Annotated in this window: 50 protein-coding genes and 3 tRNA genes (1 of these 53 only partly in view); 23 read left to right on the top strand and 30 right to left on the bottom strand. The window is 58.9% G+C overall.

All coding sequences use genetic code 11. The features are described 5' to 3' along the window. From AC2D8U_RS14790 to AC2D8U_RS14765, 6 genes are all read right to left on the bottom strand, one after another. Window positions 1-272 carry the start of a trimeric intracellular cation channel family protein gene (locus AC2D8U_RS14790; RefSeq protein WP_484619847.1) on the bottom strand. Its footprint begins 358 nt before the window's first position, so only the first 272 of its 630 coding nucleotides appear in the window; its start codon is at window positions 270-272; its stop codon lies beyond the left edge, outside the window. Beyond that, a complete protein-coding gene (locus AC2D8U_RS14785; protein ID WP_484619846.1) occupies window positions 269-676 on the bottom strand; it encodes a DUF2721 domain-containing protein in 408 nt (135 codons plus the stop codon). Before AC2D8U_RS14785 ends, AC2D8U_RS14790 begins: the two co-directional genes overlap by 4 nt. Window positions 677-693: 17 nt before the next feature. Beyond that, window positions 694-1659 (bottom strand): cobalamin biosynthesis protein, encoded by a 966-nt coding sequence (locus tag AC2D8U_RS14780; RefSeq protein WP_484619845.1) that lies wholly within the window; start codon window positions 1657-1659, stop codon window positions 694-696. A gap of 2 nt (window positions 1660-1661) precedes the next feature. Then, window positions 1662-2369, bottom strand: coding sequence for a 5'-methylthioadenosine/S-adenosylhomocysteine nucleosidase (gene mtnN / locus AC2D8U_RS14775; protein WP_484619844.1), 708 nt, complete (start codon window positions 2367-2369; stop codon window positions 1662-1664). Window positions 2370-2470: 101 nt separating this feature from the next. After that, on the bottom strand, window positions 2471-2971 hold the full coding sequence (locus tag AC2D8U_RS14770; RefSeq protein ID WP_484619843.1) for a hypothetical protein: 501 nt from the start codon (window positions 2969-2971) through the stop codon (window positions 2471-2473). Further along, complete coding sequence (locus tag AC2D8U_RS14765; protein ID WP_484619842.1) at window positions 2964-3773, bottom strand: winged helix-turn-helix domain-containing protein; 810 nt, start codon at window positions 3771-3773, stop codon at window positions 2964-2966. Before AC2D8U_RS14765 ends, AC2D8U_RS14770 begins: the two co-directional genes overlap by 8 nt. A 418-nt stretch (window positions 3774-4191) precedes the next feature. Between AC2D8U_RS14765 and AC2D8U_RS14760 the strand changes: the two genes are divergently transcribed. The 3 genes from AC2D8U_RS14760 (at window position 4192) to AC2D8U_RS14750 (ending at window position 6195) form a co-directional block, all read left to right on the top strand. Further along, entirely contained in the window at window positions 4192-5115 is a 924-nt protein-coding gene (locus tag AC2D8U_RS14760; protein WP_484619841.1) for a cytochrome c3 family protein, read from the top strand. Window positions 5116-5127: 12 nt separating this feature from the next. After that, on the top strand, window positions 5128-5589 hold the full coding sequence (locus AC2D8U_RS14755; RefSeq protein ID WP_484619840.1) for a hypothetical protein: 462 nt from the start codon (window positions 5128-5130) through the stop codon (window positions 5587-5589). 153 nt (window positions 5590-5742) lie between these two features. Further along, window positions 5743-6195: a superoxide dismutase [Ni] gene (locus tag AC2D8U_RS14750; protein ID WP_484619839.1), complete on the top strand. Its 453-nt coding sequence runs from the start codon at window positions 5743-5745 to the stop codon at window positions 6193-6195. A 57-nt stretch (window positions 6196-6252) separates the two neighbouring features. On the opposite strand, the gene AC2D8U_RS14745 is transcribed toward AC2D8U_RS14750, so the two are convergent. Next, the gene (locus AC2D8U_RS14745) at window positions 6253-7254 is read right to left on the bottom strand and encodes a hypothetical protein (protein WP_484619838.1); all 1002 of its coding nucleotides are present in this window, start codon (window positions 7252-7254) and stop codon (window positions 6253-6255) included. A 240-nt stretch (window positions 7255-7494) separates the two neighbouring features. Between AC2D8U_RS14745 and AC2D8U_RS14740 the strand changes: the two genes are divergently transcribed. The 3 genes from AC2D8U_RS14740 to AC2D8U_RS14730 all read left to right on the top strand — a co-directional run bounded on the left by AC2D8U_RS14740 (window position 7495) and on the right by AC2D8U_RS14730 (window position 9601). After that, window positions 7495-8334 carry a LysM peptidoglycan-binding domain-containing protein gene (locus AC2D8U_RS14740; RefSeq protein ID WP_484619837.1) on the top strand — a complete coding sequence of 280 codons (840 nt, stop codon included), beginning with the start codon at window positions 7495-7497 and terminating at the stop codon, window positions 8332-8334. A 110-nt stretch (window positions 8335-8444) separates the two neighbouring features. Then, window positions 8445-8852, top strand: coding sequence for a hypothetical protein (locus AC2D8U_RS14735; RefSeq protein ID WP_484619836.1), 408 nt, complete (start codon window positions 8445-8447; stop codon window positions 8850-8852). Between the two features lie 212 nt (window positions 8853-9064). Further along, window positions 9065-9601, top strand: a complete 537-nt coding sequence (locus AC2D8U_RS14730; RefSeq protein WP_484619835.1) for an outer membrane beta-barrel protein — start codon at window positions 9065-9067, stop codon at window positions 9599-9601. Between the two features lie 73 nt (window positions 9602-9674). Here AC2D8U_RS14730 and AC2D8U_RS14725 read toward each other — a convergent pair whose 3' ends face one another. Then, the gene (locus tag AC2D8U_RS14725) at window positions 9675-11093 is read right to left on the bottom strand and encodes an FAD-dependent oxidoreductase (RefSeq protein WP_484619834.1); all 1419 of its coding nucleotides are present in this window, start codon (window positions 11091-11093) and stop codon (window positions 9675-9677) included. A 10-nt stretch (window positions 11094-11103) separates the two neighbouring features. Next, window positions 11104-15555 (bottom strand): glutamate synthase large subunit, encoded by a 4452-nt coding sequence (gene gltB, locus AC2D8U_RS14720; protein WP_484619833.1) that lies wholly within the window; start codon window positions 15553-15555, stop codon window positions 11104-11106. A gap of 454 nt (window positions 15556-16009) precedes the next feature. Between gltB and mnmL the strand changes: the two genes are divergently transcribed. After that, complete coding sequence (mnmL, locus tag AC2D8U_RS14715) at window positions 16010-16930, top strand: tRNA modification radical SAM protein MnmL/YtqA (protein WP_484619832.1); 921 nt, start codon at window positions 16010-16012, stop codon at window positions 16928-16930. A 902-nt stretch (window positions 16931-17832) separates the two neighbouring features. Here the strand turns inward: mnmL and AC2D8U_RS14710 are convergent. From AC2D8U_RS14710 to lpxL, 3 genes are all read right to left on the bottom strand, one after another. Next, entirely contained in the window at window positions 17833-19374 is a 1542-nt protein-coding gene (locus AC2D8U_RS14710) for an InlB B-repeat-containing protein (RefSeq protein WP_484619831.1), read from the bottom strand. Between the two features lie 726 nt (window positions 19375-20100). Further along, window positions 20101-20829: a hypothetical protein gene (locus tag AC2D8U_RS14705; protein WP_484619830.1), complete on the bottom strand. Its 729-nt coding sequence runs from the start codon at window positions 20827-20829 to the stop codon at window positions 20101-20103. 812 nt (window positions 20830-21641) lie between these two features. Then, a complete protein-coding gene (gene lpxL, locus AC2D8U_RS14700; RefSeq protein ID WP_484619829.1) occupies window positions 21642-22562 on the bottom strand; it encodes an LpxL/LpxP family Kdo(2)-lipid IV(A) lauroyl/palmitoleoyl acyltransferase in 921 nt (306 codons plus the stop codon). A 289-nt stretch (window positions 22563-22851) separates the two neighbouring features. Here lpxL and hldE point away from each other — a divergent pair, with 289 nt between their 5' ends. The 3 genes from hldE to AC2D8U_RS14685 all read left to right on the top strand — a co-directional run bounded on the left by hldE (window position 22852) and on the right by AC2D8U_RS14685 (window position 25616). Continuing rightward, the gene (gene hldE / locus AC2D8U_RS14695; protein WP_484619828.1) at window positions 22852-24282 is read left to right on the top strand and encodes a bifunctional D-glycero-beta-D-manno-heptose-7-phosphate kinase/D-glycero-beta-D-manno-heptose 1-phosphate adenylyltransferase HldE; all 1431 of its coding nucleotides are present in this window, start codon (window positions 22852-22854) and stop codon (window positions 24280-24282) included. Between the two features lie 5 nt (window positions 24283-24287). After that, entirely contained in the window at window positions 24288-25229 is a 942-nt protein-coding gene (locus AC2D8U_RS14690) for a hypothetical protein (RefSeq protein WP_484619827.1), read from the top strand. A gap of 156 nt (window positions 25230-25385) precedes the next feature. Then, window positions 25386-25616, top strand: coding sequence for a hypothetical protein (locus AC2D8U_RS14685; protein ID WP_484619826.1), 231 nt, complete (start codon window positions 25386-25388; stop codon window positions 25614-25616). 101 nt (window positions 25617-25717) lie between these two features. On the opposite strand, the gene AC2D8U_RS14680 is transcribed toward AC2D8U_RS14685, so the two are convergent. From AC2D8U_RS14680 to AC2D8U_RS14650, 7 genes are all read right to left on the bottom strand, one after another. Continuing rightward, window positions 25718-26359: a LysE family transporter gene (locus AC2D8U_RS14680; protein ID WP_484619825.1), complete on the bottom strand. Its 642-nt coding sequence runs from the start codon at window positions 26357-26359 to the stop codon at window positions 25718-25720. A gap of 130 nt (window positions 26360-26489) precedes the next feature. Then, window positions 26490-26852: a YibL family ribosome-associated protein gene (locus AC2D8U_RS14675; protein WP_484619824.1), complete on the bottom strand. Its 363-nt coding sequence runs from the start codon at window positions 26850-26852 to the stop codon at window positions 26490-26492. Beyond that, window positions 26852-27205, bottom strand: a complete 354-nt coding sequence (locus AC2D8U_RS14670; RefSeq protein ID WP_484619823.1) for a DUF3622 domain-containing protein — start codon at window positions 27203-27205, stop codon at window positions 26852-26854. The genes AC2D8U_RS14675 and AC2D8U_RS14670 overlap by 1 nt, the downstream gene beginning before the upstream one ends. A 177-nt stretch (window positions 27206-27382) precedes the next feature. Continuing rightward, window positions 27383-29356 carry a pectate lyase gene (locus tag AC2D8U_RS14665; protein WP_484619822.1) on the bottom strand — a complete coding sequence of 658 codons (1974 nt, stop codon included), beginning with the start codon at window positions 29354-29356 and terminating at the stop codon, window positions 27383-27385. A gap of 187 nt (window positions 29357-29543) precedes the next feature. Next, window positions 29544-30929: an NAD(P)(+) transhydrogenase (Re/Si-specific) subunit beta gene (locus tag AC2D8U_RS14660; RefSeq protein WP_484619821.1), complete on the bottom strand. Its 1386-nt coding sequence runs from the start codon at window positions 30927-30929 to the stop codon at window positions 29544-29546. A 6-nt stretch (window positions 30930-30935) separates the two neighbouring features. Then, the gene (locus tag AC2D8U_RS14655; RefSeq protein WP_484619820.1) at window positions 30936-31211 is read right to left on the bottom strand and encodes an NAD(P) transhydrogenase subunit alpha part 2; all 276 of its coding nucleotides are present in this window, start codon (window positions 31209-31211) and stop codon (window positions 30936-30938) included. Then, window positions 31211-32452, bottom strand: coding sequence for a Re/Si-specific NAD(P)(+) transhydrogenase subunit alpha (locus AC2D8U_RS14650; protein WP_484619819.1), 1242 nt, complete (start codon window positions 32450-32452; stop codon window positions 31211-31213). Before AC2D8U_RS14650 ends, AC2D8U_RS14655 begins: the two co-directional genes overlap by 1 nt. 279 nt (window positions 32453-32731) lie before the next feature. Here AC2D8U_RS14650 and AC2D8U_RS14645 point away from each other — a divergent pair, with 279 nt between their 5' ends. From AC2D8U_RS14645 to AC2D8U_RS14630, 4 genes are all read left to right on the top strand, one after another. Beyond that, window positions 32732-34519 carry an assimilatory sulfite reductase (NADPH) flavoprotein subunit gene (locus AC2D8U_RS14645; protein ID WP_484619818.1) on the top strand — a complete coding sequence of 596 codons (1788 nt, stop codon included), beginning with the start codon at window positions 32732-32734 and terminating at the stop codon, window positions 34517-34519. Continuing rightward, window positions 34519-36252: an assimilatory sulfite reductase (NADPH) hemoprotein subunit gene (gene cysI, locus AC2D8U_RS14640; protein ID WP_484619817.1), complete on the top strand. Its 1734-nt coding sequence runs from the start codon at window positions 34519-34521 to the stop codon at window positions 36250-36252. Before AC2D8U_RS14645 ends, cysI begins: the two co-directional genes overlap by 1 nt. After that, window positions 36245-36982, top strand: a complete 738-nt coding sequence (locus AC2D8U_RS14635) for a phosphoadenylyl-sulfate reductase (protein WP_484619816.1) — start codon at window positions 36245-36247, stop codon at window positions 36980-36982. Before cysI ends, AC2D8U_RS14635 begins: the two co-directional genes overlap by 8 nt. A 216-nt stretch (window positions 36983-37198) precedes the next feature. Next, complete coding sequence (locus AC2D8U_RS14630) at window positions 37199-39058, top strand: methyl-accepting chemotaxis protein (RefSeq protein WP_484619815.1); 1860 nt, start codon at window positions 37199-37201, stop codon at window positions 39056-39058. A gap of 206 nt (window positions 39059-39264) precedes the next feature. Here the strand turns inward: AC2D8U_RS14630 and AC2D8U_RS14625 are convergent. The 3 genes from AC2D8U_RS14625 to AC2D8U_RS14615 all read right to left on the bottom strand — a co-directional run bounded on the left by AC2D8U_RS14625 (window position 39265) and on the right by AC2D8U_RS14615 (window position 40096). Beyond that, window positions 39265-39341 (bottom strand) — tRNA-Pro (locus tag AC2D8U_RS14625). Between the two features lie 549 nt (window positions 39342-39890). Beyond that, window positions 39891-39967: transfer RNA gene (locus AC2D8U_RS14620), tRNA-Pro, on the bottom strand. A 52-nt stretch (window positions 39968-40019) separates the two neighbouring features. After that, window positions 40020-40096 (bottom strand) — tRNA-Pro (locus AC2D8U_RS14615). A gap of 250 nt (window positions 40097-40346) precedes the next feature. Between AC2D8U_RS14615 and cobA the strand changes: the two genes are divergently transcribed. After that, on the top strand, window positions 40347-41180 hold the full coding sequence (cobA, locus tag AC2D8U_RS14610) for a uroporphyrinogen-III C-methyltransferase (RefSeq protein WP_484619814.1): 834 nt from the start codon (window positions 40347-40349) through the stop codon (window positions 41178-41180). Here the strand turns inward: cobA and AC2D8U_RS14605 are convergent. Together AC2D8U_RS14605 and AC2D8U_RS14600 are read right to left on the bottom strand one after the other, a co-directional pair. Next, window positions 41117-41959 (bottom strand): TIGR03899 family protein, encoded by an 843-nt coding sequence (locus AC2D8U_RS14605; RefSeq protein WP_484619813.1) that lies wholly within the window; start codon window positions 41957-41959, stop codon window positions 41117-41119. The genes cobA and AC2D8U_RS14605 overlap by 64 nt on opposite strands. A gap of 7 nt (window positions 41960-41966) precedes the next feature. Then, on the bottom strand, window positions 41967-42503 hold the full coding sequence (locus AC2D8U_RS14600; protein ID WP_484619812.1) for an SRPBCC family protein: 537 nt from the start codon (window positions 42501-42503) through the stop codon (window positions 41967-41969). A 109-nt stretch (window positions 42504-42612) separates the two neighbouring features. Between AC2D8U_RS14600 and AC2D8U_RS14595 the strand changes: the two genes are divergently transcribed. After that, window positions 42613-43722 (top strand): tetratricopeptide repeat protein, encoded by a 1110-nt coding sequence (locus tag AC2D8U_RS14595; RefSeq protein WP_484619811.1) that lies wholly within the window; start codon window positions 42613-42615, stop codon window positions 43720-43722. A gap of 8 nt (window positions 43723-43730) precedes the next feature. Here AC2D8U_RS14595 and ppa read toward each other — a convergent pair whose 3' ends face one another. The 5 genes from ppa to AC2D8U_RS14570 form a co-directional block, all read right to left on the bottom strand. Then, window positions 43731-44264, bottom strand: coding sequence for an inorganic diphosphatase (gene ppa, locus AC2D8U_RS14590; protein ID WP_484619810.1), 534 nt, complete (start codon window positions 44262-44264; stop codon window positions 43731-43733). A gap of 101 nt (window positions 44265-44365) precedes the next feature. Next, window positions 44366-45331 (bottom strand): class 1 fructose-bisphosphatase, encoded by a 966-nt coding sequence (locus tag AC2D8U_RS14585; protein WP_484619809.1) that lies wholly within the window; start codon window positions 45329-45331, stop codon window positions 44366-44368. Between the two features lie 199 nt (window positions 45332-45530). Then, window positions 45531-45788: a hypothetical protein gene (locus tag AC2D8U_RS14580; RefSeq protein WP_484619808.1), complete on the bottom strand. Its 258-nt coding sequence runs from the start codon at window positions 45786-45788 to the stop codon at window positions 45531-45533. Between the two features lie 113 nt (window positions 45789-45901). Then, on the bottom strand, window positions 45902-46222 hold the full coding sequence (locus AC2D8U_RS14575; RefSeq protein WP_484619807.1) for a hypothetical protein: 321 nt from the start codon (window positions 46220-46222) through the stop codon (window positions 45902-45904). A gap of 103 nt (window positions 46223-46325) precedes the next feature. After that, entirely contained in the window at window positions 46326-47660 is a 1335-nt protein-coding gene (locus AC2D8U_RS14570) for a Na+/H+ antiporter NhaC family protein (RefSeq protein ID WP_484619806.1), read from the bottom strand. Window positions 47661-47869: 209 nt separating this feature from the next. Here AC2D8U_RS14570 and mpl point away from each other — a divergent pair, with 209 nt between their 5' ends. Genes mpl through hpt form a run of 3 tightly spaced genes read left to right on the top strand, consistent with a single transcriptional unit; the run spans window position 47870 to window position 50416 of the window. Then, on the top strand, window positions 47870-49237 hold the full coding sequence (gene mpl / locus AC2D8U_RS14565; RefSeq protein WP_484619805.1) for a UDP-N-acetylmuramate:L-alanyl-gamma-D-glutamyl-meso-diaminopimelate ligase: 1368 nt from the start codon (window positions 47870-47872) through the stop codon (window positions 49235-49237). Then, window positions 49224-49847: a flavin prenyltransferase UbiX gene (locus AC2D8U_RS14560; RefSeq protein WP_484619804.1), complete on the top strand. Its 624-nt coding sequence runs from the start codon at window positions 49224-49226 to the stop codon at window positions 49845-49847. The genes mpl and AC2D8U_RS14560 overlap by 14 nt, the downstream gene beginning before the upstream one ends. 41 nt (window positions 49848-49888) lie before the next feature. Next, window positions 49889-50416, top strand: a complete 528-nt coding sequence (gene hpt / locus AC2D8U_RS14555) for a hypoxanthine phosphoribosyltransferase (protein WP_484620041.1) — start codon at window positions 49889-49891, stop codon at window positions 50414-50416. 64 nt (window positions 50417-50480) lie between these two features. Here hpt and AC2D8U_RS14550 read toward each other — a convergent pair whose 3' ends face one another. Continuing rightward, window positions 50481-51248: an outer membrane protein assembly factor BamD gene (locus tag AC2D8U_RS14550; RefSeq protein WP_484619803.1), complete on the bottom strand. Its 768-nt coding sequence runs from the start codon at window positions 51246-51248 to the stop codon at window positions 50481-50483. A gap of 121 nt (window positions 51249-51369) precedes the next feature. Here AC2D8U_RS14550 and rluD point away from each other — a divergent pair, with 121 nt between their 5' ends. The 4 genes from rluD (at window position 51370) to AC2D8U_RS14530 (ending at window position 56209) form a co-directional block, all read left to right on the top strand. Next, a complete protein-coding gene (gene rluD, locus AC2D8U_RS14545) occupies window positions 51370-52341 on the top strand; it encodes a 23S rRNA pseudouridine(1911/1915/1917) synthase RluD (RefSeq protein ID WP_484619802.1) in 972 nt (323 codons plus the stop codon). After that, window positions 52338-53090, top strand: coding sequence for a peptidoglycan editing factor PgeF (gene pgeF / locus AC2D8U_RS14540; RefSeq protein ID WP_484619801.1), 753 nt, complete (start codon window positions 52338-52340; stop codon window positions 53088-53090). The genes rluD and pgeF overlap by 4 nt, the downstream gene beginning before the upstream one ends. Window positions 53091-53166: 76 nt before the next feature. Then, complete coding sequence (clpB, locus tag AC2D8U_RS14535) at window positions 53167-55740, top strand: ATP-dependent chaperone ClpB (protein WP_484619800.1); 2574 nt, start codon at window positions 53167-53169, stop codon at window positions 55738-55740. Window positions 55741-55750: 10 nt separating this feature from the next. Then, window positions 55751-56209, top strand: a complete 459-nt coding sequence (locus AC2D8U_RS14530; RefSeq protein ID WP_484619799.1) for a hypothetical protein — start codon at window positions 55751-55753, stop codon at window positions 56207-56209. The last annotated feature ends 494 nt before the right edge of the window (window positions 56210-56703 follow it).

Below are 56703 nucleotides of genomic sequence, written 5' to 3'. Positions count from 1 at the left end.
CATTTACCTGACAGGCGCCGTGGGCAGCGCACGAACAGCATGATCAGGCCTGCGGTGATCCCGGTCAGCCAGATGTAGGTGGTGTCGGTGATCCAGAATACCGGGGTCGCCCCCAGGATGGCATCGCGCACTGTGCCGCCACCGACGGCGGTGACGCCAGCCAAAACAAAGACGCCAAAGGGGTCCATGCGCAGTCGGCCGGCAGCCAGGGCTCCGGAGATGGCAAATACCACGGTGCCGAACAGATCGGCGGCATAGATAAAGTCGTTCATTTTTCCAGGCTGTCGAGGAAGATATCCAGGGCTTGCTGTGAGATCCGGATCTCCAGGACAGACAGCAGCAGGGAGTAGATCAGGAGTCCCAGGCTGATCCCGAATGTCCAGAACGCAGCGGAATTCAGTTCAAGGTAGATCAATAACATGCTTAGGACACAGAAGACAAAGCTGACGACTCCGGCCTCCTGCATGCGGCGAATGATGCCGATCCGGCGACGCAGGTTATCCAGTTGCTGAATGGCGGGATCGCACTCTGAGCTGAGACGTCGTGCGGCCTTGCAATCACGGGTCTGGGGGCCAAGGGAGCGTACCAGGGAGGCCAGAGAAAGGAATCGATTGGTGTAGGCCAACAGCAACAGGGAGATGGCCGGAAATAGCAGGGCGGGTGTGGTCAGATCCATGGGGTGAACTCAAAAATTCAGTAAAGGGTGGAGTGCACTAACAGTGCGGCCCCCGCAGCGAGCAGGAAGCACAAGGCCAGCCACAGCCAGCCAGCGTAGCTGAGCAGGCGCCGGGTACGCAGCAGATCGTTGCCGTTAACCTCCTGGGGGGGACCGAGGCGAGGGCGCAACTGTCGGTGCCCTTCAATCAGCCAGGGGCCACCAAGTTGGCCGTGCAGGCTGCAGGCCAGGCTGAGCTGAGGCCACTGGGCACTGCGCTCTCGCCAGTCGCCGACTCGCTGGTGGCGTGCGCGCCAAACCGACAAGGGGGAGCCGTAGAGGGACAGGGTCAAGGCCAGCAAGAGGTTGACGGGCCATTGCAGGGTGGCGGCACATTGCTGGGTTGCTGCGGCGTAGCTGCTCATATTGGGACGCTGGGGGTGCCAGTTACGGGCTAATTCGCTGCACAGCCAGGCGGTGGCGGTCGCAAAGATCCCGCCGACGCTGTACCAAAACAGCACAATGAACAGTTGGTTGCGCTGGTGAGTTAACTGCGCCTCGATGCCTGCCTTGGTCAGGCCGAGTTCGGACAGGGTGCCGGTTTGCCGGATGGTCCAGGGGGCCAGCAGGGTCCGGGCTGTATTTTTCTGGCCGGCCTGCAGGCAGGCATGCAATTGCTCACTCACCTGGCCCAGTGCCGGTCCGGGCATCATCCAGGCCAGCAGTGCCAGTTCGAAGGGCAGGGGGAATGCGGCCAGTCGAGTTAGCAGAAACAGCGCCAGCCAGAGGGGCAATAGCAGCAGGAGCAAGGCCAGGGTGCCAGCCAGACGCTGTTGCTCCTGACTGCGGTTGGCATGATGGGTTTTGCGCGCCAGGGTTTCGGCCAGCGGAGCCAGCAGGTGTCGGGGCCGATATCGTTCCGGGATCAGCAGGGCCAGCAGGTAGGCCAGCACCAGCATCAGGGGGGGAAGGAGTATGGGCGAGAAGGGCCCCAGCGCGCTCACGGTCAGGCTGGGTCCTGGGTCAGGGTGTCCAGCATGGCCAGTACCACTTTGGCCGAGTGTTCACCGGCCTTGACGATAAAGCTGTCGAAGTCGACGGCGCCGTCGTCATTGGCGTTATCGGAGATGGCGCGGATCACCACAAAGGGCGTTCCGAACTGGTGGCAAACCTGAGCGATGGCGGCGGCTTCCATTTCACAGGCGGCCATGGTCGGGAAGTGGCTGAGCATTACCTGGGTGCGTTTGGGATCGGCGATAAAGCTGTCACCGGTGCAGATCAGGCCTTCGATCGCTTTCACCTCACCCACTCGGGTGACACTGTTGTGGGCGATCTTGATCAGCTTGGGATCGGGGCGGAAAGCGGCGGGTTGCCCCGGCAGTTGGCCCATCTCGTAGCCAAAGGCAGTAACATCGACGTCGTGGTGGCGCACTTCGGCGGAGATCACCACGTCACCGATGGCCAGCTCGGCGGCAAAGCCCCCGGCGGAGCCGGTGTTGATCACACTGTCCGGGGCGTAACGCTCGATCAGTACGCTGGTGGCAATGGCCGCCGCCACTTTGCCGATCCCGGAGCGGGTCAGGACCACATCGGTTTGACCAATTTTGCCTTGATAAAATTCGATCCCGGCGATGGTCTCGGTTTTCAGTTCGTTGATCTGGTTGCGCAGCAGGGCGACTTCCTGCTCCATGGCGCCAATGATGCCAATTTTCATGGGGAGAGATCCGGTTTTAACAGGGTTCACAAGTTGCCGGATAGGATACCAGTTTTTACCAAGGGTCGTAGGGGATCATTGCGACCAGTACCCAGGCAAGTTTAATCACTGTAGACGCAGGAGCAGACCATCTGGCTGGGGTTAAATCGGACAATAATGGCGTTGTGGGCATCGTGGCGCTCGATCACCTGCATATGGATGCGGTGGATCCCATTGCGATCGAAGTTGCTTTCGATGGCCTTGGCGAGTTGATGATACTGAGCCGGCAGTTTGGCATCGGTTTGATGGATCACCGGCTCGTAGCTGTCCATGTCCATCAGGAGGTTGTCCGGATCCCGGTTGACCCGCTTGCCGGACAGCATCAGGGTGGCCAATGGCTCACCGTCCAGGCTGAAGTAGCGATAGTAGATCCGTCCGCTCCTGCCAAAAAAGATGTAGTCGGCCATGTAATAGCCTTCGGGTCCGGCCACTGCAGCACTGGCATCGTAGACCGCATTATGGCAGTTCAGACGCAGGTAGCCGGGCTCTGGGCGCAGCAGGTGGGCTCCGGCCACCAAAAGGATGAACAGGGCTACCAGACCCAGCTTGATGCGATCAGTCACACAAGTCTCCATTTTCCAGCCAAATGGCCGGGTTAAAGTCGGCATGCATCCGGGTGTCGGCGATCTTCAGGTTACGCAGGCGCAGTTGTCCACGCTCATGGCCGGAAAGGGTGATGGACAGACCCTGTTGATCGGAGGACTGGGCGATGTAGATCCGCTCCCAGTGGGTCTGTGGGCACTCGGCCAGAGTCGACAGGAGTCGTTCGCTCATGGCTTGATTATCCATGGTATGGCTGCTGTTGGCGCTGTACCACAAGAGCTGGATGCCACTCTTATCCGGGTATTGATAGACCACTCGCTCCTGATATTGGGAGGCTGGGCTGGTATGGATTTTGTGGCTGATATGGCCAAGTGTCAGCAAGATAAAGATGACGAACCCGGTGGCCAGGAGGAGTCGGTTTCTTGTCAGGGGCGCGACAGAAAATGCTGTCTTGGCCGAAACTCGCTTGGCTGCAGATTTGCTCGGGGGAGGACCGGCTTGTGCATGGGGTTCCGCTGCATGGGTTTCCACCCCAACGCTGAGCCGGTATCCGACACCCTTGATGGTTTCGATCAGGGTGTGATCGTCGTCGCCCAGGAAGTTGCGCAACTGAAATACGGCGCGGACAACGGCGGATTCGCTGAACTGCGGTTCGGCATAATCGGCACATCGCAAAGCGAGCTTATCGACGGGCAAGCCACGACGTGCCACCAGGCAAGAAATCACCTGAGCCTCTGCTCGGGGCAGATCCCACTGTACCCCTTCGGGGTTAATCAATGTTTTTTGTTCCGGCAGGTACCGGCAAGCGCCAATCTCGATCATGCACAGGGTTCAAGGATTAATGAATCCGAAAGTGTATCTCTATCTGCCTTGGGCTTCCGTGATCTCCACTGCACCCTCTTCTCAATGATCCCCTCAGTACCTTCGCCGTCGTTTGGTGGAGATTGAGAGCCAGGCCCGTGAATTTGTCGCGGTGCCAATTGGGCTAATTTACGGCAAATATACATTTGCGTCATGGTGTGGAAGCAAATGGGGCGGTTTGTGTGATCGTGTCGATGATAATGCCGGGTTGGAGCGGGGGATGGCCTCGCCCGAACCCCGTTCGATGCGTGCCTCTGGCGGAGCAGGATTAGTGTGATCCTGTCAGCAAATGGGCTAAGTACGACTGCCTACAATGGCCTCAATCGAAACGTGCTACCGGGTTACCGGTGCCGAGATAAGTTCTATTGAGGGTAATGAGATGACCGCAAAGATGGACCGCCGTAAGGCGATGGGCCGCATTCTGAGCATCGCCGGTACGGCTGGTGCTGCCGTGGCCGCCCCGAGTGTTCTGGCTTCCAGCAAGAGCGAAGACCATGTGTGTTTTAACGTGGGAAGTGGTGGTAACGGTGATCTGGCGGAGAACCGCTTGCAGTATGTCAAGCTGGAGCCGATGGATGTCGCCAAGATCGCCTACGACGGTTATGGTCCAGGCGGCTGCATGTACGGTGTGTTCAATGCGCTGGTTAAAGCCCTTGCGGTGTCCGACAGTGTCGATGCAGCAAAATTTGCCGCGATCCCAACCAACGTGGCCTGTTACGGCATGGGCGGCGTCGTGGGTCAGGGTACTCTGTGTGGCTGCATCAACGCGACCGCGATGATCGTTAACATGCTCAAGGGTGTGGATCAGGGCAGCGTGATCAAAGCGATCTACCGCTTTTATGAAACCGCCGATATGCCGCGCGGCGACAAGACGTTCCTGGATGGCATTGGGGCGCCGACCCGCCGCAATGATAAGGGTGAGATGCTGACGCCTGATCACCTGGGTAGTTCAGTTGCCAACTCCATCCTGTGCCATACCTCCGTTTCTCTGTGGTCCAAGCAGTGCCGCTACGGTTCTAACCATACCGCTAAACTGGAGCGTTGCGCCCAGGTGACCGCTGAAGTGGCCTACATGACCGCACAATTCCTCAATGAGTCGTTGGAAGAGAGCTTTGATCGTGAACTGGTCGCGCCGGGCAACGCCGATTGCATGGGCTGTCACGCCGGCAACACCGTTGAGCCAGAGGACTACTTCGTGACTGGCGTTAACTCCACCATGGAGTGCCAGACCTGTCACGCACCACACGAAACCGGCAACCCAGGTGGTCCTCACGCGGGTGATAACTGCTCCGACTGTCACTGATAGGGAATTCGTATGAGCAAGCGTATTTTGGTTGCTGCTGGCCTGGCCTGTGCTTTGGCTGCCTGTAGCAGCGACAGCAAGGACAAAGGCATTGATGTTGACAGCGCCACGGCGCTCAACGTCAGCGAAGTGAAGTACAGCGCCGAGTCAAACCAGGTGGAGTTTAAGGTTCGCGATCAGAACGGCGAGGCCGTTCGCAGTGTCAGTGACTACAGCGTGACCTACTTTGGTTTCGGTGGCGAGCCGACCGGGGCCTTTCAGTTCCCTTGGCATACCAACGATCAGTTTGGCTGTGGCCAGGATGTCCCAGCGTGTCTGGGCGATCTGAAAGAACTGTCAGCCGGACACTATCGTTTCACTCCAGATCAAACGCCGGATCTGGGTGAGCGGGTGGAAACGCTGAAGTTGTCCATCCGGGTGCACGGTGCCCTAGTCAGCAACGCGCCGGAAGTGATCGACATTCAAAGCAAGTGACGATCGTCGTCGTTATCGGATCAGCCCCGCCCAGTGCGGGGCTTTTTTACAGCGATTTTTATTCAAATAGTGAGCTATGCTGGCGTAAGGATCAGCAAGCGGTCGATCCATTCCGATATTTGATGAGCAAACAGCAAAGCAAAGGAGCGAATGATGACAGCGCGATTACGGACATTTCTGCCGGTGCTCGGCCTTCTACTGGCAGCCTTGGCCAGTCCTTCGGTCCTGGCCCACTGCCAGGTGCCCTGCGGGATCTACGATGATGGTGCGCGAGTGAAGGCCCTGATGGAGGATGCCACCACCATCGAGAAGGCGATCACCGAAATGAACGCCCTGGCGGCCAAGAAAGACGTGCAGTCACAGAATCAGTTGACTCGCTGGGTGATGAACAAAGAGTCCCACGCCAGCCACATCATCACCGTGATGGCGGAGTATTTCCTCGCGCAACGGGTGAAACCCGGGGAGGGCTATGAGCAGAAACTCAAGGATCACCACGGGGTGATCCTTGCCGCCATGAAGGCCAAGCAGTCCTCGGACATGGCGGCCGTCAAGGCACTGAACGCCGCGATCGCCAAGCTCACTCAGTATTACCACCTGCACGAGTAGTCTTTTAGATCGAAAATGCCCGGACAAGATTGTCCGGGCATTTGATTTCTCAGCCGCTCAGTTTAGCGGGCAGCCCATCTCATTTTGATAGGCAAATGCATTCTTCACGCTGTTATAGCTGTCTTCATCGGCTCCCTGTACCGCTGCGATCACTTCGGCACTGCTGTACTGATAGCTGACGTCGCCACTCAGGGCATTAAGTAGGGCGGCCACGGCGTGACGTCCCAGAGCGTTCTCCTTGCCGCCCCCCTGCTGGAGTGCCTCAAGCAGGGTCATATCCATGCCGAACAGTTCGGAGCCAAAGGCCGCATAGAAGGTATCGTCCGGATCGTACATGGTCCAGGAGTCGAAATGATGCGGCTGTTTCCAGTAGCCCGGTGTACAGCCCTGTCCCCCCGCACGCTCGACCGCGGCAGCCTTGAGCAGGAAGTCGTTATTGATGTCTCGCTGGAACTCGAAGTCGAACGGTTGCAGCACCAGGTAAGGGGCATCTGCACCGCCGAGCATGGCCACGTCCAGAGTCTGCTCAACATTGTCACCGTCACCAACAAACTGGTCGAGCAAGGTCAGGCCCCCGTTATTGGGATTGTCATCGGTATCCCACCAGAGTTGCCCGGTTTCCGGTACGGCGCTGTCGACGTTGCTGTTGTCATCCAGAGAGGACAGATAGACATAGGTCCAGCGATTGCCTGCAGGCAGCTTCAGGTAGATAAACTCCGGTGCATCCTGGTTGGATAACTCGTTGATGTCACCGCCGCCATCGGGGCCGGGGCAGTCGCCGCCATTGTCGGCGGCTTCGATGGGGTTACACACCCCCAGGCCCTGATCGCCCTCCTGGTTCCGCCGATAGAGGTTGGCCAGTTTATATTGACCATCGGCCGGATCACGATACATGCCGATGACCATGATCCCGGTGCCTGCATCGGTAAAGGTGGCCGAATTCAGGTTGCCTTCGGGGCCATCAAAGAAATCGGCATCGGCAGCCAGGAGAGAGGTGGGTGCGAGTAGCAGAGCGGCGCCGGACAGCGCCATGGCATGACAGACTTTTGAGTACAACATAACGACACTCTCTTTGGTTAAAGTGGAGTGGACGGATGGTGGATTCAGTTCAAGCAATTTGGAGTGAAAAGTGTAGATGGCCAATGGGCTTTCCACCACGGGAACGGGTGAATTGACTGGTTTTTGTTGGCAAGAAAGGTGGACGGACCAGATGGCGGGAGGAAAGTGACAAAAGCGACTATGCTCCTTGGGAATGGAGGCCCGGGATGGGCTAGTGATCCAGTACAAAAGGAGCTTGTGATGATCTATACCGTTAAGCCCGGCGACACCTTAACTGCCATCGCCCTAAAGTTCTTCGGTAGCGATAGCGCCGTCGAGACCATCGCTCGAGATAACCGGTTAAGCGATCTCGATCATATTCAGGTTGGCCAAAAGTTAACCTTGAACCTGCCACCCGACACAGAGCAGCCGCCGACACCGAGCAGTCCGACTTCGGCGCAGATAGGTCGCAGCGTGGCAGGGAGTCCCTCTCTGGTGCAGCTGAGACAGATATTCCCTCAGACGGCCGAGTCCACCTTGGTGCACTACCAGGTGGCGTTGGATCAGGTATTGCCACAGTACGAGATCAATACGCCACTGCGTCAGGCCCACTTTCTCGCCCAGGTGGGTCATGAAAGTGGGGGGTTTCGCTTTCTGTCGGAAAACCTGAATTACAGTGCCAAGGCGCTGTGCAGCGTGTTTGGCAAGTATTTCCCCACCGAGGCTGAAGCCCAGGGTTGTGCCCGCCAGCCTGAGGAGATCGCCAACCGGGTGTATGCCTCGCGCATGGGAAATGGTGATGAAGCCTGTGGCGATGGTTGGCGCTATCGAGGTCGGGGGCTGATCCAGCTTACCGGGCGGGACAATTACCGGGCGTTTGGTCAGGCCTGTGGCCAGGATCTGCTCACACAACCCGAACGGGTGGCTGATGAGCCTGAGTTGGCAGTGGCGTCGGCCTGCTGGTATTGGCAGCAGCGTCGCATCAATCGCTGGGCTGATCTGGATGATCTGGTCCGGGTAACCCGTGCGGTTAATGGTGGTACCCATGGTCTGGCTGAGCGGCAAGCCCTGTTGGAACGTGCCAAGGCGGCACTGAGCTAAACCTGGACCCGCTGATATGGTGCCTCCCACGATGTTTTTTTGTCGTTGAGATTGGAACTTCAATGAGTTGAGTGCCATGTTTGAATGGCATTTTGTTGTGGGAGAAGATGATGAACACGAGAGTCAAACGCGCTTGTGGCGTAGGCGTCGGACTGGTTTTGACCCTGGTACTGGCTAATTCGACACCGGCCTGGGCCGATAAGCCGGAATGGGCAGGCTCAGGTAAGCCGCCCAGTGAGGCGCAAAAAGAGGCCCATAAGGCGTCGATGCGCAATAAAAATAAGCAGAAAAGTAATAAGGGCAATAAGGGTAAGCCTCAACAACTGCCGGAAGAGACGCCGGTACAACTTCCGGAGACGGGGACGCCGACTCAACTGCCCCAAGTGAGCCCGCCGGTTCAGTTACCGGAGGGCGTGCCCGAGCAGATGCCGGAAGCGGATCCCGAAAACCGACCTGAAACCAAGCCTTCGAAGAAGGAGAAAGGTGCGAAGGGACCGAGAGGGCGCCAGGAAAACTAAACGCAGTGACAGGAAAAAACGCCACCGATTTGGTGGCGTTTTTGTTGTCGGATCTTTATTTGCAAAGCGGTATAAAGCACGGAAGCTGATTTGAGGTGTGAACCGTCTCCGAAATTTCAATCCACCTCTGTATTTTGGGGTGAGCTTGAGGCTCCCCCTCTCTACTATCCCCGTGCCAATTTCGGTGAAAGCAGTTGAGTGTGAAGCGGATGATGAACAGAAAAATTGCGACAGTAGCCTTGACGTTGCTGGGGATGAGCCTGAGTACGGGGACTTGGGCTCAGGAGGGGAAGCACGGCGTCTACCTCGGATACAAGGTCGGGGAAGCCGGTTTTGAACGCAACGGATGGCAGGAGGCCCGCGATCTGAAGGGGGTCATGGTTGGGACAGAGATGGGCCATGGTTTTGCCCTGGAGTTTGAATATCTGTCTGGCCGGGTAGAGGCGCCGAGTGTCGTCCTGCCGACTCCCATGGCGATCGAGGCCATGCCTGGGCCGCATGTGATCTGGCAAAGCCGCACCGTGGCGGGTTACCTGGCTTACCGCACGTCGGGGGATCTGTATGCCAAAGCCCGCGCCGGGGTGCTGGATGAGCGTTACGACTGGTCCTGGTACACCATGAGTGACAGTGGCTTCTCCGGCTCGCTCGGGGCGGGTTGGCGCTATGGCTTGCTGCAACTGGAGCTGGACTATACCTATGTGGGCAGCAAGGCCGATGCCTTGACCCTGGGGGTTGCGCTGCGATTCTGAGGTTGACTCAACGCTACATACAAAAACGCCCGCTCAGATGAGCGGGCGTTGTCGTCAGGGCAATTGAGGAGAGTTAGCCTTGACGGTTGTCCAGCATATCGAGAATACCGGAGGCAGCGCGGCGTCCTTCGTCGATGGCGGTCACCACCAGATCTGAGCCACGCACCATGTCGCCACCGGCGAACACCTTGGGGTGGCTGGTCTGGAAGGCGAACTTACCGGCTTCCGGCGCACGGACCCGGCCCCACTCGTCGGTGAGAATGCCGAACTCCCCCAGCCAACCCGGAGGGCTGGGCTGGAAGCCAAAGGCGATCAGGATCGCGTCGGCAGCCAGCACGTGCTCGGAGCCTTCGATGGGCTGCGGACGACGGCGACCGTTCTCATCCGGCTCACCCAGCTCGGTTTCCACGCACTTGAGGCCCACCACCTGGCCTTCCGGCCCGGTTTCGATGGCCAGGGGCTGACGGTTAAACAAGAACTCGACGCCCTCTTCCCGGGCGTTTTGCACCTCGCGGCGTGAGCCGGGCATGTTGGCTTCGTCACGGCGGTAGGCACACTGGACGCTTGCCGCGTCCTGGCGTACCGAGGTGCGGACACAGTCCATGGCGGTATCCCCGCCACCCAGTACCACCACGCGCTTGCCTTTCATGTCGATAAACTCGTGCTCGGTGTCATAGCCTTCCAGCTGTGCGGTGTTGGCGATGAGGAAAGGCAGGGCCTGGTGAACGCCGCTGGCGGACTCGCCGGGCAGGTTGCCCTGCATCGACTTGTAGGTGCCCATGCCGAGGAACACGGCATCGTGTTCATCCAGCAACTGCTGGAAGGGCATATCGCGGCCGATGTCGACACCCAGCTTGAACTCGATCCCCATCTTCTCAAACAGGGCGCGGCGCTTGCGCACCACTTCCTTCTCCAGCTTGAAGCTCGGAATGCCAAAGGTCAGCAGGCCGCCGATCTCCGGCATGCGGTCGTAGACGGTGACCTTGGCGCCGTTACGGCGCAGCACGTCGGCACAGGCCAGGCCCGCCGGGCCGGCCCCGACGATGGCGATGTGCTCGGAGCGCGGTTCGACCTGGGACATGTCCGGACTCCAACCCATGGCGATGGCGGTGTCCGTGATGTACTTCTCCACGGAGCCGATGGTGACGGCGCCGAATTCATCATTGAGGGTACAGGCACCCTCACACAGGCGATCCTGCGGACAGACCCGGCCGCACATCTCGGGCAGGGTGTTGGTCTGGTGGGACAACTCGGCGGCTTCGAGGATCCGCCCCTGCTTGGCCAGGCGCAGCCAGTCAGGGATGTAGTTGTGCACCGGGCACTTCCACTCGCAGTAGGGATTGCCACAGTCCAGGCAACGATCGGCCTGGTTGTCGACCTCTTCCTGCTCAAAGGGCTGGTAGATCTCCACAAAGGCTTCTTTGCGCAGGGTCAGATCCTGCTTGGTCGGATCCTGGCGTTCGGTGTCGAGAAATTGAAATACGTTGCTCATCGTCTTGTCCTTAACCCGCCTGCACTTTCAGTTCGTTGCTCTGCTGAATGGAGAGCAGTTCGCCCAACTGGGTGGATTTGGGCTTCACCAGCTTAAAGCGCGGCAGCCAGTGGGTCAGATCTTCCAGAATGTCGGCCGCACGCTCGGAGCCGGTGGCCTCATAGTGGGCCTGCAACAGCTGCTTGAGGTGATGCTGAACCATGGGCTCGGAGACCGGCAGGGTTTCTACCAGTTCACCATTGATGCGACGCTCGAAATCGTTGTGCTGATCGAACACGTAGGCGAAGCCCCCGGTCATGCCGGCACCGAAGTTCACCCCGGTCTCACCCAGGATCACCACCACACCGCCGGTCATGTATTCACAGCCGTTGTCGCCACAGCCCTCGATCACCGCGATGGCGCCCGAGTTGCGCACGGCGAAACGTTCGCCGGCCTGGCCGGAGGCGTACAGCTTACCGCCGGTGGCCCCGTACAGACAGGTGTTACCGATGATCACCGACTCGTGGCTGTCATAGGCGACGCCCGGTGGGGTCTTAACCACCAGCTCACCGCCGGTCATGCCTTTGCCGACATAGTCGTTGGCATCGCCGGACAGCACCAGCTTGACGCCACCGACGTTGAACACGCCGAAGCTCTGACCTGCGGTGCCACTGAAGTGGAACTCCAGGGTCTTGTTCGCCATGCCCTGGTTGCCCCACTTGGCGGCGATCACCCCGGAGAGGGTGGCGCCCACGGAGCGGTCGGTGTTGACGATAGGCAGCTGCCAGCAACCGTCGCTCTTATCGGCGACATGGGCTTCGGCCAGCTCAACCAATTCTTTGTTAAGCACACCCTTATCCAGAGGAGGGTTGAGCTCGGTGTTGAAGCATTCGGTGTGCTCGGAGGCGATGGCCTGGGCCAGGATAGGCGCCAGATCCAGCTTACCCTGGCGAGCGGTTTGACCGGGCAGTTGCTCCAGCCAGTCGCTGCGGCCAATCATCTGGTTGAACTCGGTGACGCCCAGCTTAGCCATCAGCTCACGCACGTCGTCGGCGATAAACTGGAAGAAGGCCATCACCTTCTCCGGGGTGCCGTGGTAGTGCTTGTCACGCAGGCGTTGATCCTGAGTGGCGACACCGGTGGCACAGTTGTTGAGGTGACAAATACGCAGGTACTTACACCCCAGGGCGATCATCGGGGCGGTACCGAAGCCGAAGCTCTCGGCGCCGAGCAGTGCACCCTTGACCACGTCCAGACCGGTCTTCAGACCGCCGTCGACCTGCAGGCGCACCTTGTGGCGCAGGTTGTTGGCGACCAGAGCCTGTTGCACCTCGGCCAGACCCAGCTCCCACGGCGAGCCCGCGTAGTGGATGGAGCTCAGTGGCGACGCACCGGTCCCGCCGTCGTAACCGGAAACGGTGATCATGTCGGCGTTGGCCTTGGCCACGCCACAGGCGATGGTGCCAATGCCGGGCTCGGACACCAGCTTAACGCTGACCCGGGCCTTGGGGTTGACCTGCTTGAGATCGAAGATCAGCTGAGCCAGATCCTCGATGGAGTAGATATCGTGGTGTGGTGGTGGCGAGATCAGGGTGACACCCGGGCGACTAAAGCGCAGGGAGGCGATCTCGGCAGACACCTTGTGGCCGGGCAGCTGGCCGCCCTCACCTGGCTTGGCGCCTTGAGCCACCTTGATCTGGATGACGTCGGCGCTCATCAGGTAGGCGGCGGTTACACCAAAGCGGCCGGAGGCCACCTGCTTGATGCGGGAGTTGCCGGCATTGCCCAGGCGGCGCGGATCTTCACCGCCTTCTCCTGAGTTGGAGTAGCCGCCCAGGCGGTTCATGGCGATGGCCAGGGCTTCGTGAGCCTCGGGAGCCAGGGCACCGACGGACATGGCCGCGGTGTCGAAGCGCCAGAACAGCTTGGACTTGTCCTCCACCTGATCGAGCGCGACGGCGTCCTGGCCGGGCTTGAGGCCGATCAGATCGCGCAGGGCCGCGGTGGGACGTTGATCCACCAGGGTGCGGTAGCGATCGTAAGCGGCCTTGTCGTTGGTGTTGACTGCCGCTTGCAGTTCACGGACCACATCCGGGTTGAAGGCGTGGTACTCACCGCCGTGGACAAACTTGAGCAGACCGCCGTGGGCCAGGGGCTGATGGCGGCGGAAGGCCGCCTGGTGCAGCTGGGCCTGATCCGCTTCGATGTCGATGAAGTCGGCACCCTGAATGCGGGAGGCGACGCCGTTAAAGCAGAGGTTGACCACCTCATCGGACAGGCCGATGGCTTCAAACAGGCGGGAGCAGCGGTAGCTGGCGATGGTGGAGATCCCCATCTTGGACAGGATCTTCTGCAGACCTTTGTCGATCCCGGCACGGTACTTGAGCAGCAACTCACGGACCCGATGGGCTTCGCCCCGCTTGGGCGCCAGGGTGTTGATGCACTCGTAGGCCAGGTAGGGGTAGATGGCGGTGGCGCCAAAGCCCAGCAGCACGGCGAAGTGATGGGGATCCCGGGCGGTGCCGGTCTCGACGATGATGTTGGTGTCACAGCGCAGCTGGTTCTTCACCAGGGTGTGCTGCACCGCACCGACAGCCATGGCCGCCGGGATCACCAGCTTCTCTTTGCTGATGTGACGGTCGGACAGGACCACCATGGTCACGCCGTTCTGTGCTTCCACCTGGGCCTGGCGACAGACCCGCTCGATGGCCGCTTTCAGCCCTTCGGCGGGATCGTAGCTCAGGCTGATCAGGGCGGAGCTGTAGTGCTCGTTGTCCAGTTGACGCAACTGGGTGAAGTCGGAATAGAGCAGGACGGGGGAGTCGAAGATCACCCGATTGGCCAGCCCTGTGGTTTCGTTAAACGGGTTCTGCTCCTTACCGATGCAGGTGGCCAGGCTCATCACATGCTTTTCCCGCAGCGGATCGATGGGCGGGTTGGTGACCTGGGCAAACTGCTGACGGAAGAAGTCATACAGGCTGCGAACCTGGGTGGAGAGTACGGAGATCGGGGTGTCATCGCCCATGGAGCCGACGGCTTCGGCACCGCCATTGGCCAGCGGCCAGATGATCTCACGCAGCTCTTCCCGGGAGACGTTGAACATCTTCTGGAACTGAAGCAGTTCCTTGTCGTCCATCTCGGCCATACCAGCCGCTTCTACCGGCAGGTTTTCACCGGGCACCAGGCGCTTGGCAGAGACCTTCATCCACTCAGCGTAGGGGTGGCGGGTCTTGAGATCCTGGTCGATCTCGAAGGAGGTTTGCAGCTTGCCGGTATAGGTATCCAGTACCAGCAACTCACCCGGACCAACCCGGCCCTTCTCGACCACTTCGTCGGGCTGGTAGTCCCAGATCCCCACTTCGGAGGCCAGGGTCAGGATCCGATCCTTGGTGATGATGTAGCGGGACGGCCGCAGGCCGTTGCGATCCACCGCACAGGCGGCGTGACGACCGTTGGTCAGTACCACACCGGCCGGGCCATCCCAGGGCTCCATATGCATGGAGTTGAAGTCGTAGAACGCCTTGAGATCGTCGTCCATCTCCGGGTTGGACTGCCAGGCGGGCGGGATCATCATGCGCATGGCGCGTTTGATGTCCATGCCGCCGGCCAGCAGCAGCTCCAGCATATTGTCCAGGCTGGAGGAGTCGGAGCCGGACTGGTTCACGAACGGCGCGGCTTCCTGCAGATCCGGGATCAGCGGGGTCTTAAACTTGTATTGACGGGCCATGGCCCACTGTCGGTTACCGGCGATGGTGTTGATCTCACCATTGTGGGCCAGGTAGCGGAACGGCTGTGCCAACTGCCAGCGTGGCTGGGTATTGGTGGAGAAGCGCTGGTGGAACAAGCAGATGGAGCTCTCCATCCGCAGATCTGCCAGGTCCGGGTAGAAGGCGGGCAGATCCCGGGGCAGCATCAGGCCCTTGTAGACAATGATGTTGCCGGACAGGGACGAAATGTAGAAGTCCTTATCGTTATCCAGCTGCTTTTCGATGCGGCGACGGGCCATATAGAGGCGACGTTCCAGATCTTTGCTACGCCAGCCCACCGGGGCATTGACGAATACCTGGTAAAACGCCGGGGCATCGGCGGTCGCGATGGGGCCCAGGGTATCCATGTTTACCGGCACTTCACGCCAGCCCAGCACTGTCAGGGTTTCCTGCTCCAAGTGCTGACGAACAATTGCCTTGGTGGCTTCCTGACGGACCGGGTCGTGGCCCATCATGATCATGCCGACGGCGTATTTGTTGGCCAGACGCCAGCCGTTTTCTTCGGCAATGTGCTGGAAGAAACCGTCCGGTTTGGTCATCAGCAGGCCACAACCGTCCCCGGTCTTACCATCGGCGCCGATGGCGCCACGGTGTTGCAGGCGGTCCAAGGCACTGATGGCAGTGCGGACCACGCGGTGGCTGCTTTCGCCTTCCATGTGGGCGATAAGGCCAAATCCGCAGTTTTCTTTTTCAAAACCGGGTTGATACAGGCTCATTCTAATCCTCCAGCCGCTGCACCGAATTAGAGCACTCGATGCAGATACATATTTATGCAGCAGAACATTCTAAATTACTGGCTCGCTAAAATCTGGTCAAATTCCCACCGATAAGTGTTACCAGCATGGAATCATACGATTAGGCAATGGTTTGACATGCTGTGGATAATTGGGAAAAACGCAGGAACACCACAAAATATGCACAATAACGGGGATTTAGCGCATGAATGCACTGTCGGATGCACTCCTGTTCGAGGCTTTCTCTTTCGTGTTGGGGAGATTTTTGCATCATCTTGGGGAGGCTTTCAGCAGCGAAACCTTGCAGGTTTATTGGCTGATAAGGGGCCGTTATCGAGGGGCGTGATCGGGATCGGCGCGCTCCCTCCCGGCTTCTGGTAGTCTTGCGCGTTTTTTCGACAATACCACCCTGATACTCAGCAACAGGAGCCGAACCATGGGGCTGAACCTGCATGTCCATACCCTGGGCGAATACATGAAAGCGCGCTACGGCCAGAAGATCCATAAGCTGACCATCGATGCGGCTTTTACTTGCCCCAACCGGGACGGCACGCTGGGCAAGGGCGGGTGCACCTTCTGCAATGTTTCCTCCTTCAGCGCCGAGCATGGCACCAAAGCCAGCGTGGCCCAACAGCTGGCGCAAGGGAAGGAGCGCAGAGGGGCGAGCGGAGCCAAGGCCAAGCGCTACATGGCCTACTTCCAGGCTTATACCTCCACCTACGATGAGTATGCCGTGCTCAAAGAGAAGTACGAAGAGGCATTGGCGGTCTCCGATATCATCGGGATCTGCGTCGGCACCCGTCCCGACTGTGTGCCGGACGAGGTATTGACCCTGTTGGCCAGCTATCAGCAGCGGGGTATGGAGGTGTGGCTGGAGCTGGGGCTGCAAACCGCCCACAGCGACACGTTGAAGAAGATCAACCGGGGCCACGAGTTCGACGTCTATGCCGATACCGTACGCCGGGCCCGTCTCTACGGCATCAAGATCTGTACCCATCTGATCCTCGGCCTGCCCGGCGAGACCCCGCAGCATGCCCATGACACCCTGGACAGGGTGCTGGAAGTGGGCGTTGATGGCTTAAAGCTGCACCCCCTGCATGTGGTGCAGAACAGCACCATGGCCAAGCAGTACGCCGCCGATCGTCTGCCACTGTGGGAGATGGATACCTATGTGAAGACCTGTGGCGAGCTCATTCGCAAGACCCCGAAAGAGGTGGTTTATCACCGGGTCGCCGCCTACGCCAAGCCGCCGGAGCTGATCGCCCCCGAATGGTGCGGGGATAAGTGGTTGGCGCTGAATGCCATCATCGACGATCTGGCCCTCCATGGCGGGCAGGGGACCGCTTTAGCGGGCTGACGCCCGAGCCGTGGGGCATCTTCCTTTGGTGGATGCCTACGGCATAGATCTTCTGTGGTTCACCAAGCTGGGTTGTCGCGTTGGCGACGGCAACCAAAGGGGGCTCCGCCCGGCTGCGCGCCCCGCCACACCCCCCTTTGCCTCCCTGCGGCGATGCGTGACACCAAATCTATCGAAGTCACTTTCTCCTGCGTCTCCGTGCGACTCGATACCTCGGTGGACGCATCGTCCTCGAAGTCGGCGAAGATGCGGATGGGGCACCCGACCTCGGTGGTTTCAATGAGCCTGACCCTTGAAGACCTCGAAGTCGGCGAAGATGCGGATGGGGTACTCGGCTCGGGGCAAGGTTTCGCCCATGCCTATCGTAGGTTGAAGTTGAGCGCCAGCGAAGCTCAACCTTGTTGAACACGCCTGCGGAGGGCTGGTTTCGCCACACACCGTTCACTGGTGCGTTTCAATCGATTCTGATCCTATTGGTTTGACCCTATTGGTTTGGCGTTTTTTCCATTAGGGGATGCCTGCAGCATGCAGCCTTTCGTGGGGCATATACCTTTCGCGCCGCGTTGGCGGCAGCAACTAAATGGGCTTTGCCCCTCTGGACACCCCTTTGCCTTCACTGCGGCGAAGTCTGCCGGGCAGGAAGCCCAAATGCAGCGATCACAGGGATGTGAAGGAGCTGCCTCGAAGTCGGCGAAGAAACGGGTGGGGCGCCCGAGCTCGGTGGTTTCTATGAACCTGACCCCTTGAACTCCCTTGAATTCTTGAACTTCCATGAACTTGCAACTCCGAGCGACAACAAGGAGCTACAGCGATGCTTGGCTCAATTAAATTCGTGGGGATCCCTCAGAACCTAACCCCTTGAACCTTTTGGCCGTTTAAACGTTCGAAGTAGAATGAATCTGCTAATCACTACCCGGCTTAACTATTGCTGAACTTCTATCACCGCCTTTATCCGGCCATCCCCAAGTCACCATACTGCCGTCGGTCTTGATCGCCGCAAAAGCATAGTGATTGGAATAGATAGTCTCGACCGCGGTCAGTTGGTCTGCCACCGCACTGCTATCACCGCCATGGAGTGAGCCTCCCCAGGTCACCACGCTGCCATCGTCTTTGAGCGCCGCAAAGGCTAAGCCAGTGGTGTAGATGGTCTTAACCTTGCTCAGTTGGTCAGCCACTGCGCTACTGTCGCCGCCAGTAACTCCTCTTCCCCAGGTCACCACGCTGCCATCTGTTTTGAGCGCTGCAAAGCTGCAGCAGTTCGCATAGATGCTTTCGACTTCTGTCAGCTTGTCCGCTATCACTCTGCTGTCGCCGCCATAATCTGAGTCACCCCAAGTGACCACACTGCTATCGGCTTTAAGTGCCGCAAAGGCCCTGCTGTTGTGACTGATAGTCTCAACCTCGGTCAGTTGTTCTTTCACCGCGCTGCTATCAGCGCCATAGTTCACATCCCCCCAGGTCACCACGCTGCCATCGGCTTTGACCGCAGCAAAGGCGTATCGATTGTTATAGATGGTTGTTACCTTGGTCAGTTCGTCCTTCACTGAACTGCTGTCGCCGCCGACAAGCGGAACTCCCCAGGTCACCACGTTGCCATCGTTCATGCGAGCCGCAAAGGCGAATTGCGCACCATAAATGGCTTCGACCTGAGTCAGTTGGTTCGCTACCGTGCTGCTGTCACCACCATGAGCCGCATATCCCCAGGTTATTACGCTGCCATCGGCTTTGAGCGCAGCAAAGGCAGACCGAGTCGCATAGATAGCCTCAACCTGAGTCAGTTGGTCCGCCACCGAACTGCTGTCACCGCCTTTATCCGGCCATCCCCAGGTTACTACGCTGCCATCGGCTTTGACTGCCGCAAAGGCATATTCATTGGCATAGATAGTTTTAACTCCGGTCAGTTGCTGTGCCACCGAACTGCTGTCACCGCCATGATTCCATCTACCCCAGGTCACGACGCTGCCATCAACCTTAACTGCGGCAAAAGCGGCGTAATTGGTTGCAGTGCTACTAGTGGCATAGATGGCCTCAATCTCTGTCAGCTGATCCGCTACCGCGCCGCTGTTGCCACCCCAATCTGCTCGTCCCCAGGTCACCACGTTGCCATTGGCCTTGAGGGCCGCAAAGGCATCGCTAGTTGAGTAGACGACGGGATACGGGATAAAGTTTGCGGTTAATATTTTGTTTTCATTGATGTTAAAACTATAGTTGGCATCGCTGGAGATGGCATTTCCCCCCTTGCTCCAATGATCAAAGCGGTAGTTAGGGTTGGCGCTGGCAATCAGGGTTACTTCAGCGTTCGCACCGTATTGCCCTTGTCCTAACACATTGCCAGCAGAAGCTGGTAATTTATTAAGGATTACATTGTATTCAGGTGAAGCGGTCTCTATGCCGCCACAGCCAGCACTATGAGTAAGTATGAGGATTGTTAAAAAATGTCTCACGATTGCTACTCTCCACAATGAATGGACAGTATGAGGTTGTAGCATTTTTGTGACAACTTATTTTTGGGAAATCAAACTGTTAGCATGATAGCGGATTGAGCTGGACTCAACGAAATCAATTGGGCCTATAGGGTCAGTAGTTTCAAGGAGTTTCAAGGTGTCAGGTTCATTGAAACAGTTTGAGGACCGTGCCCCGCCAGTCCCTTCGCCGACTTCGAGGACGGCGCTGTGCACAAAACGTTGTCCTCATGCGTTAACACCAATCTCAAAGAAACCCCAATAACAGTGCCGCCGCAGTGAAGGCAAAGGGGGGTGTTTGGGGGGCGAAGCCCCCCGGCCTGCCGTCGCCAGCGCGACAACCCAGGTGGGTGAACCACGAAAGCCTCACGGCGCCAGCGGTCCACAAATGTCAGCGCGACAACCCAGGTTGGTGAACCAGGAAGCTACCATGCCGCAGGCATCCCCGAACGCCAGCGCGACAACCCAGATTAATGAACCACAGAAAGCTCACGGCGCCAGCGGTCCACAAACGTCAGCGCGACAACCCAGATTGGTGAACCACAAAAGTCCCATGCCGCAGGCATCCTCGAACGCCAGCGCGACAACCCAAGTTGCTGAACCAAGGAAGATTCATGGCGTCAGCCATCCCCGAGCGCCAGCGTGACAACCCAGGTGGGTGAATCGTGAAAGGCCCATGACGCAGGGCTCCCGGAATTGTCAGTCTCTCTACTCTTGCCAGTGGCCGTTTTCCTGGGCGAGGAAGGCGTTGAGTTTCGTGTTCATCTTGGCGAGGTTGCGGCATGGGGGGATCGCCAGCAGGGCACTGATCTTTTTCAACCGATGGCGGCTGACCCACTTTCCGGTCAGGGCGATCCACAAAGACGTGAGGGGGCCGAGGTTGAAGACGTAGCGGCTGGGGGTTGGCTCGTTGGGTTTGGCGATGACATCGCTGTTGTCAAAATCGCGCACCACCAGGAGTTGGGCGATGCGTTGAACCAGTTCGGGCCAGCCGTGACGCTTGACGGTCCCTTCGGTCAGGGTGACTTTTGCCATCAGTCGGCTGCTCTGTTGTACGGCCAGGTAGGGTTTGGGGCTGGCGACCAGGTTGATCACGATATCCAGATGGCACAGTTGGGCTGCCTGTTTGAGTTGGGTCAGGGCACGTTGTTGATCCGGGTCGGTGCAATCCGACAATTGGTAAAGGATCTGTCCGCCGTAAGGAGCCAGCTGAGGGGAAACCCGTTGATGCAACTGTGTGTCGTAGTGCCGGGCCCGGTGGCTGGCGTGTTGCAACCGGACAGGTCCTTGGAAGATCAGATAGAGCAGGGTGATCGCGATGAGGATCGTCAGTTCCAGTCCGTTGCGCCAATGCCCCTCGAACTGCAGAGAGAGCAACAGGCTCCAGATCCCGATGAATGCAGCAAAGATCCCGTGTTTCCTACACCAAGTCAGCATATCCCTACTCCTGTCGGCTGTGCTCAATCCCATCTTAGGGAATTTGAACACCCAGTGAAAAGCGTGTGTATGCAAATGTATACACCTTCTCTGAAGATCGGCGACTGAAGAGAGTAACGTGCGTTTAAGGTGAAAAAGCGGAGTGATGTTCGCCCCGAAAAGAAGTTTCAAAGTGCCAGGTTCATTGAAACTATTTCAAGGTGTCAGGTTCATTAAAATGAGCAGAGAACGCCAGGGACACGGAGACTCACCCGGCGCGGTTAGCCCGAGTGAACGTCGGGTGAAGCAAGGCTGAGGGCCAGGGATGGCCCGAGTGGCCAGCGGAGGCACGACGCCGACTCTGGCTTGAGCCGCAGCGGAGACCGGCGGGCGTGAGGGCGACTTCGCTGGACTCAGTGTTCCGCTGTTTTGCTCTGTCGACTTCGGAGTCCAAGGAGCAGGTTTATTTAAACCGCCGAAACCGGGTGCCCCACCCGCATTTTCGCCGACTTCGAGGCAGCTCCTTCACATCCCTGTGATCGCTGCATTTGGGCTTCCTGCCCGGCAGACTTCGCCGCAGGGAGGCAAAGGGGGTTGTTGGGGGGCGAAGCCCCCCGGCCTGCCGTCGCCAGCGCGACAACCCAGGTGGGTGAACCAGGAAGCTACCATGCCGCAGGCATCCCCGAACGTCAGTGCGACAACCCAGGTTAGTGAACCACAGAAAGCCCACCGCGCCAGCGGTCCACAAACGTCAGAGCGGCAACCCGGGTTAATCAACCGCGATAGGTTCACGGCGAAGCCGCCCCGTGGGATGGGGCGGCGGGATAGGAGACTCAATAAAACTTCGGGTCGTCTTTGCTGGGCCGGGTCTTAAAGCGGCGGTGCAACCACATGTACTGCTCCGGACGCTTGAGCACCAGCTGTTCGGTGACGCGATTGCAGCGCTGGGTGTCGGCAAACTCGTCGCCGCTGGGGAAGTGGTCCAGCGCGGGCTGGATCTCGATGGTGTAGCCGGAGTGATCGGCGTTTCGCTCAACAAAGAAGGGCAGTACTCGGGCCTTGCCCAGCTTGGCCAGGGTCGTTGCGCCAGCGGGGGTGGCGGCGGAAATGCCAAAGAAGTCGGCAAACACACTGCCGCGATGGCCACCGTCCTGATCCTGGGTGTACCACAGCACCTCACCCTTACGCAGGGCTTTGACCATCTGGCGCACCTCGCGTTTTGGGATCAGGCCCTTGTTGGAGCGCAGTCGCCCCTTGACCTGCAGGTACTCCATCAGCTTGTTGTTGTGAGGGCGGTAGACGCCGACGCCCTCCTTAAACTGACCAAACACCCGGGCGCCAGGCTCCAGCATCAGGCAGTGAGCGGCCAGCAGCAGCACGCCCTGACCCGCCTCCTTGGCAGCCTGGACGTGTTCCTGTCCCCGGATGGTCATGTGCTGTTGGATCTTTTCATCGGACCACCACCAGGCGTTGGCGATATCGAACACTGCCATGCCGGTTTCCTCGAAGTTTTTGACCAGCAAAGCCTGGCGTTCGGCACTGCTCAGTTGGGGAAAACAGGCGTCGATATTGCGCCGGGCAATGTGCAGACGTTTGGCGGAGAGCCGCATCAAGGTGCGCCCTAAGGCGGCGCCTATCTTAAATTGCAGGCGCAGCGGCAGCCGGATCATCAGTTTCATCACGGCCACCCCGAACCAGATCAGCCAGTACTTGGGATGGAGGAGTTGGCGGTCAAAGTGCGCTGTCTGTTGCATGGATCTTCTCATTCATTCGATAAAGGAGGTCTTCGCCTCCTCTTACGGTAACGGCAGGGGACCGCAGCCGATACAAATTGATCTGCACCATACTGGCAGTGGGGGTCGCCATGCAATGAAAACCTATAGTGCAGGGGGCGTGTCGTAGGCTGGAGCAGGCGGACTGCCGACGAGGATAGGATATTGAGATCTTGGCTTAGGACCCGGTTTTTGTGCTTTGTGCCTCGCAACGCATGGCCAAACCCTGTGATACACTGCCGCCCTATTTACTGTTGTTTAGAGATTGGTGATGAAAGTCTCCCTGCCTGCATTTGAACAGGCTCAGGTTCTGGTGGTTGGCGATGTGATGCTCGACCGCTACTGGGTCGGGCCAACTGGCCGCATCTCACCGGAAGCCCCGGTTCCCGTGGTCAAAGTGGAAAATTGTGAAGACCGGCCTGGTGGCGCGGCAAACGTTGCCCTGAACGTGGCCGCCCTGGGCGGGAGTGCTGCCTTGGTGGGGTTGGTGGGTTGGGACGAAGCCGCGGATGCACTGCGCCAAAGCCTCAATGCGGTCGGCGTTAAGCCGCAGCTGGTGGCCGTGGAAGGCGCGCCGACCATCACCAAACTCCGGGTCCTGTCTCGCAATCAGCAGTTGATCCGCCTGGACTTCGAAGATGGCTTTGCCCCGGAGGCGGCGGTGCCGCTCAAGCAGGCGACTCAAGATAACCTGCAAAATGCCAAGGTGCTGGTGTTGTCGGATTATGCCAAAGGCGCCCTGTGCGAAGTACAGGGCTTGATCCAGGCGGCGCGTGAAGCGCAGGTACCGGTACTGGTGGATCCCAAGGGCACCGAATTCGACAAGTATCGGGGAGCCACTCTGCTGACGCCAAATATGAGCGAGTTCGAAGCCGTGGTGGGCAAGGTGAGTGACGAGGCCGATCTGGTGGCCAAGGGTAATGAGCTGATGGCCCGGTTGGATCTGGATGCCTTGCTGATCACCCGCTCGGAAAAAGGCATGACCTTGTTGCGTCCGGATCATAACGAGTTGCACCTGCCGGCCATGGCCCGCGAGGTGTACGACGTCACTGGGGCCGGGGATACGGTGATCTCCACCCTGGCCGCCGCGCTGGCGGCAGGCAGTGAGTTGGATCAGGCTTGTGCCCTGGCCAATGCCGCCGCTTCCGTGGTGGTGGGTAAGCTGGGCACCTCCACCGTCTCTGCCGTCGAATTGGCCGGTATGGTGGCATCCATGCACGACGAAGGTGGCTTTGGCGTGATGAGCGAAGAGCAGTTGATGCTGGCGGTTGGGGCCGCCCAGGCTCGTGGCGAAACCGTGGTGATGACCAATGGCTGCTTCGACATTCTGCATGCCGGGCACGTCAGCTACCTGGAGCAGGCTCGCAAGCTGGGCCATCGCCTGGTGGTGGCAGTCAATGATGATAATTCGGTGCGTCGCCTCAAGGGTGACGGACGTCCGGTTAACAGCGTTGAGCGTCGTATGGCGGTGTTGGCGGGCCTCGGAGCGGTGGATTACGTGGTGCCTTTTGGCGAAGATACGCCACAACGCCTGATCAGCAAGGTCCTGCCGGATATCCTGGTGAAAGGCGGTGACTACCAAGTGGAGGAGATCGCCGGTCACCGGGAGGTGTTGGATAATGGCGGTCAGGTGATGATCCTCGGGTTTGAGGATGGCTGCTCCACCTCGGCCATCATCGACAGCATCCGCCAGCAGGACTGAATACCATGAGCGCAGGGAAGCGCCGTGACAGACAGGCCCGCCACCGGCCATGGGCAGTGGCGGGCCTGTTGTTTTTTCTGCTGTGGCTGTCGGCAGCGCGAGCGGCGCCGCCCCACGAGTTGTGCCGAGCGGACCAGTTGTCCTTGTGCGCCGAGCACGTCTCCGGAGAGTGGCAGCAGATCCTTCATCGCCTTTGGCCCGGGGCGCTTTCCGATTCGGTGCGTGAGGCGCTGGCAGGCCAGGGAGGCGTGACCCTGCTGTCCGACCGTGATGCGCTGATCTTGCTGGATCCCGACCGTTTGCATCAGTCACACACTGTGCTGCTGGATAACCGAGTCTATGAAAGCCCGCCACTGCGTAATTTTCGTTCTACTTATTACCATGAAATCGGCCATGTGGCTGCCCGTCACTCGCCCTGGCTGAAACGGCTGCACCGTGCTGACTGGCCAGAGCATTGGGGCCAGGAGGTCCTGGCCGATCTTTACCTCTACTGGCGTTTACTGCGAGAGGGGGCCGACGCCTCCGAACTGTGGGCGCAGATCCACCTGCGCAACATCGGCCTGATCCAGGCTCGGCCTGACTGGACTCACTGGACCACCCCGGTGCTGGCACCGCTGCTGTGTGATCTCGAGACCTTACGGATCGCTGCACATTGGCCCTTTGAGGACTTTGTGGAGTCTGCGTTGGAGAGATCGGATTGGCCGCTGCAGGCCTATCGAAACCTGGGTCAGCGGCAGTTTTCTCTGGTCCCCGCCGTGCCTCAGCCCTATCTGGCCGCTTCGGCCCGGGCCGGGTGGTCCGCGCTTGTGCAACCGACCCTGGAATGGCTCGGCGTGGAGCTGTCGGCCTATCTGGCGAATCATCATCTTCCCGAAGTGGGCAACCGTTGCGAGCGTCTCACTCGGCCCCTTGCTCTCGAGCAGCCAGGGGCTGTCGGATCACCCTGACGGGGCTTTAGGGGGAGGCGTGTTTGCCTTTTAGCGGTAACGGCCGAGAGCCGGAAATGTAGGGGCCAGAGTTCGGACCGTCGCCTTGACAGGGGATCCGCCTGGGCCGATGTTTGAGGCTGGATAGGACAGTGTAATAACAGCGGGAGAGATGTGATGAGCTCATGGGCAATCATCGTCGTCGTCGCCATCGTGATGGGGGGCTTGCTGGAGATGATCAAGCAGCGCCATCGGGGGGCCAGTAAGAAAGCGCACAGCGAAATGGCAGCGCGGATACAGCAGCTTGAGCAGCAGAATCAGGCACTGCAACAGCGAGTGGAGATCTTGGAGCGGATCGTCACTGACAGGGGATTTGAGCTGGATCAGACGATCCGGGATCTTGGCTAGTGGTGTCGGTTCAGGGCTGTTAATGACGGAAATGCCCTGGCTGCCCCCCTTAAAGAGCGTGATCTGGGATCAGGTGCCTCATCGTGGGGGGCGGGCCAGCGTTATATCAGGGTAGCCAGTAGGATCCCGCTGCCCACCAGGATAAACAGCACACCACAGATCCCATCGATCACCGGTGCCAGTTTCTGCACCTGGCGCTGCATGCGCGCACCGGTCAGCAGGTAGGTCAGCAGGGCAAACCAGAGGAACGACAGGCTCCAGAGGATGAAGACTGCCGCGCCTTTACCCGCAAGCGAGGTGTTTGGCGGCACCAGGGAGGTGAGCAGGCTCAAGAAAAAGACCAGGGCCTTGGGGTTGAGCAGGTTCGTGGTAAAGCCCTTGGCGATGGCCGCACGAGCGCTGGTGAGATCTTGAGCCTTGGCCACTTGTGCCTCCTGCTCCTGCTGCCAGCGGTGCCAGACGCTGCGCAGGGCGCCGAGCCCAAGGTAGAGCAGGTAGCCTCCCCCGGCGATCCGCAACAGGACCGGCAGTTGCGGGTGTTGCTGGATCAGCAGGCTGACTCCGGTCAGGGCGAGAAGGGAGTGCAGCAAAATGGCCAGGGAGATCCCCAGGGCGATGGCCAGGCCGATGCGGCGGCCATGACGGCTGGCATTTTGCACCACCAGGGCGAAATCGGGGCCCGGACTGGCCAGGGCGATCAGGTGGACGGTTGCTAGGGTCGCAAGGAGGGAGAGTTCAGTCATGATTATGGGTCTTTGAGGGATCTTGCAGTGTTTGAGTCGATCACTGCGGCTGCCAATTGTTGTTGATGGCCAGAGTAAACAAAAACGGCGCCAAGTGAAGTCACTCAGCGCCGTTTAGAACCGACTCAACTTAAAACTTTTTCATCGCAAAGCCGGTCACTTCGGTCAGGCCCATCTCTTTGCCCAGCTTGGTCATGGGGTGTACCACCACCAGGCCGCGTATGGACTTTTTCAGCTTGCCCATGTCGGCCTGTTCGGCCTTGGTCAGGGCCCGCTTGAATTTCATCTGCTTGAGGCTACCGGATTGCTTACCCAGATCACGGGTCTGGGTCTTCTTGACGCTGGCGATCCGTTTCTCGAAGGCGGCGATCTCTTCATTGAACTTGTCAATGATGGGTTGATCGCCCCGCTCGTGGGCAGCTTGCAGTTTACGCTTGGCCGCTTCGAGTCGGTTGCTCAGCTGGTGCAGCTCTTGCTTGAGGTTATTGGCCATTATTCGTCACCGAAGTCACTGAAGTCGAACTCGTCGTCTGAGTCATCTTGGGCTTCGGTTTCACGCTTGGCGGCGCGTTCGGCGGCTTTGCGTTCGGCCTTTTCGGCTTGACGGGCGGCGGCGGCTTCGCGCTCGAGACGGGCTTCAGCCTTGCGCTTGTTGCGCTCGCCCTGGTTCTCCAGGAAAGCTTTCAACTCGGTCTCGGCCCAGGCGATCGCCTCGGCTTCGGTGGCAAATTTGCCCTGTTTCTTGGATACCGCGGTGCGGCGGGCAGTCACCTTACGAACGATCGCGGCGGACCAAACGCCGCCCTTCTCTGTAACGCGAAAATCGTATTTTTTGCTCTGGGCCATGGGGTTACATTCCTATGGAGGATCTATTCGGGCTTAACATGGGTTAAGCGGGGTCGCACAGTATACGCCGGTGACAGGTTTTTGCTCGTTTTTTTACCCGAAACTCTGGGCGGATCTTTTTCTGAAAAATAAACAGCTGCGAGCCGGTTCCGGCTCGCAGCTTGCAGCCTATGCTGATCACTCCACCTCGCCATAGAAGCTGTGCAGCCACTCCTCCAGACGGGTATAGCCCGACGCCATCAGCTGGTTGTAGTTGTCCGGTACCAGCAGTTCGCGCCGGTTCTCCTGCAGTGTTGGCCAGCCGCCGGCATTGTTGCTGCAATCCACTTCGATCTCAAAGTAGGAGCCGGTGGTGGGTTTGGGATCCCAGTCCTGCTCGACCGATACCGTCAGCACACCACTGCTGCAGCTGTTTTTCGAGGTGATGGTGCGCCACTGACCGGCGCCAGGACCATCATAGATGTGGATCCGTCGGCCCTGGTTGCCCTCTTTCGAGCTGTCGCAGTCGTTGATCTTGCCACTGATACTGCGACTGCCCACGGAGGAGGCCTGGGTACGGGGGAAGAAGAGGTTCTCCGGGCCCACACAGTTACGCAGGGTGCCGGTGCGTCGCCGGACTTCGTCGATCAACCGTTCGTCGGCACTGTCTCTGTCCCGGGGACGGGCACCGACATCGGCCAGCACGCTCTCCTCCACCTGCTCGGTGGGCAGCAGGACCAGGCCATCGAGCCACAGAGGGGGCTGGTTGACCCGGAAGCGATCGGCACCATCCGTGTTGACCATGACGCAGGGCCAGTCGCTGTTGCTGTACCCCCCACACTCGTTGCCCTCGATATAGACTTTGGATCCGTCACGTCGGGTTTGAAGTTTGACCCACTGATCCTCCCTGCCGCCACCGGGCGTGTTGTCACCGGGAATGCGGACATTGTTGACCGTGGTGGAGAGGCGAACCTGGCCAGTATGGAAGCTGCGCTCATGGAGTCCCCAGACCCGGTGGCCGACCTGAACCGTGTTGTACACCAGGTTGTTGGCGATGATGGCGCGGGGGGCCACATCCAGCGGGCCACGGTCGTCCAGGTGGGCCATCAGATTGCGGTACACCAGCATGTCATAGGACTCGATCATCAGTCCCTTGGAGTGCTTGCCCTTGGGATGGAGGCTGTAGTTGAGACCCTCGGCGATGATGCTGTTGGACAGGGTCACATCCCACACCGCTTCCTTGGTGGTGAGGTTCTCATCGATGGCCCAGCTGACCGAGAGGTGATCCAGCACGATATTTCGGGGTTGTCGGCTCTCGTCGCTGTGGTTGCCGATCACCAGGATCCCGTCCCGATCGCCGGGTTTGGGGCCGTCGGGATCGTCGCCAGGACGCACTCGGATATGCTGGATCAGCACATTCTTGGCTTCCATCCTCAGGGTCGCGCCGCGCAGGGTGATCCCCGGACTGGGCGCGGTTTGGCCGGCGATGGTGATGTAGTCGTTATTGATGGAGAGGCGGCTTTCGAGATCGATATAGCCGCTGACTTCGAACACACACACCCTGGGGCCCTTGGCATCGATGCACTGGCGCAGCGATCCCTCACCACTGTTGTTGAGGTTACTGATCTTGTACACCGTGGTACTGGGCGTCGACAGGTGGCGTCCGCTACCTGCGGGCGTACTCATGCCATAGCCTACCGCACAGGGAATGACTGGCAGGGGGCTGATCCCGTCACACTCTCCCGGCTCGTCGGGCTCCGGTGGCAGCACAGGCTCATCGGGATCCGGTGGCAGGATCGGTTCTCCCGGTTCGCCGGGATCGGGATCGGTGGGCGGCAGGATGGGCTCGCCGGGGTCGGGATCGATGGGCTCACCGGGATCCGGTGGCAGGATAGGCTCATCGGGATCCGGCGGCAGGATCGGTTCACCCGGTTCGCCGGGATCGGGATCGGTGGGCGGCAGGATGGGCTCGCCGGGATCCGGGTCGATGGGTTCGTCGGGATCCGGTTTGTCGGGCTTGCCGGGCTTGTCGGGCTTGTCGGGCTTGCCGGGTTTATCCGGTTTGGCGTAGCTCTCAGGAACCGCTTCACTTTCTTCGGTTGCAGCGTTGGCATTACCCAACATTAGTGCAAGCAAAGCCACTCCCAGTACCATTCGAATGACGGGCTTCATAGCCGCCTCCTACTGCAGATCACAAAGAGGGGGTGCCCAATAGGCAATGGGTAAGTGTAGAGCGAAAACCGGGTCCGCGAGGATTAAGCATCGCTCGTCATTGGGAGTGTGTCGAAGGGTGGGGGATAGGTTGAAACAAATAGAAAAATGGCTGCCGATGGCAGCCATTTTTGTTTGGTATCAAGGATCAGGCCGCTTCGGCTTCCTTCAGTGAAGCCGTCAGATCGACGATGGCCTTTTTCCCGTCGCCAAAGAGCATCAGGGCGTTGTCTTTGGCAAACAAGGGGTTGGGCAGTCCCGCAAAACCCGGGCTGAGGGAGCGCTTGACCACCACCACGGTACGGGCTTTGTCCACGTTAAGGATCGGCATGCCATAGATGGGCGATCCCTTGTCTTCTCTTGCCATGGGGTTGGTGACGTCGTTGGCGCCAATCACGATGGCCATGTCGGCCTGTTCAAACTGGGGGTTGATCTCATCCATCTCCACCAGTTGGTCATAGGGCACTTCCGCTTCGGCCAGCAGGACATTCATATGCCCCGGCATTCTTCCGGCAACCGGGTGGATGGCGTACTTGACGTCACAGCCCCGGGCCTCCAGTACACTGGCCAGTTCACGGACGGCGTGCTGGGCCTGGGCCATGGCCAGGCCGTAGCCGGGAACGATGATCACCCGCTCTGCAGTCTCCAGCATCATGCCCACTTCCTCGGGCGAGGAGGCGGTCACCTTACCGGCATAGACTTCGTCCGCATCGATGGTTTCGCCGCCTTCTGCCATCACGCCAAACAGCACGTTGGGCAGGGAGCGGTTCATCGCCTTACACATGATCTGGGTCAGGATCAGGCCGGAGGCCCCAACCAGAGATCCGGAGATGATCAATACGGTGTTGCCGGAGATAAAGCCGGCGGTGGCCGCGGCAATCCCGGAGTAGGAGTTGAGCAGGGCGATCACCACCGGCATGTCGGCCCCGCCGATGGGCAATACCAGCACCAGACCGAGGACGATGGCGACGGCGACCAGGGCGTAAACCCAGGTCGCAGAGGGCTCAACAACGTAGAGGCCCACCAGTGTCAGGCCACCCAGCAGCATGGCGCCATTAAGCAGGGTGTTGCCCGGTACGGCGATGGACTTTCCGGAGATCAACTCCTGCAGTTTGGCAAACGCCACAAAGGAGCCGGAGAGGGTGACGGCACCAATCAAAATGGTGATACCGATGGAGAGCAGGACGACGGTGTCCGCCCCGGTCGCGGGATCCCATGCGTTGGCCAGGGCCACAAACAGGGATGCGCCCCCACCAAAGCCATTGAGGATGGCCACCATCTGCGGCATGGAGGTCATCTGCACGGTGCGGGCCATAAAGGTGCCGATGGCCCCACCGCTGATCAGGCCTGCGATGATCCACTGGTAGGAGAGGATCTGTTGATCCAGCAGGGTGACCACCACGGCGATCAGCATACCGATGGAGGAGAGGCGGTTACCCAGTACGGCGGTACGGGGCTTGGTCAGTTTCTTGATGCCGAGGATAAACAGCACCGCAGCGACCAAATAGCTTATGTAGATCAGATCTGGACTCATGATGCATTACTTCCTTTTAAACATCGCCAACATGCGATTGGTGACCATATAGCCACCGACGACATTGATGGTGGCCAGGGTGACGGCAACAAAGCCCAGCACATTGACCAATATGCCCGAGCCAGAACCTGCGGCCAGCAACGCACCGACCAGGGTGATCCCGGAAATGGCGTTGGAGGCGGACATCAGTGGGGTGTGCAGCGTCGGGGGGACCTTGGTGATCAGTTCGACACCAAGGAACAGGGCCACCACAAACACGGTGATCAGCAGTAACAGTTCCATTAGCTGGCCTCCTTCTTTTCAGCCGGGATGGTCGGGGTGGCCTCTTCCTCGGCTGCTTCGTTGGCTTCTTCGTTGGCTTCTTCGTTGGCTTCCAAGGCGGGGAGTTGCAGCAATTCACGCAGACGGGCGTTGATCACCTGTCCGTCGTGGCTCACCGTCGTATCGCGGATGATCTCATCCTCAAAGTCCCAGTTCAGCGCCCCATCTTTGTTCATCAGCAGCAGCAGGTTGGTCAGGTTGGTCCCGAACATCTGGCTGGCATGGTTGGGCACGGTAGCGGCAAAGTTCTTCGGCCCCAGGATGGTGACCCCGTGGTGAACGACCACTTCGCCGGCCACGGTCAGTTCACAGTTACCGCCGGTTTCGGCCGCCAGATCGATGATCACTGCGCCGGGCTTCATTGTCTTCAGCTGGGTTTCGGTGATCAGCACCGGCGCTTTACGGCCGGGGATGGCGGCAGTGGTGATCACCACGTCCTGCTGGGCCAGCACATCGGCCATGGCGGCCTGCTGGCGGGCGATGAAGTCGTCGCTCTGCTCCTTGGCGTAGCCCCCCTTGGTCTCGGTGTTTTCCGCTTCGATGTTCAGCTCGACCGGCCGGGCTCCGACGGAGAGGATCTGCTCCCGGGCGGCGGGGCGAATGTCATAGGCTTCGACCACCCCGCCAAGACGCTTGGCAGTGGCACAGGCCTGCAGGCCCGCGACCCCGACGCCCATGATAAAGACCCGGGCTGGCTTGAGTGTGCCTGCGGCAGTCATCATCATGGGGAACATCTGATGAGAGTGGGTGGCGCCGAGCAGGGCGGCCTTGTAACCAGCGATCGTCGCGTTGCTGGACAGGACATCCATGGATTGAGCGCGGGTGATCCGCGGCACCAGCTCCAGGGCGATGCCATTGATCTTGGCCTCGGCAAGTTTCTGGGCCACCTGTGGGTTTGCCAGGGGATCCATCATGGCTACCAGGGTCTGACCAACCGTCAGTTCGGTCAGCAGTTGATCCAGTTCTTCGCCCCGGCCATGATGCGTCAGTACTACATCGGCACCCTTTAAAACGCTGCTGCGATCCACAGCGATGGAGGCACCCGCCTCACGGTATTGGGGATCATCAAAGCCGGCGGCTTCGCCGGCACCGGTTTCCACGGCGATCGTCAGGCCAGCCTTGGTTAGCTTGCCGACATTCGCCGGAATTAACGCTACCCGGGTTTCGCCTGGGTGCGTCTCCTTGATCACTGCGATCTTCACAGCGGGTCCTCCTAAAATATGCGTCTGAGTCGGGCATTGGCGCCCAGAGCGATGACGCAGTTTTCCATGTTTTGAGCAGTCTGTGAAAGCCCTGGGTGGGAAACGCTTCGCGATTGTTGCAATCGATAATTCAATGTACAGTGAGTGACCGGCGAAGTTCAGCACTTCAATGGCGGTCTTTATTCCAATTGGTTATAAAAACTCAGCAACTAATCTTTTTTCACGATACATAAACTGCCTACCCTGTGCCTACCTCAAAAGGATGAAATAGGTAGGACCATGTTGTTAAAGGAGTTGGAAGCCGGGGCGGGAATGCTGGCCCCTGAGCAGATCCAGACTCTGCGGGCCCTAACCGCCGAACTCAGCCCCATCCAGGCGGCTTGGCTCAGTGGTTATCTCGCAGCCGTTGCCAATCAAGGCGCAGCGCCGACTCAGGCTGCGGCGTCTCCCCAGGTCGTAAGCGCGAGCCCACTGACCATTTTGTATGCCAGCCAGACCGGTAATACCCGGGGCGTGGCTATGGCCCTGGCCGCCCGTGCTGAGGCGGATGGCTTTGTGGTAAACCTGGTTTCCATGGCCGAGTACAAGCCCAAGCAGCTTAAAGAGGAGTCTCAACTCCTGCTGTTGGCCAGTACTCATGGTGAGGGGGATCCGCCGGACGACGCGTTATCTTTCCATAAGTTTTTATACTCCAAGCGGGCGCCCAAACTCGATGGCCTGAGCTTTAGCGTCCTGGCACTTGGCGACAGCAGCTACGACAACTTCTGTCAAACAGGGCGTGAATTTGATGAACGCCTGGTCGAGCTGGGCGCGACCCGCCTGGCTGAACGCGTTGATTGTGACGTTGATTTCGAGGCGGCGGCCGAGCAGTGGCAAACCGATGTGCTGGCCAAAGCGGATAAAGGCGGAGCGACGGCGGCAGGGCAGGTGGTGCCTTTCAGTGCTGCCGCCCAGGCGGTTAGCAGTGCCTACAGCCGGGCCAACCCCTACCCGGCAGCTTTGATCGTCAGTCAGAAGATCACCGGCCGTGGATCGGCCAAGGATGTACGGCATGTGGAGCTGGATCTGGCCGATTCCGGGTTGAGCTACCAGCCCGGGGATGCCCTGGGGGTTTGGCTGGATAATGATCCCGTCCTGGTGGATGCCCTGCTTCAGGCCTGTGGCCTGGATGGTGATGCCAGTGTGGAGGAAACCTCACTGCGTCAGGCCTTGGTCACTCAGTATGAGTTGACCCTGCTGCACCCGGCCCTGGTTCAGGGCTGGGCAGAGCTGGCCGACAGCGAAGAGCTGCGCGCCATCGCCGCCGACGGTAGCACCCTGCGTCCCTTTATGGCACAGCACCAGTTGATCGATCTCGCCACCCGTTTCCCGGCCAAACCGGACCCTCAGGGGCTGCTGGCGCTGCTGCGCAAGTTGACACCGCGACTCTACTCCATCGCTTCCAGCCAGAGTGAGGTAGAGGAGGAAGTACACCTGACCATTGGCCTGGTGAGTGATGAGCGCGATGGCCAGGAACGCCTCGGGGCGATCTCCGGTGCCTTTGCCCGTCGTCTGCAGGAGGGAGACGAGGTTCGAGTCTATGTCGAGCCCAATGATAACTTCCGCCTGCCCACCGATGGGGATACCCCGGTGATCATGATTGGTCCGGGCACCGGTATTGCCCCGTTTCGTGGATTTATGCAGGAGCGCGAAGCCCAGGGGGCCAGCGGTGACAACTGGCTGCTGTTTGGCAACCCGACCTTTACCGAGGACTTCCTCTACCAGCTGGAGTGGCAGGGCTATGTGAAGAGTGGCCTGCTGACCCGCATCGATCTGGCCTTCAGCCGGGATCAGGCGGAGAAGATCTATGTGCAGGATCGATTGCGTGAGCAGGGTGCCGAGCTGTTTGCCTGGCTCGAGCGTGGTGCCCACCTCTACCTGTGCGGCGACATGCACCGTATGGCCAAAGATGTGGAAGCGGCTCTGCTGGAGATCGTGGCCGAGTACGGCAATCGCAGCCCGGAGCAAGCCCGGGAATACCTGGATGGCCTGCGAGAGGCCAAGCGCTATCAGAAGGATGTGTACTGATGAGTGAACAAGTCGAACAATTGCCGGCAGAGCTGGCGGCGCTGCAGGTGCAGGGCAAGCTGGCGGACAACGAACGGATCAAGGGCCAAAGTGCCCTGCTGCGCGGGACCATCACTGAGGATCTGGCCGATCCCCTGACCGGCGGATTTACCTCCGATAACTTCCAGCTGATCCGTTTTCACGGGATGTATCAGCAGGATGACCGGGATATTCGTGCCGAGCGTGCCGAGCAGAAGCTGGAGCCTTTGCATACCGTGATGCTCAGGGCGCGGATGCCAGGAGGGGTGATCTCCTCTAAGCAGTGGCTGGCCATCGACGCCTTTGCCGACGAGCACACCTCGGTGGGCAGCATACGTTTGACCACACGCCAGACTTTCCAGTTTCATGGAGTCCTCAAGCGTGACATCAAACTGATGCACCAGACCCTCAATGCCATCGGCATCGACTCCATCGCCACCGCCGGGGACGTCAACCGCAACGTGCTGTGCACCTCCAATCCCGAGCAGTCGGCCCTGCATACCGAGGCGTTTGAGTGGTCGAAGAAGATCTCGGAGCACCTGCTGCCAAAAACCCGGGCTTACGCGGAGATCTGGCTCGATGGGGAGAAGGTGGAAAGCACGGAGGATGAACCGATCCTGGGCAACAATTACCTGCCCCGCAAGTTCAAGACCACAGTGGTGGTGCCGCCCCATAATGACGTGGATCTGCACGCCAACGATCTGAACTTCGTGGCCATCGCCGAGGAGGGCAAGCTGGTGGGCTTTAACCTGCTGGTTGGCGGTGGCTTGGCCATGACCCATGGGGATGAGGCCACCTATCCGCGCACCGCAGATAACTTGGGTTTCCTGCCGCTGGATCAAACCCTGGCGGTGGCCGAGGCCGTGGTGACGACCCAGCGGGATCTGGGCAACCGGGTCAACCGCAAGAATGCCAAGACCAAGTACACCCTGGACCGGATCGGTGTCGATGTCTTCAAGGCCGAGGTGGAGCGTCGAGCCGGGCTGAGCCTGGAACCGGCTCGTCCCTTTGTCTTGACCGGTCGAGGCGATCAGTTTGGCTGGACCGCCGGGATCGACGGCAAGCACAACCTGACTCTGTTTATTGAAAATGGCCGGATCCTGGATTTCCCTGGCAAGCCGCTGAAAACCGGCATGGCCGAGATCGCCAAGGTGCATCAGGGTGAATTCCGCATGACCGCCAATCAGAACCTGATCGTAGCGGGTGTGGCCGAGGGCGATAAGGCGCAGATCGAACAGCTGGCTCGTCAGTATGGCCTGATCGACGATGGGATCAGCAATCAACGCAAGGCCTCCATGGCCTGTGTCGCGCTGCCCACCTGCCCGCTGGCCATGGCGGAAGCGGAGCGTTTCCTGCCCGGATTCGTGACTCGGATCGAAGGGGTGTTGGCCAGTCATGGCTTGGCGGATGACGCCATCATCTTCCGGGTGACCGGCTGCCCCAATGGTTGTGGCCGTGCCATGCTGGCGGAGGTAGGTCTGGTCGGTAAGGGGCCGGGCAAGTACAACTTCTATCTGGGGGGGAATGCTAACGGTACGCGCATTCCCAAACTGTACCGGGAAAACCTGGATGAGGAGGCGATCCTGGCAGAGCTCAACGGGCTGATCTCAAGCTGGGCCGCCCAGCGTGAGGATGGCGAAGGGTTCGGTGACTTTGTGGTGCGCACGGGCGTGGTGAAGCCGGTGATCGTGCCTAAGGACGACTTCTATGGCTAACCCCGCACTGTCGAAATTGCTGACTCAGTCGGCAGCCACTCAGCAGGCTGAGCTGACCGCCCTGAACCGGGACTTGGCTGGGATGAGCGCTGCCCAGCGGATCGCCTGGGGGCTGGAAAACCTGCCTGGAGTCCATGCCCTGTCATCCAGTTTCGGGATCCAGGCTGCGGTGATGCTGAAGCTGGTCTCGGAGCAGCGAGCGGACATTCCGGTGATCCTGACCGATACCGGTTACCTGTTTCCGGAAACCTACCGTTTTATCGATGAGCTGACCGAGCGGCTGGATCTGAACCTGAAGATCTTCCGCTCACCCCTGTCGCCCGCCTGGCAGGAGGCGCGCTTTGGCAGGGAGTGGGAGAATGGTCAGGACGGGCTCGATCGCTACAACCGGCGTAACAAGGTTGAGCCGATGCAGCGGGCACTCAAAGAGCTTAATATCGGTAGCTGGTTTGCCGGGCTGCGCCGGGAGCAGGCCCAGAGCCGGGCAGAGTTGCCCTTTGTCGAGATCCGCTCCGGCCGTTATAAGCTGCTGCCGATCCTCGACTGGAGCAACAAGGATGTTCACTATTTCCTGCAGGAACACGACTTGCCCTATCACCCGTTGTGGCATGAAGGCTATGTCTCGGTGGGCGATGTCCACTCCTCGAAGCCACTGGAATTGGGGATGACCGAAGAGGAAACCCGCTTCTTTGGATTGAAGCGGGAATGCGGATTGCATTACGAGATCTGATTGCTCGGTGAAGAGGAGGGCCCGCTAAGCGGGCCCTTTTTGTGTCTGGGCACTTGGCTCTGGCCTGTCGGGTAAGTGTGTTCGTGATCTGCGCCAAATAACTGCAATCGCCCGGGACTCAAGTTTCAGTGGGCTGGGTCACCTTTGTATGATGCGCGGTCAATTATCTGACTAACAGTCATTTTCCGCATATTCTCGCTCCATAAGGTGCTCCCCATGAGTCTTAAACACCGCCTGCAGGGTTTTGTCGCAGCTGTCGTGATCGCAGCCAGTCTGATCCAGACCGGCCTGCTGCTGGACCACTATCTCGATGAAAGTCGCGAAGAGGTGCGTGAGCAGTTGGAATTGCAGATCGTCCATGCTCAGCAGCAACTGAACGAATGGTTGGCGATCCGCTCCCAAATGCTCAATAACACCGCCGAGCTGTTAGCCAAGCAGGAGGTGGAGCCGGAGCTGTTTGATTTGATGGCGCGTTCGGCAGATATGGCTGCCTTCTATGCCGGATTCGATAACGGCCAGTTGATGTGGGATAAGCTGGATCGGCCGGTACCAGAGATCGATCCCCGTGAGCGGCCTTGGTACCAGCAGGCCCAGCGGGCCGGTCAGTTGGTGATCACCGAGCCTTATCAGGATGTCAGCGGTGACATGGTTGTCAGCCTGGCCGCCCCGTTTGAGGGCAGTGCCAGCGGTGTTGTTGCGGCGGATCTGGTGATTGGTGCCCTGACCCAATCCTTGGTGGAGCAGCTGCCTCGGGAGCAGGGGGCTATCATACTGCTGGACGGTCGGGGCCGGATCCTGGCGGCACGGGATCCCCAGCTGCTACTTCGCCCTCTGGGGCAGGAGATCCCCGGCCTGGCGTCACTGGCACGTTTCGAAACTCGGACGCTGCAAACAACCCAATTTCAAGGGCAGGAGCACTACTTTGGCGGCGGATCCCTGGCGCAGGGGGATTGGCAGGTCCTGGCGCTGTTTAATGTCGATCATGCCGAACGGGGCATGGGGGAGATGGTTCAGCGTGCCGTCCTCCTGACTTTGGGGATGATCCTGGCAGTGGGTTTGCTGACGGCCTGGCTGTTGGCGACATTGTTTAAGCCGGTGGAGCAACTGGAGTCAGCCATCGGTGAACTGGCACAGGGGGATGGCGATCTGAGCCGGCGCCTGCCCATTACCCGTCAGGATGAGATTGGGCGTGTCGCGCAGCAGCTCAATGGGTTTGTGGAACACCTGGCCCAGATGGTGACCTCGGTGAGCCAGCGCAGTGAAGAACTGTTGGGGCATAGCCGGGCCAACCACCGACAGGCTCAGGAGCAGCAGCAGGCGGTGGATCGTCAGCATGTCCGGTTAGACCAAGTTGCCAGTGCCGTGGCCCAGATGGCTGCCTCGGCCAATGAGGTCGCCGCCGGGGCCAGTGCGACCGCCGAGGCAGTACAGGCAGCCTCCGGTGCTTGTCGGAACAGCGAGGCGGTGATCGCCCGGTCCAGTTTGGTCAGTGACCAGTTGGCGACCCAGGTGGAGCACAGCGCCTCGGTGATTGGCCAGTTGGAAACCCATGCCCAGCAGATCGATCAGGTGCTGATCACCATTGAGAACATCGCCGAGCAGACCAACCTGCTGGCCCTGAACGCAGCCATTGAAGCGGCCAGGGCCGGGGAGAAGGGGCGGGGCTTCGCAGTGGTGGCGGACGAGGTGCGGGTGCTGTCCCAGCGGACAAGCCGTTCCACCGAGGAGATCCGCCATATGATCGAGTCGCTGCAGAGCATCAGTCAGGAAGCGGTGGGTGAGATGACCAAGGGCAAGACGCTGGCTCGTAGCAGTGCCGATGAAGCCCATCAGGCTGAAGAGAGTCTGGCTGTGATTGTGGCGGCCATTACGGAGATCGCCACCATGACGACTCAAATTGCTACGGCGGCGGAGCAGCAGCGCAGTGCCAGCACAGATCTGACGATAAACAGCGCCGACATTCGGGACGACAGCCTCTCCCTGGCCCGGTTGGGGGAGCAGCTTGGCAGCATCTCCAGCGAGATGGAGCAGCACAGCCTGGGCCTGCAGCAGCAGATCGGACGCTTTAAGGTTTAGTCTTGAGATGGACGAGCAGAGCGGGCCCTTGGGTCCGCTTTTTTATTGCTTGGTAACGGTTAAGGTTTCAGAGTGATTGCTGCAATAGTCGCTCGAAAGGCATTGCGACCGACGCTCCGATCCAGACGCTGTCCGTGGGGCTGTATGTTCAGATGCCGACACGAGAAAGCCGGCGACCTGACGGCCCCCGGCTTTCTCTGAGTTTGTGGTCGGTGTGAGAGGATTTGAACCTCCGACCCCTTCGTCCCGAACGAAGTGCGCTACCAAGCTGCGCCACACACCGATACTTATTGTCTTGATATTAACCAACTTTGCATCAATCGCAAAGCAAGAAAATTGACGAGCACGGGGGCGAATCGCGCCTTTTCAGTTCGCTCATACCCAGGAGAGGAGATGCGCGACCAAGCGGCGCTTGCACTGTTCTTTGGCCGATCCGTTATCCGAGTGTGGGACACGAAAAAGCCGGCCACCTGACGGCGATCGGCTTTCTCTGTTTATGTGGTCGGTGAAGAGGGATCCGAGTTCCCGAGCCTCTGGTCCGCTCATACCCAAAAGAGTAGATGCGCGACCAAGCTGCGCTTGCACTGTTCTTTGGCCGACCCGTTATCCGAATGTGGGACACGAAAAAGCCGGCCACCTGACGGCGACCGGCTTTCTCTGTTTATGTGGTCGGTGGTAAGGGATCCGAGTTCCCGACGCTCTGGTCCGCTCATACCCAGGAGAGGAGATGCGCGACCAAGCGGCGCTTGCACTGTTCTTTGGCCGATTAGTTGTTAAGTGTCGGACACGAAAAAGCCGGCCACCTGACGGAGACCGGCTTTCTCTGTTTATGTGGTCGGTGAAGAGGGATTCGAACCCCCGACCCTCTGGTCCCAAACCAGATGCGCTACCAAGCTGCGCTATTCACCGAGTGTTGTTTCTATCCCGACATTCTCAGGAACTGCATCAACCGCAGGAAAGGTGGTCGGTGAAGAGGGATTCGAACCCCCGACCCTCTGGTCCCAAACCAGATGCGCTACCAAGCTGCGCTATTCACCGACATTTGCCGCAAAAATTGGACACGGTTTTTGACTTCCGGTTCCCTCTGCAACGGCGGCATAGTTTAGCGATTTTCAGTTTGGGCGCAAGGCTTAGTTTCATCATTTGGAATGACCGTTGCTTTTATCACCAAAAGTATGGGATTTCCCGTCTCTTTATTCCCAAAATGAATAACCCTTGGGAATTGTGTCTTTCCGAGGGCATAAGCCGTGGGTGTATTCTGACTGCCCATGACAAAGGAGAGTGTATTGTGTCCGTTTCTCAAGGTGTTGTTTCCCTGCCTGCTGCCCAGGCACACCCTGTGTTGCTGGTCAGTGCTGGCCCTGGGGATCCTGGGTTACTGACCATGCATGCATTTCAGGCCATCAATCAGGCGGAGGTGGTGTTGCACGATGCCCTGGTTACCGATGCCATTTTGGCACTGATCCCGGAGAGTGCCGAGCGGATTGCTGCGGGGAAGCGCTGCGGGGCCCACAGCATGGATCAAAGAGAGATCGAGCGGGTCATGGTGGCGAAGGCGGCCAGTGGTGCCAGGGTGGTGCGCCTTAAGGGCGGTGATGGCATGATGTTTGGTCGGATCGGCGAAGAGATGGCGGCACTCAAGCGGGCAGGACTCAGTTATCGGGTGGTGCCTGGAGTGACGGCTGCCAGTGCCTGCAGTGCTTATGGGGCGATGCCCCTGACCCACAGAGATCTGGCCCAGGGGGTGAGTTTGATCACCGGACGGGGTAAGGATGGGGCGGCGGTTACCGACTGGTCTCCCTATGTACAGAGCGGCCACACCTTGGTGATCTATATGGGGTTAAAACGTGCTGGCATGATTGAGGAGGGGTTACTGGCCGCGGGCATGGCGCCGCAGACCCCGGTTGCTATCGTGGGGCAAGCCAGTCAGCCGGGTCAGAAGCGTATCACCGGAACATTGTCCCAGTTGGTTTCGCTGGCACAAAGCGAGAACCTTCCCTCTCCAGCGGCGATTGTGGTGGGTGAAGTGGTGTCCCTGGCGGCTGAGTTGGACTGGTTTCAGCCACTGGATCTGGCTGAAGCAAAGTCCCTGACCAGCAATTTGTTCAGCGCCGCAATGTAGTCTTCGTCGGCGTGCTTCTGCACTAAGCGGGCCAGCTCTTCGCCCAGAGGCGTGAAGCGATAGTAGCGAAGCCGCAACCGTGAGTGTCGAGGTCGTAACAGGGTTGCTTGTTCGACAAAACGGATCCGTAGGGGTTTGTCTTGCTCGAGCAACCCGGTTTCCAGTTCGGCCGAAAACAAGATCCCTTGCTCTCTCAATGTGAGGACGGCACTGTAGGGTAAACCAAAACGGGACAGAGAGAGTTGGGGCTGACGTGGACGGATCACCCCCGCCATGGCGGCTTCGCTGCGATAGCCCAGCAGGATCTTGCGACTGGATTCATTGTTGAGGGTACAGGTCAGGGCGACGGCGCGAACCAGTAGCAGCGCGTCACGCTGGGTCATCCTGCGCAGGGTCTCCAGGGCACGAAGGCTAAAGGCACCGGGCTGAGCCAGCTCCATTGCAAGGATCCGACCCCACATCTCCTGCATACGAGGAGCATGGATCTGTTCGGAAAGCCTCAGGAATTCATGGATCCAGTCGGGATCGGGTTCATGACCGGCGACGCTGTTATCGGTATAGCCAATGGCATGGTTTAGCACGGCTTCGCTATTGAGCTGGTATTGTTCCTGGCGCCGGGTCTGGCGCAACTCTGCTCGTTGCAGCAGAGTGGCCTGCTGGCCACTTTCTTCCGTGTTTAAGCCGACCAAACGTGTCAGTGCCACCGCCTGATGTCGGGTACTGCGCTGCTTTGCTTTGGTCTTGGCTGCGGGGGCTAAAGTGGCTGGCACTTCGGTCACGTGATCCTCACTCTTGTTGTGTCTGTTGCTCTTCGACGACCCATTTTAGTTTTGTCAGCCCTCGTTGGAAGGGGTGACCGATCATTGGGTCAGCCATCATCGCCAGGTAAGCCCCAAATATGGGGAGCTCCATCCGGCCACTCATCTGCCAGTAAACCTGAGTTTGCCCAGGCTCTGCCTGAGAAAAGCCCAGTTCGGCAGGGTAACGCTGCTCGCTATGGCCAAAGCGGGCATCGTAGCGGATCCCGGTTTTCGGATCCGAGGCGGTGATCACTAGCTCTCCGCTGCCGTTACTGTCGCTCCAGATCTGTTTGGCACCCACGCCGCTGGAAGGCTCGCCGATCTGCACTCGTATCGCCGGATCCAGCTCTATCCATGGGGACCAGAGTGCCCAGAGAAAGAGTTCATTGATATAGGGGTAGATCGCCTCTGGAGGGGCGTCTATCCGGATCTCACGGCGAACTTCAAAGTGGTTGGGCAATAAGCCCCCGGTTACGATCACAATAGCGACCACGGTGAGAAGGAGTTTAAGGAATGTCTTCATCGGGATATGTCGGATCTAAGCCTTGTTTACAGCTTAGCTGAGCCGGCTGTCGTGAGGCGGGCAAGGGCCTTTTGTGTCAGAGGTCTTTACGCAAGACTATGCTTGGCTCATGCGTGGTTTGTTGCTCTCTCTACTGCTAAGCGCCTGTGCCGCTGGACCAGACTCCAGCGTCACTCAGGGGCTTTGGCATGATGACCAATTTGAATCCGGCGTCTTGGTGCCCACGCCGGAGCAGGCGTTTGCCCTGAGTGAACCGATGGCGGCGCTGGTGGCACAGCTGGCCCGCGCCGAGCAACCCCACAGTGCATTGCTGGCCTATCTGTCCGACGAAGGGCGGGTGCGCTACGACAACCGCCGCACCCGCAGTGCAGCTCAGACCTTTGAGGCCGGAGCCGGTAACTGCATGTCCCTGGTCTTGATGTCCGGGGCGTTGGCGCAGGCTCTGGGGCTGGAACTGCAGTACCAGCTGGTGGAAACGCCCCCGGTGTGGGATCGCCAGGGTGGGCTGTACCTGATCAACGGCCATGTCAATTTAAGGATCCGTCCGCGCAGCGATCGTCATCGCTTACTGGTTTCTCCGGTGAGCAGCACGGTCGACTTCTTGCCCGGCAATCAGATCCGGGGTTACCGGGTGGCCCCCCTGACACAAGAGCAGTTACTCGCCCATTATTACAACAACTTGGCGGCGGAAGCTCTGGTGGAGGGGGAGCGGGATCGTACCTATGCCCTGCTCAAGGCGGCTTATGAAATTGAACCTGAATTTGATGGTGTCTGGAATACTTTGGGGGTCTTGTATCGCAGGCAGGGGCTGGAAGCCGAGGCGGAAGCTGTCTATCGCTATGCCATGACGCTGCCCAAGGGGCAACTGAGTGCCATGCATAACTTGGCGTTGCTACTGGCTCGCCAAGGGCGTCTGTTGGAGTGGCAGAAGATCCATGGTCAGCTCGAGCTCAAACGGATCCGCGATCCCTTTTACTACTTTGACATGGGTGAGCAGGCATTGGCTCGGGGCGCGTATCCCCAGGCGATCCGTCATTATCAACGGGCTCTGGCGCTGGCGGAGCAGCCTCATGAGTTTCATTTTGGCTTGGCGCTGGCCTATTTCTTCAGTGGCCAGGATCGTCTCGCCCGGCGCCATATGCGCAAGGCGGCCGACCTGGCCCCTTTGGACGAACAGCAGCGCTATCAGCGTAAGCTTATGGCGCTACAGGCCGACTAATCACCGGCTTAGCCTTGCTGCTGATAACGCTCGGCAGAGCTGAGGATCTCGGCTCGGGCAGCCTCGGCGTTAGCCCAACCATCCACCTGTACCCACTTGCCACTCTCCAGCTCCTTGTAGCGCTCGAAGAACTGTTTAATCTGCGCCTTGAGTAGCAAGGGAACATCGTCAATGTCCTGGATCTGGTCATACTCCTGGGACAGTTTGGTGTGGGGCACGGCGATGATCTTGGCATCCTCACCGGACTCATCGGTCATGTTCAGCACCCCCACTGGACGGCAGCGGATCACCGAGCCGGGTTGCAGTGGGAAGGGAGTAGGGACCAGCACATCGACCGGATCGCCATCCAGGGAGAGGGTCTGGTTCACATAGCCATAGTTGGCTGGGTAGAACATGGGGGATTTCATCAGGCGATCGACGAACAGGGCACCGCTGTCCTTGTCCACTTCGTACTTGATGGGATCGTGATTGGCGGGGATCTCGATGATCACATAGATATCGTCCGGAAGGGACTTGCCGGCGGGTACGTCATTCAGACTCATGCACAAACTCCTTGTTGCAGATCAAAAAAACAGCGCGGCCAGTATAGCGCGCCCGTCATCGTGTGATAAGGGGCGCGTATCCGTGGTTTTTGTGATCCCGCTTAGCTTTGGTGGTAGCTCAGGCAGGTCGTCACTTCCTCCCTGGAGCCGAGGATCACCGCGACGCGCTGGTGAATGTCGATTGGCGCAATGTCGAGGATCCGCTGCTCGCCGTTGCTGGCGGCACCACCAGCCTGCTCGACCAGCATCGCCATGGGGTTGGCCTCATACATGAGGCGCAGTTTATAGGGCTTGGTGGGGTTTTTGCTGTCGGCCGGGTAGGTGAAGATCCCCCCCCGGCAGAGTACACGGTGGACGTCTCCGACCATGGCGGCGATCCAGCGCATGTTGAAGTTACGGCCGCGCGGACCCTCGCTGCCAGCCTGCAGATCGGCGATGTAGTTCTGCATCGGCGGTTGCCAGAATCGTTGGTTGGAGGCGTTAATGGCAAACTCGCTGGTTTTGGCCGGTATGGTGACGGCATCGTCAACCATCACGAAATCGCCGGAGGTGGGATCCAAGGTAAACATCCAGGTGCCATCGCCTGTGGTCAGTGCCATGACCGTGGACGGGCCATACAAGATGTAGCAGGCCGCCACTTGCGCACTGCCTGGCTGCATAAAGGCCTCTGCCCCCTTAAGCCCAGGTTGTGCTGGAAGCACGGAGAAGATGGTGCCCACCAGGGAGTTGATGTCGATATTGGAGGAGCCATCCAGCGGGTCGAAACTGACCAGGTACTGGCCATCCTCGTGGGCCGGGACCGTATCCTCCTCCTCTTCCGATGCCATGGCCGCCACGGACGGCTCCTGAGAGAGGAGATCTTTGATCAGATCATTGGCGATCACGTCCAGCTTTTTCTGGGTTTCCCCTTGCACGTTCTCCTGCTCAGTGGCCCCCAGTACGCCGGCCAAGGCGCCGCCACGCACTAGTGTGCTGATCTGACGTCCACAATCGGCAAGGGTATGAAGCAGGGGAAGGAGTTGGGGCGTAACGCCGCGCTGGGTTAGAAAGGGGCTCAGGCTTTGCATGCAGGCTGTCCTTGGCATGGGTAAAAAGGCAGCAATAGGATAACGGAACCACCAGGGAATAACAGTATGGCGTTGTGATGCTGACGGCAGGAGAAAGTAGCTCATTGAAGGGGGATGGGATGCCTTTAATGACGACAACCCTCCCCCGGACAGCCTGAGGGGGTTTGCTGAAGCGGTTCAACAGTTGGACTTTATGTTCCTAGGTCGTTATCGAGGTGGCTCGGCAACGCTGCCAGAGCCATTTCAGTCCCAGGCCGAGAGCTCCTGTGCTCGCCAGCGCGCAGGAAAACAGGGCCACCGGGGGCGGCAGGAAGGTAATGATCGCCATAAACAGGGCAAGGCCGATGGGCCACATCCACCATCGGCCCGAGGCAAGGAATGCCAGAAACAGGTAGGGGGCCAGCAGGGCGAATAGGGTCATCATGAGGTAGAGGAACACAATGGTGGGTTGGGACATGGGTCGTCCGCCAAAAGGTGCATGATAATTGCTAGTTTAAAGAGGGGCGCCCTGTCCTGTTGTGATCCGGAGCAAAGAACTAGGGGCTGACGATAAGGCAGCCCCACAAAACGTTAGAAGATGATGGCGCGGCTGGCGTAGATCAGCCAAGGGAGCAACAGAACGGGCAGGGCGTGCAGGGCCAGGGCGACGAAAGCTGAGCCGTCGGGGCCGGCTTTCAGGGTTTTGATGGCACAGAAGAAGCCCCATAGGTTACAGAGCCAGGCCACAACCGCGATCAGGCTGGCCACAATAAACAGCCAGCCTCCCAGACCGGACATCATCTGTCCCGCCCCGGCGGCATCGTCGACAAAGGCGTAGGGAGCAAAGGCGATAAAGAATGCCAGGAAGTAGAGGCCGTAGCCTATCCCGGCCAGCTTGGTTTCACGCAACATCTTTGAGTCTCTTTGATATTTGGAGAGTTTGAACAAGATTGTACCTGATAGACCATGAAAAACGGCCACCGTTCAGGGTGGCCGTTTTATTGTTTTATCGCGTTCAGTTGATACGCCGGTTGCGCCAGGCGATGGTGGCGATGGCGAAGGCGGCCAGGATCATGCAGTACCAGCCATGGGCGACCACGGTCAGAGGCGACAGGGCGAAGGTGGAGGCCAGCAGCAGAGCCTGGGCACCGTAAGGGAGCAGGCCTTGGATGATGCAGGCAAAGATATCCAGGGTGGCGGCAGCGCGACGAGGCTTAACACCACTGCCCTGGGCCAGATCTTTGGCCACCGGGCCCGCCACAATGATGGATACCGTGTTGTTGGCCACACAGGTGTTGGTGGCAGCAACCAGGGCACCTATGCCCAGTTCGGCCTTGGCCGGGCTGCTTTTACCCAGTGCCTGGGTGATCTTCTGGGTCATCCAGGCCAGGCCACCCTGCTGGGTCATCAATGCAGCCAGACCGCCAACCAGCATGGAGAGCAGGAAGATCTCCTGCATGCTGCTAAAGCCCGCGTAGATATCTTGGCCAAAGGTCATCAGACCGTAGTCACCGCCGAGCAGGGCAGTGACACCAGCCAGCAGGATCCCGATGGTCAGCACCAGGAAGACGTTCAGGCCCATGACCGCGAGGATCAAAATGGTCAGGTAGGGAGCGACCTTGGTCAGCTCAAACTCCTGGGCGGCCACTTCAGCCTGGCCGGATCCTGCGATGGTGAACAGCAGGATCGCCAGGAGGGCGGCCGGACCGGCGATGCGGATGTTTTCACGGAACTTGTCCTTCATCTCGGCACCCTGGGTGCGGGTTGCGGCGATGGTGGTGTCGGAGATGATGGAGAGGTTGTCACCGAAGATCGCACCGGAGAGGACAACGCCGGCCATCAGTGCCGGATCGATCCCCGCCTGGGTCGCCACTCCAAGGGCTACGGGAGCCACAGCACCGATGGTGCCCATGGAAGTGCCCATGGAGGTGGCGATAAAGGCACTGATCAGGAAGATCCCCGGCAGCAGCAGGGCGGTTGGGATCAGATGCAGACCCAGGGCTACAGTGGCATCGACGCCGCCGGTGGCCTTGGCGACGGCGGCAAAGGCACCGGCCAGCAGATAGATCAGGCACATGGCGATGATGTTGTTGTCACCGATCCCCTTCATAAAGGTCTCGATGGCCGCGTTGAGCTGCTGTTTGCTCAGGGCCAGAGCCAGGATGATGGCAGGGAGGATCGCCACCACGGGGGAGAGTTGGTAGAAGGCGTAGTCCGTCCCCTGGCCCTGGAAGTAGAGGCCGGCCCCGACAAACAGGGCAAGGTAACTCAGCAGGGGCAACAGGGCCAATGGCGAAAGGTTGGCGGTCTGGTTAACGCTGGTGGCGGTACAGGCCTGAGTCTGGCTCATGGTTATTCTCGTTCATCGTTCTCTGGCGTCCGCTGCCGACTTCAAACCCCTCCACAGTGCTCCCTGGGATCGAATGGGTCGGCAATGTACGGGATCTCTGGCCTTCCGTCAATATAGACGTCTAAACGGCTTGGCTTCCGAAGTGGGATTACAGTCCGGAGGTGGGATCCGCTACAATGACGCTTTTGTGCCAGCGACGGTTAAAATCTATGCACATTCATATCCTTGGGATCTGCGGCACCTTTATGGGCGGGCTTGCCCTGCTCGCCCGTGAGGCGGGGCACCGGGTGACCGGCTCTGACGCTAACGTTTATCCCCCCATGAGCACTCAGCTAGCCCAGCAGGGGATCGGTTTGATCCAGGGGTACGATCCAGCCCAGCTGAATGATGAGCCCGATCTGGTGGTGATCGGTAACGCCATGAGTCGGGGGAATCCCTGTGTAGAGGCGGTATTGGATCGGGGCCTGGCCTACACATCCGGCCCCCAGTTCCTGGCGGACCATATCTTGCCGGGGAAATGGGTGCTGGCGGTCTCCGGGACCCATGGTAAAACCACGACCGCCTCAATGCTGGCCTGGTTGTTGGAAGACAACCAGTTGGCACCGGGATTTTTGATCGGCGGCGTTCCCCGTGAGTTTGGGGTGTCGGCCCGCAGTGGTAAGACGCCGTTTTTCGTGGTGGAGGCGGATGAGTATGACAGCGCTTTCTTTGACAAGCGTTCCAAGTTTGTTCATTACCGTCCTCGCACCTTGGTGATTAATAATCTCGAGTTTGATCACGCGGATATCTTTGATTCACTAAAAGATATTCAACGCCAATTCCACCATTTGATCCGTACGGTGCCCGCCAGTGGGCAGATCCTGAGCCCTGTTGGTGTAGAAGCGATCGACCAGACCCTGGCGATGGGGTGTTGGAGTGAGCGGGTGGCTTTGCATAGCACGTCTGGCTGGTCCGTGGAAAAGCGCAGCGCAGACGGTAGCCGTTTTGCGGTGTTCCTGAAGGGGGAGCTTCAGGGCGAGGTGAGCTGGGGGCTGATCGGTGATCATAACATCAGCAACGCCCTGTCAGCGCTGGCTGCGGCGCGCCATGTCGGGGTGCGGCCGGCGGATGGGATCGCCAGCCTGGCCCGCTTTGCGGGACCTAAGCGACGGTTGGAGCTGCGCGGCGAAGTGGCCGGGATCCAGGTCTTTGACGATTTCGCCCATCATCCGACAGCCATCGCCACCACCCTGGCGGGACTCAGGGCGCGTGGTGCTCAAGGAAGGCTGCTTGCGGTGCTGGAGCCGCGCTCAAATACCATGAAACAAGGGGTGCATCAGGCGACCCTGGCCGCCTCGTTAGCGGATGCCGATCGCGCCTATCTTTTGCAGCCGGACGATCTGGGCTGGGATCTGCCAGCGGTGATGGCCGACGCGCCCGTGCCGGTGGTCTTGGAGAGCAGTGTGGATGAGCTGGTCCAAACCCTCGTTGCCCAGGCGCGAGAGGGGGATGTCATCGTGGTGATGAGCAATGGGGGATTCGGAGGGATCCACGATAAGTTGATGGCTCAGCTGAGGACAACTCATGACAAAGCGTGAGCAAGCCATCACTTTGGCCTTTACCGGGGCTTCCGGGGCGCCTTATGGTCTGCGCCTGCTGGCTTGTCTGCTACAATCCGGCCTTCAGGTGCATCTGATGATCTCCTCTGCCGCCCGGGTGGTGCTGGCCGAGGAGCAAGAGTTGAAGTTACCCGCCGCCCCTGAGGCTTGCGAGCGACTCCTGTCGGAGCGTTTCGATGCCAAGCCGGACCAACTCAAGGTCTATGGCAAGGAGCAGTGGTTCTCACCGGTGGCTTCCGGCTCCGGTGCGCCCAGGCGTATGGTGATCTGCCCCTGTTCGACCGGGACGCTGGCTGCGGTCGCAACCGGTATGAGTAACAACTTGATTGAGAGGGCGGCGGATGTGGTGCTCAAAGAGCGGGGCCAACTGCTATTGGTGCCCAGAGAGACACCCTTCAACGCCATCCATTTGCAGCATATGTTGTCGCTGACCCAGATGGGTGCGACTGTGATGCCGGCGGCTCCAGGTTTCTACCACAAGCCGAAGTCCATTGAGGATCTGGTGGACTTTATGGTGGCACGGATCCTCGATCACCTGAATATTGAACATCGGCTTATGACCCGCTGGGGCTATGGCCAAAACCTCTAAAATTGATAACCCTCAAGGCTGATAAGCAAATGAGTGAACTGATGAAGCACACCCTGGAAGAGATGATCTCCCAGGAGGAGATCAACGCCAAACTGGATGCGCTGGCGGCAAAAATTAACAAGGATTATGCCGACGTCGATAACCTGTTGTTGGTGGGCTTGCTCAAAGGCTCAGTGGTGTTCATGTCCGATCTGGCTCGCCGCCTGGACTTTGATGTACGGATGGACTTCATGACCGCTTCCTCCTACGGCGGAGGGACCGAGTCCTCCGGTGAGGTGAAGATCGTGATGGATCTGGCTAACAACATCCATGGCCGTCATGTGATGCTGGTTGAAGATATCATCGACACTGGCCGTACCCTGTCCAAGGTCCGTGAACTGCTGATGACCCGTCACCCAGAAAGCATCAAGATCGTTACCTTCCTGGATAAGCCTTCCCGTCGCGTGGTGGATGTGCCGGTGGATTATGTCGGCATGGAGATCCCGGACGAATTTGTGGTGGGCTACGGTCTGGATTACGCCGAGCGCTACCGCCAGTTGCCCTACATCGCCAAGGTGATCCCGGCCTAAGGGGCAGGCACAAAAAAGGCGTCGCGGGTGCGACGCCTTTTTTATCTCACAGAACCGGTCCGGCTCAGTTGCGTTTGGCCAGCCGGTTGTTCGGGTAGTTGGCTTGGAGCACTTGAAGGGCGTGACTCTTCATCTCCTCCTGGTCCAGAGCATCGTAGCTTTGGATCAGGATCTCCAAGGCCAATTCGGTGGATGGGGTATCCGGGTAGGTTTCTAAAACCAGTTGGGCCCGATTGGCGGCGGCGACCCAAGCCTCCATAGTGACGTAATATTCAGCTACCCTCAGGGAGAACTCTGCCAGTCGGTTTTTCAGCATCAGCATGCGTTTTTGCGCATCCGGTGCATAACGGCTGTTGGGGTAGGTCTTGATCAAGGTTTCAAAGTCACGAAAGGCGGCGATGGCATTGGAGGGATCCCGATCGCTGCGATCCAGTCCGACCAGCGAGTGAAATAGGTAACTGTCCGCCTGCATGTTGATCAGGCCCCGCATGTAATGGACGTAATCCACGTCTTTATGGGTTGGGTTGAGGCGGATAAAGCGATCCACATTGGCCAAGGCACCGGCACTGTCTTCGAGCTTGTAATAGGCAAAGATCAGATCCAGCTGAACCTGGGTTTTGTGAGCGCCGAAGGGGTAACGGCTGTCCAGCGCCTCAAGGATGTCGGCTGCCCGGCTGAAGTTGCCCATCTCCATGGCGGAGCGGGCATCGTTGTACAGCGCCTCCGGCGAGCGACTGTCCAGTTTGTATTGATCTTCATCGGTGCTGGAGCAGGCGGAGAGGAACAATAGGCTACTGAAAGCCAGCAGTAGTGTGCCTGTGATTTTGCGCATGCGAGTACGGAACCCCTAAACAAGCCGTGCGAGTGGACGGCAAAAAGCGATAAAATGCGATTTGAGCGATTTTAACAGAACTGATATTGAATTCGAGCCTTTGTGGCCTAAGCCAGAGAATATGACGCAACAAATTGAATTAACTGGAAATATCTCAGAAAGCCAACTCGGGCAACGGTTAGACCAGGCCCTTGCGGAATGTTTCCCTGATTATTCCCGTAGCCGGATAAAAGAGTGGATCCTGGCGGAAAAGGTCACCCTGGATGGTCAAATCGTCTCCAAGCCACGAGAAAAAGTGGTGGGTGGAGAGCAGGTGGTGATCCATGCTGAGTTCGAAGAGGAGGTGATCTCACAGCCTCAGGATATCCCGCTGAACATCATCTATGAAGATGAGCATATCCTGGTGATCAACAAGCCAGCCGGTCTGGTCGTCCACCCTGGGGCGGGGAATCACGATGGCACAGTGTTGAATGCCCTGCTGCATCACTGTCCGGAGATCGTCAACGTGCCGAGGGCTGGCATTGTCCACCGTCTCGATAAGGACACCACAGGTTTGATGGTCGTGGCCAAGACGGTGCCGGCTCAGACCCACCTGGTGGCCCAGTTACAGGCTCGGGAGATCACCCGTGAGTACGAGGCGATTGCGCTGGGTACCATGACCGCGGGGGGCTTGGTCGATGAACCTATCGGACGTCATCCTCAACGCCGAACCCATATGGCGGTGACCGAGATTGGTAAACCTGCGGTGACCCATTACCGCATTCGCGAAAAGTTCCGTGCTCATACCCGGTTGCGGCTGCGCCTGGAGACTGGGCGCACCCACCAGATCCGGGTTCATATGGCTCATTTGGGGCACCCCCTGGTCGGGGATCCGCTCTACAGCGGCCGTCCCCGTCCGGTAAAGGGGTGGAGTGATGAGCTGCGTCATTTCCTGCGTAACTTTGGACGCCAGGCGCTGCATGCCGCCATGCTGAGGCTGGAGCATCCGATCACCGGTGAGACGATGCAGTGGCAGGCGCCGATCCCGGAGGATATGGTGCGGCTCACCGAGTTGCTACGACAGGACACCCAGGAACATGGATTCGACTATTGATCTTGGGGGACTCGGTGATCTGGTTGAAACCTGACTGGCCAGCCCCGGCTTCGGTGCTGGCGCTGTCCACCACACGCTTTGGTGGCCAGTCTCTGGCCCCTTATACTGGGCTGAACTTGGGCGAGCATGTTGGTGATGCGCCGGAGGCGGTTGCGCACAACCGCGCGCGGCTTCTGGCCGAGCTGCCTCATGAGGCACAGATCCAGTGGCTCTCCCAGGTCCATGGCACACAGGTGGTGACCGGGTTTCAGCCGGAACAGGCACCGCAGGCAGATGCCTGCGTCAGTCGAACACCTGGGCAATTTTGTGCGGCGATGACCGCCGACTGTCTGCCGGTACTTATTTGCGATCGAGCTGGCAGCGTGGTGGCTGCGGCCCACGCCGGTTGGCGTGGCTTGCTGGACGGCGTGCTGGAAGCGACCGTGGCCCAAATGGGTCTGCCGGGGGACAGGTTGATGGCTTGGCTTGGGCCTGCGATCGGACCAGCCGCCTTCGAGGTGGGCGCTGAAGTGCGTGATGCCTTTGTCAGTCGGGAGCCGTCCTGTGCAAAGGCCTTTTCCATACATGGGGATCGCTTTCTCGCCAACATCTACCAGTTGGCACGGATCCGTCTGGCGGCTCAAGGGGTTGCTGAGATTTACGGTGGTCAGTTTTGCACTCACTCTGATCCGTCCCGCTTCTATTCCTACCGCCGTGATGGGGTGACCGGCCGCCAGGCCAGTTTGATCGGGATCATATCCGGCGCTTAATCAGCGCTTGAAATTTGTTCGCATCGCCCCCAAATCCCCTATTGTCTATAACCACATCTGTATTGGGGAATTTGCGATGCGACTCGATCGAATGACCAACAAGTTTCAGCTGGCGATCTCCGATGCCCAGTCGTTGGCACTGGGCCGGGATCACGCCTATATCGAACCCAGCCACGTCATGCTCGCCCTGTTGGACCAGCAGGGCAGCAGCGTCCGTCCCTTATTGCAGACCGCCGGTGTCAGTGCCGATGCATTGCGCAACCAATTGAACCAGGCTATCGAGCGGCTGCCAAAAGTCAGCGGTGGCGACGGTGACGTACAGCTGTCCCGTGAGCTGATCAAGGTGCTGAACCTGTGTGACAAGCTGGCGCAGAAGCGCAGTGAGCAGTTTATCTCCAGTGAACTCTTTGTCCTGGCTGTCCTGGAGGCTAAGGGCGAGCTGGGTAACCAGATGATGCAGTTGGGCGCCGATCCCGACAAACTGAATAAGGCGATCGAAGCGGTACGCGGTGGTGCAAAGGTCGACAGTGCCGGGGCGGAAGATCAGCGCCAGGCCTTGGAAAAATACACACTGGACCTCAATGCTCGTGCCGAAGCTGGCAAGTTGGATCCAGTGATCGGCCGAGATGAAGAGATCCGCCGCACCATCCAGGTGCTGCAACGTCGCACCAAGAACAACCCAGTACTGATCGGTGAGCCCGGTGTCGGTAAGACCGCCATCGTCGAAGGACTGGCCCAGCGTATTGTTAATGGCGAAGTACCGGAGGGGCTGAAGGATAAACGGGTGCTGTCCCTGGATATGGGGGCCTTGTTGGCCGGGGCCAAGTACCGAGGCGAGTTTGAGGAACGGCTCAAGGCCGTACTCAATGAGCTGTCCCACGAAGAGGGCCGGGTGATCCTCTTTATCGATGAACTGCACACCATGGTGGGGGCAGGTAAGACTGACGGTGCTATGGATGCAGGTAACATGCTCAAGCCTGCCCTGGCCCGGGGGGAGCTGCACTGCGTTGGTGCCACTACTTTGGATGAGTACCGTCAGTACGTGGAGAAAGATGCCGCGCTGGAGCGTCGTTTCCAGAAAGTGGTCGTGGATGAGCCGACTGTGGAGGACACCATCGCCATCCTGCGAGGGTTGAAGGAGCGTTATGAGCTGCACCACAGCGTGGAGATCACCGATCCGGCCATTGTCGCGGCAGCAACCCTGTCCCACCGCTATGTATCCGACCGCAAGTTACCGGACAAGGCGATTGACCTTATTGACGAGGCGGCTTCCAGTATTCGCCTGGAGATCGACTCCAAGCCAGAGCCACTGGATCGCCTTGAGCGGCGTATCATCCAGCTTAAATTGGAAGAGCAGGCTCTGCAGAAAGAGGAAGATGATGCCAGCCGCAAGCGTCTGGAGACCTTGCGAGGTCAGTTGACTGAGATGGAGCGCGAGTTTGCCGAGCTCGAAGAGGTGTGGCGCAGCGAGAAAGCGGCCCTGGCCGGAACCCAGCATATCAAGGCAGACTTGGAGAAGGCACGTCAAGAGCTCGAAGTAGCGCGGCGTGCCAGTGATCTCAGCCGTATGTCAGAGCTTCAATATGGCCGTATTCCAGAGCTGGAGAAACAGCTGGATCTGGCCGCTCAGGCAGAGATGCAGGAGATGCACCTGCTTAAGAATAAGGTAACCGATGCTGAGATCGCCGAGGTACTGGCCCGGGCGACCGGCATTCCCGTAGCAAAGATGCTGGAAGGTGAGCGCGAGAAGTTGCTGCAGATGGAGCAGCACCTGCACCACCGGGTCGTGGGCCAGAACGAAGCAGTGGACGCGGTGGCCAACGCGATTCGTCGTAGCCGTGCCGGTCTGGGGGATCCCGGTCGCCCCATCGGCTCTTTCCTGTTCCTGGGGCCGACCGGGGTGGGAAAAACAGAGCTATCAAAGGCTTTGGCTCATTTCATGTTTGATACCGACGAAGCGATGGTTAGGATCGACATGTCCGAATTTATGGAGAAGCACTCAGTGGCTCGCCTGGTCGGTGCACCTCCGGGCTATGTGGGATATGAAGAGGGGGGATACTTGACCGAAGCGGTGCGCCGCAAGCCCTATTCGGTGATCCTGCTGGATGAGGTAGAGAAGGCTCACCCGGACGTGTTCAACATCCTGCTGCAGGTACTGGATGATGGCCGTCTGACCGACGGTCAGGGCCGGACAGTGGACTTCCGTAATACAGTGATCATCATGACCTCCAATCTGGGCTCGGATCAGATCCAGCAGCACTTCGGTGAGTTGAGTTACGACGATCTCAAGGATCTGGTACAGGGCGTGTTGAGCCAGGCCTTCCGGCCGGAGTTCCTCAACCGTGTGGACGAGACTGTAGTGTTCCATCCGTTGGCACAGGACCAGATCGCCGAGATCGCGCGCATTCAGTTGACCAAGCTGGAGCAGCGTCTGGCCGAGAAGGGCTATCAGCTCGAGATCGACGAACAGGTATTGATGGCCCTGGCCACGGCAGGTTTCGATCCTGTATTTGGTGCACGTCCGCTCAAGCGGGCGATCCAGCATAAGCTGGAAAACCCTTTGGCACAGCAGATCCTATCTGGGCAATTATTGCCGGAACAACGTATTCGCATTGAAAACACTGCGGATGGGCTGCAATTCGTTCAATAAGAGTGACCTAGTGGTTTTCACGAAAGCGCAGGCTAACGCCTGCGCTTTTTTCGTTACAGATGGACACTGGCAGGAATCGGTGGTGAATGCTATTTCTTCTCTATTGGCGGATGCGAATGGATCCGCAGGAGGGGACGATATGAGAGTCATGTGGGCAATGGCTGTACTGGTATTCAGTGCACCAATACTGGCGAACAATTACGGTGGAACGAACTACTACGAGACAGTGAAGAGGGCACAGAGTGTTGCGCAGGCTGAGGTGATCGCTCAGGCAGATACACGAGAAGCGCTGGCTGAGCAGATTGCAGCCCGGTCGGATCTCGACATTAACCAACTTTTGCAAGACAGCCCAACCGCCGCAGGCGGAGAACCTGGACATATTGAAGAGAAAGAGGTGGCTGCTCACTGCTTCCACAGTGTACAGGCCATTGCCTGTACAACGAAAACCGTTTACCAACTGGTGAAATGAAGCGCCTCACTATATAGCTAGTCGGTTTGGGTATAAAACGGCACTCGGAATAGCACATGAGTGCCGTTTTTCTGTTCTAATCTTACGCAATGCTTTTCGCGGCGTGTGTTAAATGGTCAATTTGGTGAAATTGCATTCAAACGGTGGCCTTGGTGATGGAAAGGGGTTGCCCTCAAAAGTTTCCTCCCTATAATGCGCTTCCTGTCGACGGGGCACAGCAAGCAACTCAACGAGATGCGAGGCCAGCGCCAACCAACACCGCACAGCGGACTGGTTAAAACTTCGGCGGTTGAAAAGAAAGTTGAAAAACGGCCTTGACGACCAGCGCGGATTCACTAGAATACGCATCCTGCTTCGGCAACGAAGCAACGCTCGCAAGAGCAGCTCTTTAACAATATGTCAGACAATCTGTGTGGGCACTCACGTAGGATTGAGAAATCATCATTTCTTAATGTTTACTGAGTGACTATACGAAATTCAGTATTCATTGAGTA

The sequence above is a fragment of the Ferrimonas sp. YIN67 genome (genome assembly GCF_057219095.1).
Note: the sequence above shows the minus strand (reverse complement) of the source record. Positions and strands in the feature narration are given on the sequence as shown.

Coding starts and splice junctions, on each gene's coding strand:
- AC2D8U_RS14785 (WP_484619846.1), bottom strand. CDS start 676: ATGGATCTGACCACACCCGCCCTGCTATTTCCGGCCATCTCCCTGTTG.
- mtnN (WP_484619844.1), bottom strand. CDS start 2,369: ATGAAAATTGGCATCATTGGCGCCATGGAGCAGGAAGTCGCCCTGCTG.
- AC2D8U_RS14765 (WP_484619842.1), bottom strand. CDS start 3,773: ATGATCGAGATTGGCGCTTGCCGGTACCTGCCGGAACAAAAAACATTG.
- AC2D8U_RS14760 (WP_484619841.1), top strand. CDS start 4,192: ATGACCGCAAAGATGGACCGCCGTAAGGCGATGGGCCGCATTCTGAGC.
- AC2D8U_RS14755 (WP_484619840.1), top strand. CDS start 5,128: ATGAGCAAGCGTATTTTGGTTGCTGCTGGCCTGGCCTGTGCTTTGGCT.
- AC2D8U_RS14750 (WP_484619839.1), top strand. CDS start 5,743: ATGACAGCGCGATTACGGACATTTCTGCCGGTGCTCGGCCTTCTACTG.
- AC2D8U_RS14745 (WP_484619838.1), bottom strand. CDS start 7,254: ATGTTGTACTCAAAAGTCTGTCATGCCATGGCGCTGTCCGGCGCCGCT.
- AC2D8U_RS14740 (WP_484619837.1), top strand. CDS start 7,495: ATGATCTATACCGTTAAGCCCGGCGACACCTTAACTGCCATCGCCCTA.
- AC2D8U_RS14735 (WP_484619836.1), top strand. CDS start 8,445: ATGAACACGAGAGTCAAACGCGCTTGTGGCGTAGGCGTCGGACTGGTT.
- AC2D8U_RS14730 (WP_484619835.1), top strand. CDS start 9,065: ATGAACAGAAAAATTGCGACAGTAGCCTTGACGTTGCTGGGGATGAGC.
- AC2D8U_RS14725 (WP_484619834.1), bottom strand. CDS start 11,093: ATGAGCAACGTATTTCAATTTCTCGACACCGAACGCCAGGATCCGACC.
- gltB (WP_484619833.1), bottom strand. CDS start 15,555: ATGAGCCTGTATCAACCCGGTTTTGAAAAAGAAAACTGCGGATTTGGC.
- mnmL (WP_484619832.1), top strand. CDS start 16,010: ATGGGGCTGAACCTGCATGTCCATACCCTGGGCGAATACATGAAAGCG.
- AC2D8U_RS14705 (WP_484619830.1), bottom strand. CDS start 20,829: ATGCTGACTTGGTGTAGGAAACACGGGATCTTTGCTGCATTCATCGGG.
- lpxL (WP_484619829.1), bottom strand. CDS start 22,562: ATGCAACAGACAGCGCACTTTGACCGCCAACTCCTCCATCCCAAGTAC.
- hldE (WP_484619828.1), top strand. CDS start 22,852: ATGAAAGTCTCCCTGCCTGCATTTGAACAGGCTCAGGTTCTGGTGGTT.
- AC2D8U_RS14690 (WP_484619827.1), top strand. CDS start 24,288: ATGAGCGCAGGGAAGCGCCGTGACAGACAGGCCCGCCACCGGCCATGG.
- AC2D8U_RS14685 (WP_484619826.1), top strand. CDS start 25,386: ATGAGCTCATGGGCAATCATCGTCGTCGTCGCCATCGTGATGGGGGGC.
- AC2D8U_RS14680 (WP_484619825.1), bottom strand. CDS start 26,359: ATGACTGAACTCTCCCTCCTTGCGACCCTAGCAACCGTCCACCTGATC.
- AC2D8U_RS14675 (WP_484619824.1), bottom strand. CDS start 26,852: ATGGCCAATAACCTCAAGCAAGAGCTGCACCAGCTGAGCAACCGACTC.
- AC2D8U_RS14670 (WP_484619823.1), bottom strand. CDS start 27,205: ATGGCCCAGAGCAAAAAATACGATTTTCGCGTTACAGAGAAGGGCGGC.
- AC2D8U_RS14665 (WP_484619822.1), bottom strand. CDS start 29,356: ATGAAGCCCGTCATTCGAATGGTACTGGGAGTGGCTTTGCTTGCACTA.
- AC2D8U_RS14660 (WP_484619821.1), bottom strand. CDS start 30,929: ATGAGTCCAGATCTGATCTACATAAGCTATTTGGTCGCTGCGGTGCTG.
- AC2D8U_RS14655 (WP_484619820.1), bottom strand. CDS start 31,211: ATGGAACTGTTACTGCTGATCACCGTGTTTGTGGTGGCCCTGTTCCTT.
- AC2D8U_RS14645 (WP_484619818.1), top strand. CDS start 32,732: ATGTTGTTAAAGGAGTTGGAAGCCGGGGCGGGAATGCTGGCCCCTGAG.
- cysI (WP_484619817.1), top strand. CDS start 34,519: ATGAGTGAACAAGTCGAACAATTGCCGGCAGAGCTGGCGGCGCTGCAG.
- AC2D8U_RS14635 (WP_484619816.1), top strand. CDS start 36,245: ATGGCTAACCCCGCACTGTCGAAATTGCTGACTCAGTCGGCAGCCACT.
- AC2D8U_RS14630 (WP_484619815.1), top strand. CDS start 37,199: ATGAGTCTTAAACACCGCCTGCAGGGTTTTGTCGCAGCTGTCGTGATC.
- AC2D8U_RS14600 (WP_484619812.1), bottom strand. CDS start 42,503: ATGAAGACATTCCTTAAACTCCTTCTCACCGTGGTCGCTATTGTGATC.
- AC2D8U_RS14595 (WP_484619811.1), top strand. CDS start 42,613: ATGCGTGGTTTGTTGCTCTCTCTACTGCTAAGCGCCTGTGCCGCTGGA.
- ppa (WP_484619810.1), bottom strand. CDS start 44,264: ATGAGTCTGAATGACGTACCCGCCGGCAAGTCCCTTCCGGACGATATC.
- AC2D8U_RS14585 (WP_484619809.1), bottom strand. CDS start 45,331: ATGCAAAGCCTGAGCCCCTTTCTAACCCAGCGCGGCGTTACGCCCCAA.
- AC2D8U_RS14580 (WP_484619808.1), bottom strand. CDS start 45,788: ATGTCCCAACCCACCATTGTGTTCCTCTACCTCATGATGACCCTATTC.
- AC2D8U_RS14575 (WP_484619807.1), bottom strand. CDS start 46,222: ATGTTGCGTGAAACCAAGCTGGCCGGGATAGGCTACGGCCTCTACTTC.
- AC2D8U_RS14570 (WP_484619806.1), bottom strand. CDS start 47,660: ATGAGCCAGACTCAGGCCTGTACCGCCACCAGCGTTAACCAGACCGCC.
- mpl (WP_484619805.1), top strand. CDS start 47,870: ATGCACATTCATATCCTTGGGATCTGCGGCACCTTTATGGGCGGGCTT.
- AC2D8U_RS14560 (WP_484619804.1), top strand. CDS start 49,224: ATGACAAAGCGTGAGCAAGCCATCACTTTGGCCTTTACCGGGGCTTCC.
- hpt (WP_484620041.1), top strand. CDS start 49,889: ATGAAGCACACCCTGGAAGAGATGATCTCCCAGGAGGAGATCAACGCC.
- AC2D8U_RS14550 (WP_484619803.1), bottom strand. CDS start 51,248: ATGCGCAAAATCACAGGCACACTACTGCTGGCTTTCAGTAGCCTATTG.
- rluD (WP_484619802.1), top strand. CDS start 51,370: ATGACGCAACAAATTGAATTAACTGGAAATATCTCAGAAAGCCAACTC.
- clpB (WP_484619800.1), top strand. CDS start 53,167: ATGCGACTCGATCGAATGACCAACAAGTTTCAGCTGGCGATCTCCGAT.